The sequence below is a fragment of the Pseudomonas sp. MWU12-2029 genome (genome assembly GCF_023242425.1).
GTDB lineage: Bacteria > Pseudomonadota > Gammaproteobacteria > Pseudomonadales > Pseudomonadaceae > Aquipseudomonas > Aquipseudomonas kribbensis.
Genome location: NZ_JALJDY010000009.1, coordinates 57,672 through 115,342 on the forward strand (window position 1 = coordinate 57,672; position 57,671 = coordinate 115,342).

General features: G+C 60.4%; 54 protein-coding genes (2 of these 54 cut by a window edge). 22 read left to right on the forward strand and 32 right to left on the reverse strand.

Annotation, left to right across the window (positions count from 1 at the left end; all coding sequences use genetic code 11):
• Positions 1–91, reverse strand: the start of a protein-coding gene (rluD, locus tag M5B44_RS21610; RefSeq protein ID WP_085712174.1) for a 23S rRNA pseudouridine(1911/1915/1917) synthase RluD. Its footprint begins 872 nt before the window's first position; only the first 91 of its 963 coding nucleotides appear in the window; the start codon lies at positions 89–91; the stop codon falls past the left edge of the window.
• A gap of 152 nt (positions 92–243) precedes the next feature.
• Between rluD and M5B44_RS21615 the strand changes: the two genes are divergently transcribed.
• The 4 genes from M5B44_RS21615 to M5B44_RS21630 all read left to right on the forward strand — a co-directional run bounded on the left by M5B44_RS21615 (position 244) and on the right by M5B44_RS21630 (position 4,542).
• Complete coding sequence (locus tag M5B44_RS21615; RefSeq protein ID WP_119430150.1) at positions 244–1,260, forward strand: outer membrane protein assembly factor BamD; 1,017 nt, start codon at positions 244–246, stop codon at positions 1,258–1,260.
• 126 nt (positions 1,261–1,386) lie between these two features.
• On the forward strand, positions 1,387–1,620 hold the full coding sequence (locus M5B44_RS21620) for a PP0621 family protein (protein ID WP_085712176.1): 234 nt from the start codon (positions 1,387–1,389) through the stop codon (positions 1,618–1,620).
• A complete protein-coding gene (locus M5B44_RS21625; RefSeq protein ID WP_248740444.1) occupies positions 1,610–3,199 on the forward strand; it encodes a sensor histidine kinase in 1,590 nt (529 codons plus the stop codon). The genes M5B44_RS21620 and M5B44_RS21625 overlap by 11 nt, the downstream gene beginning before the upstream one ends.
• Positions 3,196–4,542 (forward strand): sigma-54-dependent transcriptional regulator, encoded by a 1,347-nt coding sequence (locus tag M5B44_RS21630; protein ID WP_248740445.1) that lies wholly within the window; start codon positions 3,196–3,198, stop codon positions 4,540–4,542. Before M5B44_RS21625 ends, M5B44_RS21630 begins: the two co-directional genes overlap by 4 nt.
• Here M5B44_RS21630 and thiO read toward each other — a convergent pair.
• The 7 genes from thiO to M5B44_RS21665 are packed head-to-tail and all read right to left on the reverse strand — an operon-like array spanning position 4,539 to position 11,311.
• The gene (thiO, locus tag M5B44_RS21635) at positions 4,539–5,639 is read right to left on the reverse strand and encodes a glycine oxidase ThiO (protein ID WP_248740446.1); all 1,101 of its coding nucleotides are present in this window, start codon (positions 5,637–5,639) and stop codon (positions 4,539–4,541) included. The genes M5B44_RS21630 and thiO overlap by 4 nt on opposite strands.
• Before the next feature lie 57 nt (positions 5,640–5,696).
• Positions 5,697–6,098 (reverse strand): type IV pilin protein, encoded by a 402-nt coding sequence (locus M5B44_RS21640; RefSeq protein WP_085712180.1) that lies wholly within the window; start codon positions 6,096–6,098, stop codon positions 5,697–5,699.
• A 14-nt stretch (positions 6,099–6,112) separates the two neighbouring features.
• A complete protein-coding gene (locus tag M5B44_RS21645; RefSeq protein ID WP_248740447.1) occupies positions 6,113–9,205 on the reverse strand; it encodes a pilus assembly protein in 3,093 nt (1,030 codons plus the stop codon).
• Entirely contained in the window at positions 9,192–9,671 is a 480-nt protein-coding gene (locus M5B44_RS21650) for a PilX N-terminal domain-containing pilus assembly protein (protein WP_248740448.1), read from the reverse strand. The genes M5B44_RS21645 and M5B44_RS21650 overlap by 14 nt, the downstream gene beginning before the upstream one ends.
• A 10-nt stretch (positions 9,672–9,681) precedes the next feature.
• Positions 9,682–10,395, reverse strand: coding sequence for a PilW family protein (locus M5B44_RS21655; RefSeq protein ID WP_114885621.1), 714 nt, complete (start codon positions 10,393–10,395; stop codon positions 9,682–9,684).
• On the reverse strand, positions 10,392–10,841 hold the full coding sequence (gene pilV, locus M5B44_RS21660; protein WP_114885622.1) for a type IV pilus modification protein PilV: 450 nt from the start codon (positions 10,839–10,841) through the stop codon (positions 10,392–10,394). The genes M5B44_RS21655 and pilV overlap by 4 nt, the downstream gene beginning before the upstream one ends.
• A complete protein-coding gene (locus tag M5B44_RS21665; protein WP_114885624.1) occupies positions 10,838–11,311 on the reverse strand; it encodes a GspH/FimT family protein in 474 nt (157 codons plus the stop codon). The genes pilV and M5B44_RS21665 overlap by 4 nt, the downstream gene beginning before the upstream one ends.
• A 130-nt stretch (positions 11,312–11,441) precedes the next feature.
• Between M5B44_RS21665 and M5B44_RS21670 the strand changes: the two genes are divergently transcribed.
• A complete protein-coding gene (locus M5B44_RS21670) occupies positions 11,442–11,996 on the forward strand; it encodes a GspH/FimT family protein (protein WP_248740449.1) in 555 nt (184 codons plus the stop codon).
• Here the strand turns inward: M5B44_RS21670 and ispH are convergent.
• From ispH to murJ, 6 genes are all read right to left on the reverse strand, one after another.
• Positions 11,968–12,912 (reverse strand): 4-hydroxy-3-methylbut-2-enyl diphosphate reductase, encoded by a 945-nt coding sequence (gene ispH / locus M5B44_RS21675; protein ID WP_025108788.1) that lies wholly within the window; start codon positions 12,910–12,912, stop codon positions 11,968–11,970. The genes M5B44_RS21670 and ispH overlap by 29 nt on opposite strands.
• 73 nt (positions 12,913–12,985) lie before the next feature.
• Entirely contained in the window at positions 12,986–13,423 is a 438-nt protein-coding gene (gene fkpB / locus M5B44_RS21680) for an FKBP-type peptidyl-prolyl cis-trans isomerase (protein ID WP_170931652.1), read from the reverse strand.
• 7 nt (positions 13,424–13,430) lie between these two features.
• Entirely contained in the window at positions 13,431–13,943 is a 513-nt protein-coding gene (gene lspA, locus M5B44_RS21685; RefSeq protein ID WP_085712189.1) for a signal peptidase II, read from the reverse strand.
• A complete protein-coding gene (ileS, locus tag M5B44_RS21690) occupies positions 13,936–16,767 on the reverse strand; it encodes an isoleucine--tRNA ligase (protein WP_248740450.1) in 2,832 nt (943 codons plus the stop codon). Before ileS ends, lspA begins: the two co-directional genes overlap by 8 nt.
• A 13-nt stretch (positions 16,768–16,780) precedes the next feature.
• On the reverse strand, positions 16,781–17,719 hold the full coding sequence (ribF, locus tag M5B44_RS21695) for a bifunctional riboflavin kinase/FAD synthetase (RefSeq protein WP_007959537.1): 939 nt from the start codon (positions 17,717–17,719) through the stop codon (positions 16,781–16,783).
• A gap of 129 nt (positions 17,720–17,848) precedes the next feature.
• On the reverse strand, positions 17,849–19,387 hold the full coding sequence (gene murJ / locus M5B44_RS21700) for a murein biosynthesis integral membrane protein MurJ (protein WP_248740451.1): 1,539 nt from the start codon (positions 19,385–19,387) through the stop codon (positions 17,849–17,851).
• A 252-nt stretch (positions 19,388–19,639) separates the two neighbouring features.
• Between murJ and rpsT the strand changes: the two genes are divergently transcribed.
• Positions 19,640–19,912 (forward strand): 30S ribosomal protein S20, encoded by a 273-nt coding sequence (rpsT, locus tag M5B44_RS21705; protein ID WP_003228351.1) that lies wholly within the window; start codon positions 19,640–19,642, stop codon positions 19,910–19,912.
• A gap of 115 nt (positions 19,913–20,027) precedes the next feature.
• Here rpsT and M5B44_RS21710 read toward each other — a convergent pair whose 3' ends face one another.
• The 5 genes from M5B44_RS21710 to rplU all read right to left on the reverse strand — a co-directional run bounded on the left by M5B44_RS21710 (position 20,028) and on the right by rplU (position 23,781).
• Positions 20,028–20,492, reverse strand: a complete 465-nt coding sequence (locus M5B44_RS21710) for a CreA family protein (protein ID WP_085712193.1) — start codon at positions 20,490–20,492, stop codon at positions 20,028–20,030.
• A gap of 11 nt (positions 20,493–20,503) precedes the next feature.
• Entirely contained in the window at positions 20,504–21,622 is a 1,119-nt protein-coding gene (proB, locus tag M5B44_RS21715) for a glutamate 5-kinase (protein ID WP_085712194.1), read from the reverse strand.
• 137 nt (positions 21,623–21,759) lie between these two features.
• Positions 21,760–22,983, reverse strand: a complete 1,224-nt coding sequence (gene cgtA, locus M5B44_RS21720) for an Obg family GTPase CgtA (protein ID WP_085712195.1) — start codon at positions 22,981–22,983, stop codon at positions 21,760–21,762.
• A 193-nt stretch (positions 22,984–23,176) separates the two neighbouring features.
• Complete coding sequence (gene rpmA, locus M5B44_RS21725) at positions 23,177–23,434, reverse strand: 50S ribosomal protein L27 (protein ID WP_003228360.1); 258 nt, start codon at positions 23,432–23,434, stop codon at positions 23,177–23,179.
• Positions 23,435–23,469: 35 nt separating this feature from the next.
• Positions 23,470–23,781, reverse strand: a complete 312-nt coding sequence (gene rplU, locus M5B44_RS21730; RefSeq protein ID WP_003228361.1) for a 50S ribosomal protein L21 — start codon at positions 23,779–23,781, stop codon at positions 23,470–23,472.
• Between the two features lie 241 nt (positions 23,782–24,022).
• Here rplU and M5B44_RS21735 point away from each other — a divergent pair, with 241 nt between their 5' ends.
• From M5B44_RS21735 to M5B44_RS21745, 3 genes are all read left to right on the forward strand, one after another.
• Positions 24,023–24,991: a polyprenyl synthetase family protein gene (locus tag M5B44_RS21735; RefSeq protein ID WP_085712196.1), complete on the forward strand. Its 969-nt coding sequence runs from the start codon at positions 24,023–24,025 to the stop codon at positions 24,989–24,991.
• Between the two features lie 125 nt (positions 24,992–25,116).
• On the forward strand, positions 25,117–25,458 hold the full coding sequence (locus tag M5B44_RS21740) for a zinc ribbon domain-containing protein YjdM (protein WP_007950963.1): 342 nt from the start codon (positions 25,117–25,119) through the stop codon (positions 25,456–25,458).
• 207 nt (positions 25,459–25,665) lie between these two features.
• Positions 25,666–25,923, forward strand: coding sequence for a hypothetical protein (locus M5B44_RS21745; protein ID WP_085712197.1), 258 nt, complete (start codon positions 25,666–25,668; stop codon positions 25,921–25,923).
• A 49-nt stretch (positions 25,924–25,972) separates the two neighbouring features.
• Here the strand turns inward: M5B44_RS21745 and M5B44_RS21750 are convergent, their stop codons facing one another.
• The 3 genes from M5B44_RS21750 to M5B44_RS21760 all read right to left on the reverse strand — a co-directional run bounded on the left by M5B44_RS21750 (position 25,973) and on the right by M5B44_RS21760 (position 27,646).
• Entirely contained in the window at positions 25,973–26,590 is a 618-nt protein-coding gene (locus M5B44_RS21750) for an FKBP-type peptidyl-prolyl cis-trans isomerase (RefSeq protein WP_085712198.1), read from the reverse strand.
• 126 nt (positions 26,591–26,716) lie between these two features.
• A complete protein-coding gene (locus M5B44_RS21755; RefSeq protein ID WP_248740452.1) occupies positions 26,717–27,022 on the reverse strand; it encodes a DUF6482 family protein in 306 nt (101 codons plus the stop codon).
• 135 nt (positions 27,023–27,157) lie between these two features.
• Positions 27,158–27,646: a TIGR00645 family protein gene (locus M5B44_RS21760; RefSeq protein ID WP_065257512.1), complete on the reverse strand. Its 489-nt coding sequence runs from the start codon at positions 27,644–27,646 to the stop codon at positions 27,158–27,160.
• A 162-nt stretch (positions 27,647–27,808) separates the two neighbouring features.
• On the opposite strand from M5B44_RS21760, the gene M5B44_RS21765 reads away from it, so the two are divergent.
• Positions 27,809–29,641 (forward strand): hypothetical protein, encoded by a 1,833-nt coding sequence (locus M5B44_RS21765; RefSeq protein ID WP_248740453.1) that lies wholly within the window; start codon positions 27,809–27,811, stop codon positions 29,639–29,641.
• A gap of 6 nt (positions 29,642–29,647) precedes the next feature.
• On the opposite strand, the gene M5B44_RS21770 is transcribed toward M5B44_RS21765, so the two are convergent.
• Positions 29,648–29,977, reverse strand: a complete 330-nt coding sequence (locus tag M5B44_RS21770; RefSeq protein ID WP_085712201.1) for a hypothetical protein — start codon at positions 29,975–29,977, stop codon at positions 29,648–29,650.
• Positions 29,978–30,220: 243 nt separating this feature from the next.
• On the reverse strand, positions 30,221–32,659 hold the full coding sequence (locus M5B44_RS21775) for a Lon protease family protein (protein ID WP_119430135.1): 2,439 nt from the start codon (positions 32,657–32,659) through the stop codon (positions 30,221–30,223).
• Positions 32,660–32,981: 322 nt separating this feature from the next.
• Here M5B44_RS21775 and M5B44_RS21780 point away from each other — a divergent pair, with 322 nt between their 5' ends.
• The 4 genes from M5B44_RS21780 to M5B44_RS21795 all read left to right on the forward strand — a co-directional run bounded on the left by M5B44_RS21780 (position 32,982) and on the right by M5B44_RS21795 (position 36,424).
• A complete protein-coding gene (locus M5B44_RS21780; RefSeq protein WP_007950971.1) occupies positions 32,982–33,470 on the forward strand; it encodes a DUF3015 domain-containing protein in 489 nt (162 codons plus the stop codon).
• A gap of 94 nt (positions 33,471–33,564) precedes the next feature.
• Entirely contained in the window at positions 33,565–35,418 is a 1,854-nt protein-coding gene (locus M5B44_RS21785) for a DUF4105 domain-containing protein (protein WP_248740454.1), read from the forward strand.
• An 84-nt stretch (positions 35,419–35,502) separates the two neighbouring features.
• A complete protein-coding gene (locus M5B44_RS21790; protein ID WP_248740455.1) occupies positions 35,503–35,859 on the forward strand; it encodes a hypothetical protein in 357 nt (118 codons plus the stop codon).
• A gap of 70 nt (positions 35,860–35,929) precedes the next feature.
• Positions 35,930–36,424 (forward strand): GreA/GreB family elongation factor, encoded by a 495-nt coding sequence (locus M5B44_RS21795; RefSeq protein ID WP_119430133.1) that lies wholly within the window; start codon positions 35,930–35,932, stop codon positions 36,422–36,424.
• Between the two features lie 10 nt (positions 36,425–36,434).
• Here M5B44_RS21795 and gdhA read toward each other — a convergent pair whose 3' ends face one another.
• Both gdhA and ettA read right to left on the reverse strand, forming a co-directional pair.
• On the reverse strand, positions 36,435–37,772 hold the full coding sequence (gene gdhA, locus M5B44_RS21800; protein WP_134828165.1) for an NADP-specific glutamate dehydrogenase: 1,338 nt from the start codon (positions 37,770–37,772) through the stop codon (positions 36,435–36,437).
• Positions 37,773–37,965: 193 nt separating this feature from the next.
• Complete coding sequence (gene ettA / locus M5B44_RS21805) at positions 37,966–39,630, reverse strand: energy-dependent translational throttle protein EttA (protein ID WP_007950976.1); 1,665 nt, start codon at positions 39,628–39,630, stop codon at positions 37,966–37,968.
• A gap of 294 nt (positions 39,631–39,924) precedes the next feature.
• Here ettA and M5B44_RS21810 point away from each other — a divergent pair, with 294 nt between their 5' ends.
• The 5 genes from M5B44_RS21810 to M5B44_RS21830 all read left to right on the forward strand — a co-directional run bounded on the left by M5B44_RS21810 (position 39,925) and on the right by M5B44_RS21830 (position 48,316).
• A complete protein-coding gene (locus M5B44_RS21810; RefSeq protein WP_248740456.1) occupies positions 39,925–43,773 on the forward strand; it encodes an EAL domain-containing protein in 3,849 nt (1,282 codons plus the stop codon).
• Between the two features lie 225 nt (positions 43,774–43,998).
• Positions 43,999–45,252: a serine hydroxymethyltransferase gene (gene glyA / locus M5B44_RS21815; RefSeq protein WP_007950978.1), complete on the forward strand. Its 1,254-nt coding sequence runs from the start codon at positions 43,999–44,001 to the stop codon at positions 45,250–45,252.
• Between the two features lie 276 nt (positions 45,253–45,528).
• Positions 45,529–46,842, forward strand: a complete 1,314-nt coding sequence (locus M5B44_RS21820) for a C4-dicarboxylate transporter DctA (RefSeq protein ID WP_085712209.1) — start codon at positions 45,529–45,531, stop codon at positions 46,840–46,842.
• Positions 46,843–46,891: 49 nt separating this feature from the next.
• The gene (locus M5B44_RS21825) at positions 46,892–47,596 is read left to right on the forward strand and encodes a FadR/GntR family transcriptional regulator (protein ID WP_248740457.1); all 705 of its coding nucleotides are present in this window, start codon (positions 46,892–46,894) and stop codon (positions 47,594–47,596) included.
• Positions 47,597–47,620: 24 nt separating this feature from the next.
• A complete protein-coding gene (locus tag M5B44_RS21830; protein WP_248740458.1) occupies positions 47,621–48,316 on the forward strand; it encodes a GntR family transcriptional regulator in 696 nt (231 codons plus the stop codon).
• Positions 48,317–48,329: 13 nt separating this feature from the next.
• On the opposite strand, the gene yjiA is transcribed toward M5B44_RS21830, so the two are convergent.
• The 3 genes from yjiA to M5B44_RS21845 form a co-directional block, all read right to left on the reverse strand.
• Positions 48,330–49,301, reverse strand: a complete 972-nt coding sequence (yjiA, locus tag M5B44_RS21835; RefSeq protein WP_045121631.1) for a GTPase — start codon at positions 49,299–49,301, stop codon at positions 48,330–48,332.
• Positions 49,302–49,390: 89 nt separating this feature from the next.
• Positions 49,391–49,588: a YbdD/YjiX family protein gene (locus tag M5B44_RS21840; RefSeq protein WP_003228401.1), complete on the reverse strand. Its 198-nt coding sequence runs from the start codon at positions 49,586–49,588 to the stop codon at positions 49,391–49,393.
• A 15-nt stretch (positions 49,589–49,603) separates the two neighbouring features.
• Positions 49,604–51,670: a carbon starvation CstA family protein gene (locus M5B44_RS21845; RefSeq protein ID WP_114885654.1), complete on the reverse strand. Its 2,067-nt coding sequence runs from the start codon at positions 51,668–51,670 to the stop codon at positions 49,604–49,606.
• 159 nt (positions 51,671–51,829) lie between these two features.
• Between M5B44_RS21845 and M5B44_RS21850 the strand changes: the two genes are divergently transcribed.
• Complete coding sequence (locus tag M5B44_RS21850; RefSeq protein WP_248740459.1) at positions 51,830–52,198, forward strand: PilZ domain-containing protein; 369 nt, start codon at positions 51,830–51,832, stop codon at positions 52,196–52,198.
• Here the strand turns inward: M5B44_RS21850 and radA are convergent, their stop codons facing one another.
• Together radA and katB are read right to left on the reverse strand one after the other, a co-directional pair.
• Positions 52,199–53,566, reverse strand: coding sequence for a DNA repair protein RadA (gene radA / locus M5B44_RS21855; protein WP_248740460.1), 1,368 nt, complete (start codon positions 53,564–53,566; stop codon positions 52,199–52,201).
• 143 nt (positions 53,567–53,709) lie between these two features.
• Complete coding sequence (gene katB / locus M5B44_RS21860) at positions 53,710–55,251, reverse strand: catalase KatB (protein ID WP_248740461.1); 1,542 nt, start codon at positions 55,249–55,251, stop codon at positions 53,710–53,712.
• A 284-nt stretch (positions 55,252–55,535) separates the two neighbouring features.
• On the opposite strand from katB, the gene mscL reads away from it, so the two are divergent.
• On the forward strand, positions 55,536–55,949 hold the full coding sequence (gene mscL / locus M5B44_RS21865; protein ID WP_085712217.1) for a large-conductance mechanosensitive channel protein MscL: 414 nt from the start codon (positions 55,536–55,538) through the stop codon (positions 55,947–55,949).
• Between the two features lie 32 nt (positions 55,950–55,981).
• On the opposite strand, the gene M5B44_RS21870 is transcribed toward mscL, so the two are convergent.
• Positions 55,982–56,758, reverse strand: coding sequence for a ferredoxin--NADP reductase (locus tag M5B44_RS21870; protein WP_248740462.1), 777 nt, complete (start codon positions 56,756–56,758; stop codon positions 55,982–55,984).
• Positions 56,759–57,077: 319 nt separating this feature from the next.
• On the opposite strand from M5B44_RS21870, the gene M5B44_RS21875 reads away from it, so the two are divergent.
• A protein-coding gene (locus M5B44_RS21875) for an autoinducer binding domain-containing protein (protein WP_248740463.1) crosses the window boundary here: on the forward strand, positions 57,078–57,671 show its 5' portion. It continues 120 nt past the right edge of the window; the window shows 594 of its 714 coding nt (coding positions 1–594); its start codon is at positions 57,078–57,080; its stop codon lies beyond the right edge, outside the window.

Genomic DNA, 57,671 nt, shown 5'->3' on the forward strand with positions numbered 1-57,671 from the left:
GCTCTGCGAAGAGTTGGGCGGCGACTTGATCGAGGCGTTGGCCGCCCAATTCGGACGGCACCTCTGCGCGAAGTTCAATTTTATCGGACATGCTCGGACTGGGCGTCGGCTACAGCCTTTGGTTTCGGCTGCGCGCTTGTGGTTAAATACGGCGTCTTTTGCCCCGGGGCTTTTCAACGGGGCGCTCATCATAACAGGACGGCCCCGCCCAAGACAGCGGCCGTCATAGGGACGCAAGCCGCCATGCAAGTGAAACACCTGCTGCTGATCGCCATCCTCGCATTGACCGCTGCTTGCTCATCGAAGGAAGTCGTAGACGAAAACCTGAGCGAAACCGAGCTGTACCAGCAGGCTCAAAAGGACCTGGACAACAACAGTTACACCAGTGCCACCGCCAAGCTGAAGGCTCTGGAGTCGCGCTATCCGTTCGGTCGCTACGCAGATCAGGCACAACTTGAACTGATTTATGCGAACTACAAGAACTCGGAGCCGGAAGCTGCAAAGTCCGCCGCCGAGCGCTTCATTCGTCTGCACCCTCAGCACCCGAACGTCGATTACGCCTACTACCTCAAGGGCCTGACCTCGTTCGACCAGGACGTCGGCCTGCTGGCGCGCTTCCTGCCGCTGGACATGACCAAGCGTGACCCGGGTGCTGCCCGCGACTCCTACAACGAGTTCGCCCAGCTAACCAGCCGCTACCCGAACAGCCGCTACGCGCCGGACGCCAAGCAGCGCATGATCTACCTGCGCAACCTGCTGGCAGCCTACGAAATCCACGTGGCCGACTACTACCTGACCCGTCAGGCCTACGTCGCCGCCGCCAACCGTGGCCGTTATGTAGTGGAAAACTTCCAGGAAACCCCATCGGTCGGCGACGGCCTGGCGGTGATGACCGAAGCCTACCAGCGTCTGCACCTGGACGAGCTGGCGGCCACCAGCCTGGAAACCCTGAAGCTCAACTACCCGAATCACCCGAGCCTGAAAGACGGTCAGTTCGTACCGTCGGTCGCCGAAGCCGACAACCGTTCGTGGCTGAGCAAGGCCACTCTGGGCCTGATCGAGTCCCGTCCACCACTGCCGCCGGGAGAGACCCGCGCCAACCAGGACGTGCAGAAGCAGTTCCAGGACGCGAAAGATGCGATCCCGAACGAGCTCAAGCCTAAAGACGAAAACGGCGACGTGATCGAAGCGCCGGAACCGGAGTCCAGCAACAGCGACCGCTCCATTTTCAGCTACTTGACCTTCGGTCTGTTCGACTGATCACTTCGGTGATGCCAAAAAGGGAGATCTTCGGATCTCCCTTTTTTATTGCCGCGTTTTATTGCGCTGTGCGCCTGCCAAGACCTTGGCTAAACTGCCGGATCATCAGTCAAAAAGCCGCCCATCATGCTTCGTCTACTCTTCTGGATCGCCCTGATCGCCGCCGCCGTCTGGCTCTGGCGCAAATTCAAGGCGCCTGTCGCACCCACGCAATCCCCCCGCGAACAGGATGCCGCACCGATGGTGCGTTGCGCCCATTGCGGCGTGCACCTGCCACGCGACCGCGCGCTGAGCCTTCGTCAACAGTGGTATTGCAGCCAGGCTCATCTCGAGCAAGGCCCCGGTTCCAGTGATCGCTGAGGCGACCGACGCCACTCGCAAACAGGCCCAGCGACTGCTGCGCCTCTATCACCTCTACCGTCTGAGCGTCGGCATCACCCTGGTGCTGCTGATCTCCAGCAACATGGACAACCGCCTGCTGACGTCGGCCGACGACGAGCTGCTGCGCAATGGCAGCTGGTTGTACCTGGTGCTGAATATCCTGCTGGTGGTGTTCCTGGAGAACATCCGCCGTCCGGCCCAGTTGTTCGGGCTGGCCCTCGTCGACATCCTGCTGCTGTGCGGCCTGTTCTACGCCGCCGGCGGCGTGGCCAGCCCGGTCGGCAATCTGCTGATCGTTTCGGTAGCCATCAGCAACACGCTATTGAAACGGCGTATCGGCGTGCTGATCGCGGCCATCGGTGCACTCGGCATTGTCGGTCTCAGCTTCCTGCTGAGCTTCAGCCATCCCCTGAACGCCAACGAATACCTGCAAGCGGGCACCCTCGGCGCCCTGTGTTTTGCCGGAGCTTTGCTGGTGCAAGGCTTGATCCGCCGTCTCGAGGTCAGCGAGACCCTCGCCGAGCAACGGGCCAGCGAGGTGGTCAGCCTCGAAGCTCTCAACGCCTTGATCCTGCAACGCATGCGCACCGGCATTCTGGTCCTCGATGAACAACGCCGGGTGCAACTGGCCAACCAGAGCGCCCGGACGCTGCTGGCGCAGTCACCCCTTGAAGGTCATTTGATCGATGACTATTCGATCGCACTGGTCGAGCGCCTGAACCTTTGGCTGAACAACCCGACCCTGCGCCCGCAGAGCCTGAAAATCGCCGCCAACGGCCTGGAACTGCAACCGAGCTTCATCGCCCTGGAGCAGAGCCCGAACCGCCAGACCCTGGTGTTTCTCGAAGACCTCGCGCAAATCGCCCAGCAGGCCCAGCAACTGAAGCTCGCGGCGCTCGGGCGTCTGACCGCCGGCATCGCCCACGAGATCCGCAACCCGTTGGGCGCCATCAGTCATGCCGCACAGTTGCTGCGGGAATCCGAGGAACTCGACGGCGCGGATCGGCGTCTGACTCAGATCATCCAGGATCACTCCCAGCGCATGAACCGAGTCATTGAAAACGTCCTGCAACTGTCCCGCCGCCAGCAAAGCGCGCCGCAACGGCTGGATCTCGAGCCATGGCTCGAGCACTTCGTCGAGGAAAGCCGCGAACAGGCCAGCGAGCACCAACGGATTCACCTGAACATCGAATCCGGGGATTTCCGGACCCTGATGGACCCGGGGCAACTGACGCAAATTCTCGACAATCTGTTGCGCAACGGCTGGCGACACAGCGCCCTGCTGCACGATCCGGCGCAGGTCTGGCTGCGGCTGTTCATCGACCCCGAGAGCCAGCTGGCCGTACTCGAAGTCCAGGACAACGGCCCCGGCGTGGCACTGGATCAGCAGGCGCATCTGTTCGAACCTTTCTTCACCACCAGCAGCCAGGGCACCGGCCTTGGGCTTTATCTGTCCCGTGAGCTGTGCGAAAGCAACCAGGCCCGCCTAGACTTCAAACCACGCCAAGGCGGCGGCTGCTTTCGCATCACCTTTGCTCACGGACGGAAACAAAGTTGAACACGAGCCCACGGCAAAAAATCCTCATCGTCGACGACGAACCGGATATCCGCGAACTCCTGGAAATCACCCTGGGACGGATGAAACTCGACACCTTCAGCGCACGCAACCTCGGCGAAGCCCAGGCGCTGCTGAACCGCGACACCTTCGATCTGTGCCTGACCGACATGCGCCTGCCGGACGGCACCGGGCTGGACCTGGTGCAGCACATCCAGCAACGCTACCCGCAATTGCCGGTGGCGATGATCACCGCTTATGGCAGCCTGGAAACGGCAATCAACGCCCTGAAAGCCGGGGCTTTCGACTTCCTGACCAAACCGGTGGATCTCACTCGACTGCGCGAACTGGTCGCCACCGCGTTGCGCATGCCGGCGACCGGCGGTGTCTGCACCTCGATTGATCGCCGACTGCTCGGTGACTCGTTGCCGATGCGCAACCTGCGCAAGCAGATCGACAAACTGGCCCGCAGTCAGGCGCCGGTCTATATCAGCGGCGAGTCCGGTAGTGGCAAGGAACTGGTCGCCCGGCTGATTCACGAGCAGGGTCCACGCGCCAGCCAGCCGTTCGTGCCGGTGAATTGCGGGGCGATTCCTTCGGAATTGATGGAGAGCGAGTTCTTCGGGCACCGCAAAGGCAGTTTCACCGGCGCGGTGGACGATAAGCCGGGGCTGTTCCAGGCTGCCCATGGCGGGACGCTGTTTCTCGATGAAGTGGCGGACTTGCCGCTGTCGATGCAGGTCAAGCTGCTGCGGGCGATCCAGGAAAAGGCCGTGCGCAGTGTCGGCGGCCAGCAGGAAACCGTGGTCGATGTACGCATTCTGTGCGCCACCCACAAGGACCTGGACGCAGAAGTCGCCGCCGAGCGCTTTCGGCAGGATCTGTATTACCGGCTGAACGTGATCGAACTGCGGGTGCCTTCTCTGCGCGAGCGTCGTGACGATATCGAGGCATTGGCCAGCCATATGCTCAAGCGTCTGGCCCATGGCACTGGCCAGCCGGCGGCACGCCTGCATCCTCAAGCGCTGGAGGCCTTGAAGAACTACCGTTTTCCGGGGAATGTCCGGGAGTTGGAGAACGTCCTCGAGCGCGCGCACACCCTGTGCGAAAACCGCACGATCGAGGCCGACGACCTGCGCCTGAGCGAAGGCAATTGCGCAGCCGAGGGTGGCATTGCCGATCTCACACAGATCGACAACCTCGAAGACTATCTGGAAAACGTCGAGCGCAAACTGATCCTGCAGGCGCTGGAGGAAACCCGCTGGAACCGTACGGCGGCGGCCCAGCGGTTGAATCTGTCATTCCGTTCGATGCGCTACAGGCTCAAGAAGCTCGGCCTGGATTAAATGCGCCCGGTCGGGGCATACGGCGCCGGATCGATGATCGGCGCCCGCCCCAGCATCACATCGGCAAACAGCTGACAGGATGCCGGTGCCAGCACCAGCCCGTTGCGGTAATGCCCGCAGTTTAGCCACAAGCCATCAACACCGGGTACCCGCCCGATATAGGGAATGCCCTCCGGCGAGCCGGGACGCAACCCGGCCCAGTGCCCCACCACTTCGGCATCCGCCAGCGCCGGCAGCAATTCGACCGCCGAGGCCTTGAGGCTTTCCAGTGCACTGTCGGTCGGGGTCTTGTCGAAACCTTCGTGCTCCAGCGTGCTGCCGATCAGGATGTGCCCGTCGCGACGCGGAATCGCATAACGCCCTTTGGCCAGCACCATGCTCGGCAGGAAGTCCGCCGCGCACTTGTAGAGAATCATCTGGCCTTTGACCGGCTCCACCGGCAGCGACAGATTCAGCGTCTTGAGCAGCTCGCCGCTCCACGCCCCCGCCGTCAGCACCACCTGGTCGCCGTTGATCACGCCTTTCGGCGTTTGCACACCGACAACCTTCTCGCCCTCACGGACAAACCCGCTGACCTCGCACTGCTCGTGAATCGTCACGTTAGGCAGCGCCTGCAACGCGGCTTTCAGCGACTTCACCAGCCGTGGGTTGCGTACGTTGGCCACATCGGCCATGTGGATCGCCCGGGAAAAACCGCCGCCGAGTACCGGCACCGCATCATGGGCCGCCGAGATATCCACAGCCCGCAGCGGACGGTTTTCCCGCTCGGCCCAGGCCAGCGCTTCGGCTTCGTCGTCCAGGTCCAGCCAGTACAGGCCGGTGGTATGGACTTCAGGATCGACACCGGTATCGGCAAACAGCCGCTCGCCCAGATGTGGGTAAAAGTCCTGCGACCAGTGCGCCAGCGCCGTGACTGCCGGGCTATAGCGCCATGGATACAGTGGAGAAACGATGCCGCCGCCGGCCCAGGACGATTCCTGGCCGACGTTCGAGCGATCCAGCAGCACCACGCTGCGCACTTCGGAGGCGAGGTTGTACGCGGTCAGCAGGCCAATCACCCCGCCACCGACAATCACCACTTGCTGTTGCCTGGTCATGTTTGTTCCAACCGTAAAAAAGACAGTGGGCGCAAAAGGCGCCCGAATGAAAGCGGCTCAGCGGCCCCAGCAATCCTTGGTGGCAAGCCCGGCAGTCGCGTTGATCATGCTGCGCACACCGGTGTTGGTGAGGGTGAAGTCCCCGCACTTGTCGCCGGCCATGGTCGTGCCGGCCTTGCGGGTCGCGGTCAGCAGGTAGGTCTGGTCAGCGATGGTCGGGGTGATGGTGTAGAAATCATTGCCCGTGCTGAGCCCGGTGACACCGGTGTAAACATTGTTGCGGGTGTAGAAGCGTTCGAGGGTCTGCGCCTGCTCGTTCAGCAGCGAGGCCACTTCGGCGCGGCGGCCCTTTTTCAGGTATTCGGTATAGCTCGGTGCGGCAATGGTGATGATGATCCCGATGATCGCTATCACGATCATGATTTCGATCAGGGTGAACCCGCGGATGGATCTGCGCATGCCTCAACTCTCGCTTACTGTATTTGTCGCCACATGATACGACGGCTGCCGCCGCCGGATTTTTCCACCAGGGTGGTGATCCCGCCACTGGAATCGTTCACGATCTTGCGCGATGCGCCGTTGACGATGGCGTTCAGCGTAGGAATGCCGCCACTGAACACCACACCGCTGGAAATCGTGTCATTGGTGTCGACCACGCCGTCGGCGTTGGTGTCGAGCACCGCATAGTTGAGCATCTTACCGCTGAACGCATCGAGTTCGACCAGTTTGCCGGTACCGAAGCTGGAGCACGGGTCGGTGGTATCGACACTAGCCGTAGTAAATACGATTCGCCCCAGCACCAGACTGGCCTGATTGATCACCCGCTCGCCGGTCAATACGTTGTTGTACACCAGCGGCAGATACCAGCCCTTCTCGGCCGGATAAGTGGTGTCGTTCTGGGTCGTGGTAATGAACTGCCCTGAACTGCCCGAGAACACGCCAGTGATGGCCTGGGCCTGCAAACTGCTGACCGTCAGTTGCCCCGAACCGCCATCGGCATCCCACACTGAATAGAACGCCTGCAGATCTTTGTTGGTCTTGTCGGCGGTTTCGTTGAATTTGCCGGTACCGACGAAAATCTGTTTGCCCCCCAATGAATTGTCCGCCAGCAACGGCTGCGCCGTGATCGGTTGCGTCGTGCCGCCCGCCGTGGTGAACAGCGGCTTACCGGAAAATGCCACGCCCCAGCTGTCGGTGGTGGTCGCGCTCAGGTCGAACTTCCACAGGCGCCCCTTCAGATCCCCTCCGTACGCGGCCTGCACCACATTCTGCGAGTTGACCTTGAGCTTCACCGACGACAGTCCATTGGTGGTTTCGGTACTGTCGATGACGATTTTCTTGATCAGCGAACCGTCGCGCACATCCAGCACATACAACGCCGCCACCCCTGAGTTGCTGCCGTAGCCATTGGCGATGAAAGCCGCCCAGCGACCATCGGCCAAGCGTGCCACTTCCGGACGGGCGTAGGCATAACCCAGATCATTGAAAGCGTTCGCGGTGCTGGCAGTGGCCGGTGCACTCACCTCCCACAATGCATTGAGAATGTTCCCTGCCGAGGCGTCGAACAACTGCAAGGCATAGAACGTCTTGCCACCGGCCCCGGTGCCGCCGATGGCGAGGGTCTTCCAGGCCGTGCCGAACTGCGCGTCATAGACACCGACCTGCCCGTCCACCAGAAACTTGTGGCTGACGCCGTTGATATAGTTGGGGTCGGCGATCAATCGCAACGACGGCAGCACGCTCGACGGCATGTAGGCGTAACGCCGGGTGCCGTTGGCCGGGTTGATGACGCTGACGAAACCGTCGTTGCCGTTCACCACCAGATTCGCATTCATGTTCGCGGCCTTGGTGGTCAGGTAACTGGTGTAGGTGGTGTCGCCCGACAGGTCGGAGGCGGTCTTGTCCGTGGGCGAGGCCAGCACCAGCGGCGAGTTGATGATGTCGCCCAGCAAGACGCTGCGAACCTTGAGCCCGGTCTTGTTGGTACCCTTGCTCCACTCCACCAGGTCGTTGCCACTGATGCCGCTGGGCAGGCTCTGGCCGAGCGTTGTCTGCTGCGCTGCAGAGAAGTTGCCGTAAGCCAGTGTCACTGCCGCGTTGCTCAAGGTATTCCATGATTGATAGGTCGGTGCCGTGGCGCCGGGGACGATGGCGGTGTCGGTCGTCCACAGCACCGTCGAGGTGTTGACCGTCCCGCTCGAGGTGAAGCCGAAGGACTTGATGGTGCCGCGCCAGTCCCGGGGATCGTAACTGGTCTGGAAATAGCTGCTGCCGCTCACCAGCGTCGTAGCGCTCGTCACCCCGCTGCCGCCGGAGCCGGCCTTGGAGGTGATGTCGCTCAGTGCCGATGACAACGCCGTGTTCAGGCCGGCACTGTCGGTGGCCTGGTAATACTTGCCCTGGCCATAGTTCGCCGCGTCCGACAGCATGTCATTGGCGGCGGTGAAACCCACGGTATAGGTGTTCATGTTCTGCTTGGGAAAGTCCGGCGAACTCCAGCTCTTGCCGGCTGCATCGACACCGGTCGAACGCATGTCGATATCGAAGGCGAACTTGGCGATGTCGTCCAGGTACAGCGTGTCACCCTCGTTATCGCCGTTGAGGTTGTTGCCATCATTATTGATGCCGTCCCAGTTCGGCAGACGGCTGCCGCCCAGCGGGTCGTTAGTGGGGAACGTGCGGTCATAGGTCGGCAGGCCGTCGGTAATCACCACCCCGTAGTTTTTCTGGCAGCGGTACTGGATCGGACTGGTGTAGGTGCTCGGCGTGGTGTTGTAGTACGGCGTCATGCCGCGCATGTAGCGGGTGATTTCGTAATAGGTTTCCGCCAAGGGCGTATTGGCCACGGCGCTCAGGCCGCTGATCGCCGAGATCAGTGCGTTGTAGTTGCTGTCGGCCTGGGCCTGGGTCACGCTGCCGCTGACCGGCGCCAGGTCGCTGACGGACCGTGCGATGTAGCCGCCGTTGCCCGGGTTGTTGCTGGTGGCCGGGTTGAATGTCGACAGGCCGAAACGCAGGTTACGGTTGCTGGTCACCAGTGCGGTGGAAACGTTGCGGGCGACGTTGATCCGGTAGTCGTTGGGAATCGCCCCGGTGGTGAAATCACGGGTGCCGTTGCTGATGGCGAGGCCGACCACGTACGCGATGTAATCCCCGTAATAGCGGGTATTGCCGCCGCCGACCGGGTCCGGCAGTTTTAGGCACAGCGGTGCCAGGCTGTTGTTGTAGAACGCATAGGCACCGCCGGAGCAGCCGGAAGTCGGCAGGCTCGACAGAAACACCGGATCGCCGGTGATGGCCGTCGAACTCAAGCACAACCCGAGCACCGCGTTGCACTGCCGGGCCGGTGTGCGAGTGACCGTGGGATCGAAACCCGCAGCGTAAATAATGCTGTTCATGCTGCCCGAGTCGTCGATCAGCAAGATGACATTCGGCGGCACGGCGGCGGCACTGAGCAATGGCGAATCAGACGGCGTGAACGCATACGCCGGCGCGGCCAGATACAACCCCGCAAGAAACCCCGCCAGCCACGGCCGCCAGCCAGAGCGTCGTTCAGTACTTCGCATAGACACTCTCCACCACACTGCGTGAACTGCCGACGATCCCGACGGCCGTGACCCGGTAGAGCGTCGCCGAGGTGTTGCTCGGAACGTTCACCGCGGTGAGCGTGGTGCCGATGTTCTGTACCCCGTAGAAACCGTTGCCGGCAGCGATCCATGTAACTCCGGATGTCGAGTTGAGTCCCGCAGCAGTCACGACCGTAGACTCCGCCGGCGGTGCGCACTGGGTGGTATTGGCACACACCGCCAGCGAATACGTGCTCAGTTGCACCGCACTCTCGCCAATACGCAGCGCCGCCTCGGCAGTCTGGAACGACTGATTGCGCAGGCTCACGCTGCCGGCCATCTTTTCCTGCAGGTTGGCGCTCTGCATCGATGACAGGCCGATCACCGTCAGGAGCAACAGAAACACCAGGCTGACCAGCAGCACCATGCCACGCTGGGTTGGTCGTTGGTGGAGAGAAACATTCATCGGCCGGCCCTCACTGCAAGCGGTTGCGCAGAGCGGCAACCACGTTGAAGGTCTGGTTGGCGACCCGGTTGTTCGGGTCGGTGAGGGTCAGGGTCAGACGCACGCTGCGGATGCGTGCAGGATCGCCGGGGTTGCTGCTGTAAGTCGAGGCAGAGACGTCCGTCGCCGACGTGGCGAGTCCGAACATCACCGTAAAAGCACTGACGTTGTTCACCAGTACCTGCTGGGTCGGCGTTCCGCCACCGGTGCCCATCAGGATCTGATTGTTGCTGAAGCTGTAGACCAGACGACGGATGGGGAAGGCGATTTGCCCGGCCGCCGGAGTCTGCAGGTTGCTGTAGGCCGTTGCGCTGTTGCGGCAATCGGAAACCACCGTCCAGGTCGGTGTTCCGCCGCCACTGCCGACATCGGCAGTGACCAGCGTCAACTTGAGGTTGGTGTTGTCCCAACTGATCGGCGTGATCTGCGCGGCGTTGAAATCGCCGCTGGTACTGGCGTCGGTAATCGTCCCGAGGCAGCCGAACATCCCGACCATGCGAATTTCCTGGATCATCTTGCTCAACACGAACCGTGCATCTTCCTGCATGGCCGCCGAAGAGTTCTGGCTGACGTAGGTATTCTTCGCTGCAAGAAAGGTCTGTACGACGCCCAGCACGATGATCAGCCCCAGCGCCAGGGCGATGAGCATTTCGATCAGGCCGAAACCCTGGTTATGCCGCTTCATGGCGTGGCCACCGGATCGACCGTGGCACGGCTGGTCAGAACAAAACTGTTCGGCGCACTGGCAGTATTGGCGGCCCGTGAATCACTCCAGTTGATGGTGATGGTGTACACCCGCTGGTTGAGGGTGATGCTGCCGGTGGCAGTCGGCCCGCCGAAATTGACGATGTTGGTGGTGAAGTCGTAGAGATCCTGGTCCCGGGTAACGCTCAGGTTGCCCGAGGTCGGCGGCGTGACGGTGTAGTCGGCCCCGGAGTTGGCGCGGATGCGGTCCATCATGTCGTAGGCGATGAAACTCGCCTGACTGGTCATCCGCGAGCTGTCGGTGTATTTCAGAGCATTGAGCTGAACCGCCGCCGCCCCCAGCAACCCGACCGTCAGCACCAGCAACGCCACGAGGATTTCGATCAGCGACATGCCTTCCTGTGCAACTCTGCTCCCTGCCCTCATCCGCAGCTTCCACCCGATTGAATTCGTCCGTTCAGACACACGTTCAGCGTCCTGCTTTGCGTTCCCAGCGTATAACTGAACACCACCGCCGTGGACGGTGCCGCCAGCCCCCCCAGATTGTTGAAGTCCAGCGTGGTCACTCCTGAGGTTAGCGTCAGAGTCGCGCCGCTGCTCATCGCTGGAACAACCCGCAATACATTGGCCGAAGTGCCAGTACTGTCGTAGACCGACAACTCCCCCGTCCAGACGCTGCCCCCGGCAGTCGGTCGCAAGCGGATGGTGGTCCCGCGATCGATGGCTTCCAGTCGCGCATAGTTGAGCGCTCGCTGCAGGTCGCCAACTTCGGTGTCGGCCTTGCTGCCCTGTATCGATCGGGTAAACGCCGGGACGGCCATCGTGATCAGGATCACAACCAATGCGACCGCCACCAGCACCTCGATCAGCGTGAAACCTTTTGTACGATGATCCATCGATGCCCTCCGTTGCCGTCGGCTATACCTGCCCTGTAAACCTAGAACATTCGGCCGGCTTGCGTCGGTTGATTTGCCCTGCCCGGCGCACGGATCGCGTCGAGCACCCTGCTCCAAGGAGGAAATGCTCATGCCGCAACAGGGATTCAGTCTGGTCGAACTGCTCATGGGACTGGCGATCGGCGCAATTGTTCTGTCACTGGTCAGTCCGGCGCTCGCCACGCTGAAGGAGTCGAACCAGCGGCAACAGGCTGCGGAATCGCTGATCAGCGGAATCCGCAATGCCCGCAGCCAGGCGATCACACGCAATCAGAGCGTAGTGATTCACGGCATCGACGGGGACTGGAGCCGGGGCTGGCGGATCATTCTGGATGTCAGTGGCAAGGGTGCGGAGGACATCAGCAATCCGCTGCTGGTCGAGCACGCCAGTGATGGGCAAATACCCATTGTCGGTAACTGGTTCGTCAGTCGGTACATAAGGTTCAGCAGTCTGGGGCAACCGCTGATGCCCGGGCGGGCGTTTCAGGCAGGGAAACTACACATCTGTTCGACCCGCGAACCGGTCAGCCAGCTTCAACTGGTGCTGGCGGCAACCGGTCGCGTGCGCCTGGTCAGCGAAAAAACTGAACAGGCGCTGTGTCGAAAGGATAAAGCGGTCAGATCGAGCGTACGCGCAGCTCTTTAGGCATCGAGAAGGTGATGTTCTCTTCACGCCCGGCCAACTCGTCGGCACCGGTGGCGCCCCAGGCCTGCAACTGCTGGATCACGCCGCGCACCAGCACTTCCGGTGCGGAGGCACCGGCAGTGATGCCGATGCGCTCGACGCCATCGAACCAGCTCTTTTGCAGGTCTTCGGCACCGTCGATCAGGTACGCCGGCGTGGCCATGCGTTCGGCCAGTTCACGCAGGCGGTTGGAGTTGGAGCTGTTCGGGCTGCCGACCACCAGAACCACGTCGCACTCATCGGCCAGTTGCTTGACCGCGTCCTGGCGGTTTTGCGTGGCGTAGCAGATGTCGTCCTTGCGCGGCCCGCCGATGGCCGGGAAACGCGAGCGCAAAGCATCGATGACCCGGCTGGTGTCATCCATGGACAAGGTGGTCTGGGTGACGAACGCCAGTTTTTCAGGGTTGTGCACCTGCAGTTCGGCGACATCTTTCTCGTCCTCGACGAGGTAGATCGCACCACCGTTGCTGGCGTCGTACTGGCCCATGGTGCCTTCGACTTCCGGGTGACCGGCGTGGCCGATCAGGATGCATTCACGGCCGTCGCGGCTGTACTTGGCGACTTCGATGTGCACCTTGGTCACCAGCGGGCAAGTGGCGTCGAACACTTTCAGGCCACGACCGGCGGCTTCGGTACGCACGGCTTGCGAGACGCCATGGGCACTGAAGATCACGATGACGTCGTCCGGCACCTGATCCAGTTCTTCGACGAAGATCGCGCCACGACTGCGCAGGTCTTCGACGACGAACTTGTTGTGCACCACTTCATGACGCACGTAGATCGGCGGCCCGAAGACTTCCAGGGCGCGGTTGACGATTTCGATCGCCCGGTCCACGCCGGCGCAGAAGCCACGGGGGTTGGCGAGTTTGATTTGCATGCTGTGCCTCGTGTCTTGCGCGCGAAAAATTCAGATCAATGCAGGGGCCGGGCCGGCCCCTGCAGAACAGCGTTTACAGCGCTTTGACGGAGAAGATTTCCACGTCAAAGGTCAGCGTCTTGCCGGCAAGCGGGTGGTTGAAGTCGACGGTCACTTGCGCGTCGTCGAACTCTTTCACCACACCCGGCAGCTCAGTATTGGCCGCATCGTTGAAGATCACCAGCAGACCCGGCGACAGTTCCATGTCCGCAAACTGCGAACGTGGAATGACCTGCACGTTCTGCGGGTTCGGCTGGCCGAATGCGTTTTCCGGTTCGATGGTCAGGGTGCGCTTGTCACCCGCCTTGAAGCCGAACAGCGCCGCTTCGAAACCCGGCAGCAGGTTGCCGTCGCCGACCTTGAAGGTCGCCGGGGCCTTGTCGAAAGTGCTGTCGACCGTGTCGCCGTTCTCCAGGCGCAATGCAAAATGCAAAGTGACTTCCGTGTTCTGGCCGATGCGTTGCTCAGCCAATACCTGTTCAGTCATGAACGGCTTCTCCGGTTTTTTTACTTTTGAACATGTCCAGTGCCAGCATCACCGCGCCAACGGTGATGGCGCTGTCGGCGAAGTTGAACGCCGGGAAGTACCAGCGGTTCTGCCAGTGCACCAGAATGAAGTCGATCACATGGCCCAGGGCAATGCGGTCATACAGATTGCCCAGCGCGCCGCCCAGCACCAGCGCCAGCGCGATGGCCAGCCAGGTTTCGTTGCGACCCAGGCGCTTGAGCCAGACCACCAGCACCGCACTGACCACCACGGCGATCAGGGCGAACAGCCAGCGCTGCCAGCCGGAGCTGTCAGCCAGGAAGCTGAATGCCGCGCCGGTGTTGTAGGCCAGGGTCCAGCTGAAGTAATCGGGAATGATCACGATCTGCTGGTACATCTCGAGCTTGCCTTCGAAGTAGAACTTGCTGGCCTGGTCGATGACCAGGACCAGCAAGCTCAACCAGAGCCAGCTCAGCCGTCCGAAACGGCCAACGGCATTAGGCATAGTGACGAACCTCGCCGGCGCCATCGATGTTGTCCACGCAACGGCCACAGATTTCCGGATGCTCCGGGTTCACGCCGACGTCTTCACGGCAGTGCCAGCAACGGGCGCATTTCGGGAAGGCGGATTTGACGATCTTCAGCTTCAGGCCGCTGACTTCGGTGGCCACAGCTTCGGCCGGAGCCTTCACGAACGGCGCAACGCTGGCGGTCGAGGTGATCAGTACAAAGCGCAGCTCGTTGCTCAGTTTGGCCAGGTCGGCGCTCAGGGCGTCTTCGGCGTACAGCGTCACTTCGGCTTGCAGGTTGCCACCGACGGCCTTGGCCGCGCGCTGGATTTCCATCTCTTTGTTGACCGCGACCTTCACTTCCATGATGCGATCCCAGTACTCGCGACCCAGTTCGAAGCCTTCCGGCAACTCGGTCAGGCCTTCGTACCAGGTGTTGAGCATCACCGATTCGTTGCGCTCGCCCGGCAGGTATTGCCACAGCTCGTCGGCGGTGAAGGCCAGGATCGGTGCGATCCAGCGCACCAGCGCTTCGGAGATGTGGAACAGCGCGGTCTGGCACGAACGACGGGCCTTGCTGTCGGCGCCGGTGGTGTACTGGCGGTCCTTGATGATGTCGAGGTAGAAACCGCCCAGCTCCTGCACGCAGAAGTTGTGGATCTTCGAGTAGACGTTCCAGAAACGGTATTCGCCGTAGTGCTCTTGCAGCTCGCGTTGCAGCAGCAGGGTACGGTCCACGGCCCAGCGATCCAGCGCCAGCATGTCTTCGGCCGGCAGCAGGTCGGTGGCCGGGTTGAAACCGGTCAGGTTGGAAAGCAGGAAGCGCGCGGTGTTACGGATACGACGATAGGCATCCGCGCTGCGCTGCAGGATCTGCTCGGACACGGCCATTTCGCCGGAGTAGTCAGTCGACGCGACCCACAGACGCATGATGTCGGCGCCCAGGGTGTCGTTGACTTTCTGCGGCGCGATCACGTTGCCCAGGGACTTGGACATCTTGCGGCCGGACTCGTCCACGGTGAAACCGTGGGTCAGCAGCTCGCGGTACGGCGCGTGGTTGTCGATGGCGCAACCGGTCAGCAGGGACGAGTGGAACCAGCCACGGTGCTGGTCCGAACCTTCCAGGTACAGGTCGGCACGCGGGCCGGTCTCGTGACCCATCGGGTGCGAACCGCGCAGGACGTGCCAGTGCGTGGTGCCCGAGTCGAACCAGACGTCGAGGGTGTCGCTGATTTTGTCGTACTGCGGCGCTTCATCGCCCAGCAGTTCGGCAGCGTCGAGCTTGAACCAGGCTTCGATGCCTTCGACTTCGACGCGCTTGGCGACTTCTTCCATCAGTTCGACGGTACGTGGGTGCAGTTCGCCGCTTTCCTTGTTCAGGAAGAACGGGATCGGCACGCCCCAGTTACGCTGACGGGAGATGCACCAGTCCGGACGGTTGGCGATCATCGAGTGCAGGCGCGCCTGGCCCCAGGCCGGAACGAACTTGGTGTCTTCAATGGCTTTGAGCGAGCGCTGACGCAGGGTGTCGCCGGATACCGGCTCTTTGTCCATACCGATGAACCACTGCGCGGTGGCGCGGTAGATCAGCGGGGTCTTGTGACGCCAGCAGTGCATGTAGCTGTGTTCGATGACGGTGGTGTGCATCAGCGCACCGACTTCGGTCAGTTTTTCGACGATGGCCGGGTTGGCCTTCCAGATGAACTGGCCGCCAAAGAATTCCAGCGACGGCACGTAAACGCCGTTGCTCTGTACCGGGTTGAGGATGTCGTCGTTGACCATGCCGTACTTCTTGCAGGTCACGAAGTCGTCCACACCGTAGGCCGGGGCGGAGTGAACCACGCCGGTGCCGGCGCCCAGTTCCACGTAGTCGGCCAGGTACACTGGCGACAGACGGTCATAGAACGGGTGACGGAAATTGATCAGCTCCAGCGCCGAACCCGGCGCGGTGGCCAGAACAGTGCCTTCAACGCCGTAACGGGTCAGGCAGGATTCGACCAGCTCTTCGGCCAGAACCAGCAGCTTGTCGCCGATATCGACCAGCGCGTAATTGAATTCCGGGTGAACGTTCAGCGCCTGGTTGGCCGGGATGGTCCACGGGGTGGTGGTCCAGATCACGATGGCAGCAGGTTTGGCCAGCGACGGCAGACCGAACGCGGCAGCCAGTTTGGCTTCGTCAGCGATCGGGAACGCCACGTCGATGGTCGAGGACTTCTTGTTCTCGTACTCGACTTCCGCTTCGGCCAGGGCCGAACCGCAGTCGAAGCACCAGTTCACAGGCTTCAGGCCCTTGAACACGAAACCGCCCTTGACGATTTCGGCGAGGGCGCGGATTTCACCGGCCTCGTTCTTGAAGTCCATGGTCTTGTACGGGTTGGCGAAGTCGCCCAGCACGCCGAGACGGATGAATTCGGTCTTCTGCCCTTCGATCTGCTCGGTGGCGTAGGCACGGCACAGTTCGCGGGTCTTGTCCGCGCCCAGGTTCTTGCCGTGGGTCACTTCAACCTTGTGCTCGATCGGCAGGCCGTGGCAGTCCCAACCTGGAACATACGGCGCGTCGAAGCCCGACAGGGTCTTCGAGCGGATGATCATGTCCTTGAGAATCTTGTTCAGTGCGTGACCGATGTGGATCGTACCGTTGGCGTACGGAGGGCCGTCGTGCAGGACGAACTTCGGACGATCCTTGCCAATCTCGCGCAACTTTCCGTACAGGCCAATACTGTCCCAGCGCTGCAGGATCTGCGGTTCGCGCTGTGGCAGGCCGGCCTTCATTGGGAAGGCGGTGTCCGGAAGGTTTAGCGTGGCTTTATAGTCGGTCATTTAAGGCTCTTCATTAGCGATGGGCGCTAGGTGCGGCTAGTGCACGGGCGGCGGCGACATCCGCGCTGATCGCCGTTTTCAATGCCTCCAGGGAGGCGAAACGCTGCTCTTCACGCAGCTTCTGGTGGAAAACCACCGTCAAACGCCGGTCATACAGATCGCCGGCAAAATCCAAAAGATGTACTTCAAGGTGGGCCTTGCCATCACCTTGCACCGTGGGCCGTACGCCGATATTGGCGACACCGGGCCAAGTCTTGCCGTCGATGTCGACGTCGACCAGGTAAACCCCGGTGAACGGCACGCGACGGCGCTTGAGTTGAATGTTCGCCGTGGGCGTACCCAGCTGGCGGGCCAGTTTCTGGCCATGCAGCACGCGACCGGCAATCCGGTACGGGCGGCCAAGCAAGCGTTCGGCCAGGGCAAAATCGGCGGCGGCCAACGCGTTGCGCACCTGGGTGCTGCTGACACGAATGCCATCCAGCTCGACGGTTTGCGCGGCTTCCACGGTAAAACCGTGAACCTGCCCGGCCTGCAGCAGAAAATCGAAATCGCCGAGGCGGTCGCAACCGAAGCGGAAATCGTCACCGACTTCCAGATGCTGCACACCCAGGCCATCCACCAGAATCGTATCGACGAATTCACTGGCGCTGAGTTTGCTCAAGCGCTGGTTAAAGGCCAGGCACAAGACCCGGTCTACACCTTCGGCGGCCAGCAGTTGCAGCTTGTCGCGCAACCGGGCCAGACGCGCGGGAGCGGTCTCCGGGGCAAAGAATTCCCGTGGCTGCGGCTCGAAAATCACCACGCAGCTGGGTACGCCCAACTCGAGCGCACGCTCACGCAGTCGGGCCAGGATGGCCTGGTGACCACGGTGAACACCGTCAAAGTTGCCAATAGTGGCGACGCAGCCCCGATGCTGGGGGCGCAAGTTGTGAAGGCCTCGAACCAGCTGCATAACGCGCTTCTTGCTCATAAAGTGGCCGATTATAACCACACCCGACGGCCGACGACAGGCAACACCGTAACCCAAAGTGAACGAGCCGACAAAACTGCCGGCCCGCGCACGTCTTTCAAGGGTGAAACCTCAGCTCAACGCCTTGCGGTTGAAGTCACGCAGACGGAAACCGAGCAGCAGCAACATGCCGAAATAAGCGACCACGCCGGCAACCACCAGCACGCCCAGGCGCAGGAAGCGCTCCAGCATGTGGCCTTGATCCCAGGCCGGCATGAAATGCATGCCGATCAACAGCACGGCCGACATCACCGCCACCGCGAGCAACAGCTTCAAACCGAATTTCAGCCAGCCCGGCTGCGGTTGATACATCTGCTGCTTGCGCAGTTGATAGAACAACAGGCCGGCGTTCAGGCACGCACCGGCACTGATTGCCAGTGCAAGACCGGCATGGGCCAGTGGCCCGATCAACACCAGGTTGAACAACTGCGTGACTATCAGGGTGAAGATTGCGATTTTTACCGGTGTACGGATGTTCTGTTGCGCATAAAAGCCTGGGGCCAGCACTTTGATCACGATAATGCCGAGCAGACCAACGGAATAGGCAATCAACGCCCGCTGGGTCATGGCCGCATCAAAGCCGCTGAACTGGCCGTACTGGAACAGCGAAACCGTCAGCGGCTCGGCCAGGATCCCCAGCGCCAGCGCACACGGCAGCACCAACACAAAGCAAAGGCGCAGGCCCCAGTCGAGAATCCGCGAGTACTCGTGACGATCCTTGCTGGCGTAGGTCTTGGCCAGGGTCGGCAGCAGGATCGTGCCCAGCGCCACACCCAGCACGCCGGATGGCAGCTCCATCAATCGGTCGGCGTAGTACATCCACGACACCGAACCCGCCACCAGAAACGAGGCGAAGATGGTGTTGATGATCAGGGAAATCTGACTGACCGAGACACCGATGATCGCCGGCAGCATCTGCTTCATCACTCGCCAGACACCCGTGTCACGCAGGTTCAGACGTGGCAGCACCAGCATGCCGATCTTTTTCAGGTGCGGCAGTTGATAGAGCAACTGCGCCAGGCCACCGACCAGCACGGCCCAGCCGAGCGCCATGACCGGCGGATCGAAGTACGGCGTCAGGAACAGCGCGAACACGATCATGCTGACGTTCAGCAGGGTCGGCACGAACGCCGGCACCGAGAAACGGTTCCAGGTATTGAGAATCGCCCCTGCCAGGGAAGACAGGGAGATCAGCAATATATAGGGGAAGGTCACTCGCAGCAGATCGGAGGTCAGCTGGAATTTTTCCGGCGTATCGGTGAAACCCGGTGCCGTGGCCCAGATTACCCAGGGCGCAGCAATCATGCCCAGCGCAGTGACCAGCGCCAGAACCAGCGTCAGCAGCCCCGTCACATAGGCAATAAAGGTACGGGTCGCCTCCTCGCCTTTCTGACTTTTATATTCGGCAAGAATCGGCACGAATGCCTGTGAAAACGCGCCCTCGGCAAAGATTCGCCGCAAGAGATTGGGCAGTTTGAAGGCGATGAAGAAGGCGTCGGTCGCCATTCCGGCGCCGAATGTGCGCGCAATGAGCGTGTCGCGGACAAACCCGAGAATCCGGGAAAGCATCGTGATAGAGCTGACGGCGGCCAACGATTTGAGCAGATTCATTGAAGGAATTTGTGCCTGTCGATAAACAGCAGGCGAACAATGCGCCTACTTGTGCGATACTCCGCGCCGCAACAGCACAGAGCCAAAGCTCGCGAGTTTACAGGTCAAGCGCCGGAAATAAATATCCCGCCTCTTTATACCTACCACTTAGCGGAACGTCTCAAGCGCCCTTGACAAGACATCTCTTCATCGGCATGATTCGCGGCCTATTTTGTTTGCTATTTCCTAAAAAGTCTTTCGAGGAGCTCGACGGTGGCCAACTCACCTTCCGCCAAAAAACGTGCAAAACAGGCTGAGAAGCGTCGCAGCCACAACGCCAGCCTGCGTTCCATGGTTCGTACCTACATCAAGAATGTAGTTAAAGCCATCGACGCAAAAGACGCTGAAAAAGCTCAAGCTGCATACGTTCTGGCTGTGCCAGTTATCGACCGTATGGCCGATAAAGGCATCATCCACAAGAACAAGGCTGCTCGTCATAAGAGCCGTCTGAATGGCCACGTCAAGGCACTGAAAGAAGCTGCCTAAGCGACGTAGTCATTAAAAAACCGACCTCCGGGTCGGTTTTTTATTGCCTGCAATATGCCGAAAGCAACGCAAAAAAAGAGGAGCCAACCGGCTCCTCTTTTTATTTACACCCAAATCAATGAACTGGCGCCCACGGCAGAATCGGGATCGCTGTCACCGCATTCTGCGGACTGCCCTCGATCAGGCGGTCGCTATAGACCAGATACACCAGGGTATTGCGCTTCTTGTCGAGGAAACGCACCACCTGCATGGTCTTGAACACCAGCGAAGTGCGCTCCTTGAACACCTCTTCGCCATCCTTCAACTCACCCTTGAAGTTGATAGGGCCCACCTGACGGCAAGCAATGGACGCTTCGGCACGATCCTCGGCCAGACCCAAGCCACCCTTCACGCCACCCGTTTTGGCGCGCGACAGATAGCAGGTCACACCCTCGACCTTAGGATCATCGAATGCCTCGACCACGATCCGGTCGTTCGGCCCGACAAATTTGAACACCGTCGACACCTGGCCGATTTCCTCGGCCGAGGCCAGCAATGGCAACGCCATCAACAGACCCAACAATCCTTTTGCCATGCGCATTGCGCTTTTCCTCAGACCAGAATCAGGTTGTCACGGTGAACCAGTTCCGGCTCAGCCATGTAACCCAGCAAACCGACAATCGCATCCGACGACTGACCGATGATTTTTTGTGCCTCCAGCGCGCTGTAGTTGGCCAGGCCACGGGCGATTTCACGACCGTCCGGAGCCACGCAAACCACCATTTCACCGCGACGGAAGCTGCCCTGGACCAGTTTGACGCCGACCGGCAGCAGACTCTTGTGACCTTCCGACAACGCAGAAACCGCGCCGTCATCCAGCACCAGCGTGCCACGGGTCTGCAGATGCCCGGCCAGCCACTGCTTGCGCGCCGCCAGCATGCCGCGCTCAGGCGACAGCAGCGTACCGATGCGTTCGCCCGCCTTCAGACGATCCAGCACCCGCTCCAGACGCCCACCGACAATGATGGTATGCGCCCCGGAACGCGCCGCCAGACGTGCCGCACGCAACTTGGTCTGCATGCCGCCACGACCCAGCGCACCACCAGTGCCACCCGCGACCGCATCAAGGGTCGGATCATCGGCACGCGCTTCGTAAATCAGCTGCGCGTCGGGGTTGTTGCGCGGATCAGCGTCGAACATGCCGTCGCGATCCGTCAGGATCACCAGCAGATCAGCCTCGACCAGGTTGGCCACCAGCGCCGCAAGCGTGTCGTTGTCGCCGAAACGGATCTCGTCAGTAACCACAGTGTCGTTTTCGTTGATCACCGGAATGACTTTCAGCTCGACCAGCGCACGCAAGGTGCTGCGGGCGTTCAGGTAGCGTTTGCGGTCGGACAGGTCGTCGTGAGTCAGGAGAATCTGCGCCGTGTGCCGGCCATGCTCGGCAAAGCTCGATTCCCAGGCCTGCACCAGCCCCATCTGACCGATTGCCGCGGCAGCCTGGAGCTCGTGCATCGCACTGGGTCGTGCGGTCCAGCCCAAACGGCTCATGCCGGCCGCCACCGCCCCGGAGGACACCAGCACCAACTCGACGCCAGCCTCATGCAAAGCCACCATCTGCTCGACCCAGACGCCCATCGCCTTGCGATCAAGACCCTTGCCATCCGCTGTCAGCAAAGCGCTGCCGATCTTCACGACCCAACGCTGCGCACCTGTCACCTTGCTCCGCATCATCTTCAACCTTAGCTTGAGGACAGCGCGACCCAGCGCTGCCCGTGACGTTATTCGTGGTTACTCGTGACCAACAATCGATTTCCAGATACCAAAACGCCGCTCGATTGAGCGGCGCTTAAGTTTACTTCAACGAATCAGTCACGCACGTAAATGATTTCCGGACCGTCTTCGTCATCCACATCTTCTTCATCCCAGTCATCATCACCGATGTCGTGGACCGACTTCACGCCGCTGCGACGCAGGGCACGCTTGTCGTCCAGCGCCTGCAACTGGGCGCGGGCTTCATCTTCGATGCGCTGATCGAGATCGGCCAATTCTTCCTTGTAAGCCGGGTCATTGGCCAGGCGATCGGCACGATCTTCGAGGTAACGCATGATATCGCGCGTCAGACGCTCGGTGCCTTCTTTGGCAATGGCCGAGATCACATAGACCGGACCTTCCCACTGCAGACGCTCAACGATTTCCTTGACGCGTTCTTCGTGCTCTTCCTCAAGGATCTGGTCGCACTTGTTCAGCACCAGCCAGCGATCACGCTCCGCCAGGGACGGGCTGAACTTGATCAGCTCGTTGACGATCACTTCAGCAGCGTCAGGCGCACTGCTTTCGTCCAGCGGCGCCATGTCCACGAGGTGCAGCAGCAGACGGGTACGCGCCAGGTGCTTGAGGAAACGGATACCGAGACCGGCGCCGTCGGAAGCACCTTCGATCAGACCCGGAATGTCGGCGATAACGAAGCTTTTCCAGCGATCGACGCTGACCACACCCAGGTTTGGCACCAGGGTAGTGAACGGGTAATCAGCAACTTTCGGCTTGGCGGCAGAAACGGAACGGATAAAGGTACTTTTACCGGCGTTCGGCAGACCCAGCAGACCGACGTCAGCCAGAACCTTCATTTCCAGTTTCAGGTCACGCTGCTCGCCCGGCTTGCCCGGCGTCGTCTGACGCGGTGCACGGTTGGTACTGGATTTGAAACGGGTGTTACCCAGACCGTGCCAGCCGCCCTGCACCACCATCAGCTTCTGACCGGACTTGGTCAGGTCGCCGATGACTTCCTGGGTTGCAGAGTCAATGATCGTGGTGCCAACCGGCACGCGCAGGACCAGATCTTCACCCTTCTTGCCGGTGCAGTCGGTGCTGCCACCGTTGGAGCCACGCTCGGCATCGAAGTGCCGGGTGTAGCGGTAGTCCACCAGGGTGTTCAGGTTTTCGTCGGCCATCATGAAGATGGAACCGCCGTCACCGCCGTCACCACCGTTCGGACCGCCGTTTTCAATGAATTTTTCCCGACGGAAACTCATGCAGCCATTGCCGCCGTCGCCAGCCTTTACGCGGATCGATACTTCATCAACAAACTTCATAACCAACGCCTCTCGCCGTACGGACGAGCCGAAAAACAATCAAGACATAAGACTCTTGCAAAAATGAGCGCAGCGACCCCAATCCACGACCTGCATCGCACGCCGGCAGCCCATACAAACAGCTTTGCAAGAGACTCACCCCACAAACGAAAAAGCCCCGTCGCAAGACAGGGCTTCTCCAGCACTCTCGCAGTTAGGCTGCGACAACGCTCACGTAACGACGACCGAAGGCGCCTTTTACTTCAAACTTGATCACGCCTTCGATTTTCGCGAAGAGAGTGTGATCTTTACCCATGCCAACGCCGTAGCCAGCGTGGAATTGGGTGCCGCGCTGACGCACGATGATGTTGCCGGCCTTGATGACCTGGCCGCCATACATCTTCACGCCAAGGCGTTTGGCTTCTGAGTCGCGACCGTTACGGGTACTACCACCAGCTTTTTTGTGTGCCATGAGTTCAATTCTCCTAGTGAGGAATTAGGCTGTAATTAAGCCTGAATACCGGTGATTTTGATCTCGGTGAACCACTGGCGGTGGCCCATACGCTTCATGTGGTGCTTACGGCGACGGAACTTGATGATGCGGACTTTATCGTGACGACCTTGGGAGATCACTTCAGCCTTGACGGTTGCGCCAGCAACAACAGGTGCGCCGATGTTCACGTCGTCGCCATTGGCGACCAACAGAACGCGGTCAAAAGTCACGGATTCGCCAGTAGCGACTTCCAGTTTTTCGATCTTCAGGTATTCACCTTCAGCGACCTTGTATTGCTTACCGCCGGTAACGATTACTGCGTACATGGTATTTCTCCGATAATCCTGCTCACCCAGCTCTTTATAAGAAGAGGTATTGGCTGGCATGGCTGCATGGGGCTGGAACGGCCCAAGTGCAATTGCGTAAGGCAGGTGCTGCCCAGGAAGTTCAGGGTGCGCGATTGTACGCAAGCTACAAGAGTCATGCAAGGGGCCGTCCATCGCGCCTTGACAGGCCCGGACGTGGGTCCTAGCATGCCGCGCAACCCTTCTGGAGCACCTGTCGCTGATGCAACCCCAAGCTTTCTACCGCGCGGTGGCGGACGATTTTAGCGCCGTCGACGGCATCATCAAGAAGCAGCTGACTTCCCGAGTGCCGCTGGTATCGAAAATCGGCGATTACATCACGTCGGCCGGCGGTAAACGCCTGCGTCCTTTATTGGTGCTGCTGTGCGGCAAGGCCCTGGGTCGCGAAGGCGACGACTTGCGTCTGCTGGCCGCCACCATCGAATTCCTGCACACCGCCACCCTGTTGCATGACGACGTGGTCGACATGTCCGGCATGCGCCGTGGCCGCTCGACCGCCAACGCCATGTGGGGCAACGCCCCGAGCGTGCTGGTCGGCGACTTCCTGTACTCGCGCTCGTTCGAAATGATGGTCGAACTGGGTTCGATGCCGGTGATGAAGATCCTGTCCCAGGCCACGCGCATCATCGCCGAAGGCGAAGTGCTGCAGCTGTCCAAGGTTCGTGACGCCAGCACCACCGAAGAAACCTACATGGAAGTCATCCGCGGCAAGACCGCGATGCTTTTCGAGGCTTCGACCCACAGCGCCGCAGCGCTGGCCGGTGCGACCGCCGAGCAAAGCGAAGCCCTGCGCACCTTTGGCGATCACCTCGGCGTGGCATTCCAGCTGGTCGACGACCTGCTCGACTACAAGGGCGACGCCGAAACCCTGGGCAAGAACGTCGGTGACGATCTGGCCGAAGGCAAGCCGACCCTGCCGCTGATCTACACCATGCGCGAAGGCACGCCAGAGCAGGCCGCACTGGTACGCCAGGCGATCCAGAAAGGCGGGATCGAAGACCTGGAAAGCATCCGCATTGCCGTGGAAGCGTCCGGCTCGCTGGAGTACACCGCGCAATTGGCTCGCGACTACGTGGCCCGTGCGATCAAGTGCCTCGAAGCGCTGCCTGCCAGCGAATACCGCGATGCACTGGTTGAACTGAGCGAGTTCGCGGTCGCCCGCACGCACTGATCAACATCGCGCCATCAAGAAACCGCAGCCTCCCTTGGAGCCTGCGGTTTTTTGTTGCCTGCCATCCACGGCTAAAACCCTATACAATGTGCGACTTTTAGCGATCCCCTCTCCAAGGAGCCTTAGTGAGCACGTTGCCACCCTGCCCGAAATGCAATTCCGAATACACCTACGAAGACGGCACCCAACTGGTGTGCCCGGAGTGCGCCCACGAGTGGTCTGCCGGCGGCGAAGCCGAAGTGGCGTCCGATGATGCCGTGAAGAAAGATTCGGTCGGCAACGTCCTGCAGGACGGCGACACCATCACCGTGATCAAGGACCTGAAGGTCAAAGGCACCTCGCTGGTGGTCAAGGTCGGCACCAAGGTGAAGAACATCCGTCTGTGCGACGGCGACCACGACATCGACTGCAAGATCGACGGCATCGGCCCGATGAAACTCAAATCCGAGTTCGTCAGAAAAGTCTGAGTCTGCTGTCCTCCATCCCGCGCCCGCCGTGGGATGGAGCTTCTCCCTCCCCCGCTATCCCCAGCAAAACCACGCAGTAGCCAAACGCCAGCCGTTTTGACCTTACGCAATCTTTACCCATAAAAAATCACGAACCGCCAATAGGCGCTTGCTATTTGACGAATAAGAATTATTCTCATTGAAACCCTTTCAATGGAGATGAGAACCATGACTTATTTGATCGACGCCTGGCTGGATCGCCCGCACCCATACCTCAGGATCCTGCATCGGGAAACCGGTGAAGTCTGCGCGGTACTGGAAGAAGAAGCCCTGCATGAATTGCAGGATCAAGGGGATCTGGACGTCAGCGGCCTGAGTTCCAGCGAACCGATGGTGCTCAAGGAGCTGGTGCGCAATCTGTTCCTGTTCTGCTACGCCCGGGCGTTGCGCCCGACCAGTGAGCTGCATCACAAGATCGAAGTATGAGAACGGTGGAGAAACCCTGCACAAGCCACGCTTGTGCAGGGTAACGGGATTACAGAACGTCGAGCAGCTCGACGTCGAACACCAGAACGCTGTGCGGCGGGATGCTGCCAACGCCTTGAGCGCCGTAAGCCAGTTCGCTCGGCACGTACAGACGCCATTTGCTGCCGGCATTCATCAGTTGCAGGGCTTCGGTCCAGCCGGCGATCACGCCGCCAACCGGGAATTCTGCAGGCTGGCCACGCTCGTAGGAGCTGTCGAACACAGTGCCGTCGATCAGTGTGCCGTGGTAGTGAGTACGCACGTTGTCTTCACGGGATGGCTTGGCGCCTTCGCCCTGAGTCAGCACTTCGAATTGCAGACCGGAAGCCAGAGTGGTGATGCCGTCTTTCTTGGCGTTTTCAGCCAGGAACGCACGACCTTCGCCAGCGGCGGCTTCAGCCTTGGCAGCGGCTTCGGCTTGCATGATCTCGCGGATCACTTTGAAGCTGGCGGACAGCTCTTCCTGACCCACGCGGCTTGGCTTGCCGGCGAATGCGTCGGTCAGACCGGCCAGGATGGCGTCCAGGCTGACACCCGGTGGCGGGTTGTCGCGCAACTGGTCACCCAGCTGACGGCCGATGCCGTAGCTGACGCGGGTTTCGTCGGTGGACAGATTTACTTCGGACATGACACTGCTCCGCTGTGCGGACGGCCTCAGGACATGCCGTGCGTGCACAGCGCGTCCCGGCGCGCCCGGAACCAAAAGGGCGAGCAGACTAGCACAGATGTTCCGCCATTGATCAGGCCCTCGGCCCTACAGTGCCGAGCGCCAGGCCAGCGGTACTTTCAGGCTTTCTTCGCTGCTGGCGCCAAGACCGCACATTTCATCGTGCACCGAGGTGTGGACCAGGTTGAACGGCAGCACCGGAAAGTTGTGCAGGACATCCCGGGCATGCTCCACCGAACGCAGCATCAGCATCTTGCCATGGGGGTCGCTCAGCGGGTACGCCGCGCCGTGCATCCGCGCCTCAAGCAGATAGATTCCACCCTCCATGGAGATCAGGTTCAGCTCATCGACCTTCCTGGCGATGGCAAACGCATTCAACTCTTGCAGGTTCATGAACGCACCTCACGCTGTGGCGAGCCGGGACGCCTACAGGGATATGCCTCGGCGCACCAAAGCACAAGCCACAAACGACACCGCCCGTCTGTTTCGCAACAGACGGGCGGTTTTAGTACAGCTTTCGACAACTCATCAGTGCTTGGTGAGCTTGTCCAGGTAACCCATGGCAAACGCCGAGACCACGAAGGTCATGTGGATGATCACGTACCACATCAGATGCTGGGGATCGACGTTCTTGGCGTCCATGAAGATCCGCAGCAGGTGGATCGAGGAAATCGCCACGATCGATGCCGCCACTTTCATCTTCAGCGACGAGGAATCCATGGTGCCCAGCCAGCTGAGCTTCTCTTTGCCTTCGTCGATGTTCAGCTCGGACACGAAGTTCTCGTAGCCGGAAATCATCACCATCACCAGCAAGCCGCCGACCAGCGCCATGTCGATCAGCGACAGCAGCACCAGAATCAGCTCGGACTCGGCCATGGAGAACACGTTGGGAATGACATGAAACACTTCCTGGAAGAATTTCAATGCCAGCGCCAGCAGCCCGAGGGACAGCCCGATGTAGATCGGCGCCAGCAGCCAGCGCGTGGCGTACATTGCATTTTCGATAAAGCGTTCCATTGACTCTCACACAAGGGGGGTTGTAATCGGCGGCGAGTATACCAGCCCCCCATGACAGCCAGAAACCGCCCGAAAATCCGCCACCTGCGTGTGTGTGTCAAAGTTTTTCTGCTAGTGTCCAAACCATTGACAGCCCAGCGACAGTGGACAGGACGACTGGAAATGGATGTGCGATTGCCGTTAATGACTGCCGGAATTTGCCTCGCCTTATCGGTCGGAGGCTGCTCACCCGGTGAAGAAAAAAAACACCCGCTCAGCCTCGAACAGAAGACCGCGCAGTTCGAACAGTCGCTGGACGCCATCACCGACCCGAAACTCAAGGATGCCGTGACCGAACTCGGTGGCTCGCTACTGCTGCTGGAGCGCGCGCAGCAACGTCTCGACAACAAACCGCCCAGAACCGAATACGGCGAAGACGCCCTCGGCGTGCTCAAGCATTACCCGACGCCTCAAGCGCTGGTCGACACCTTCATCAACGGCCTGTTCGTGCTGCACAAGGACGCCAGCTCCGATTACCTCACCGACCTGCAGCCGGTATTTCCTTTCAATCTCAATATCCCCGGCGGGTTTCTGTTCCCCCATGGCGTTGAGTGGCAATCGGTGACCCTGAGCAACAAACGGGTCATCGCCTACCAGCCCGAATGGTCGGAAACCGATCCGGGCATCCAGCTGAGCCCGTCCAGTTCCAACGTCACCAACCCCGATGACCTGACCGTGACCTACCCGTTCATCGAGGGTCTGGACGTCGACAAGAAAACCCGGCCGCGCCCTGTGAGCCTGCAAGGTCAGGTGGAAGTCATCGCCCCGAAACGCCTGCACAGTTTCGATCTGGGCAAAAAGGACGTCGGCCAGACCCGGACCGATGCCAATCTCAGCGTGAAACTGCTGAAGCTGGAAAAGAACTACGCCGAAGTCGAATTCAGCAACAACCTGCCGCTCGCCCCGGAAGTCGCCAACACGCCGCTCAATCCGCTGATCGTCCAGGCCCGCGATACGACCGGGCAATATCTGGTGCGCGCCGGCGCCATCAACGAGAGCCCCGAGCAGGTCGGCTTTTACCAGAAGCAACTGGCGCACCTGCAACAGCAAAAGGCCTGGAGCGAGGACCTCGAGAAACAGCTGAACGACGAGCAGCGCACTTTCGAACAACAGCATACGCGCCGCTACAACAAGGTTTACTTCAACGGGCCGATCGATACCCTTGAAGTCAGCGTGCTGGACTTCTCCGAGGCGACCGTCACCCGCAAGCCACTGGACCTGCCGATCCGCGAATTCGATTCGCACACCACAGCGAAAGCCGTGCAGCCGCTGGATCTGGCGATCACCGTCTACGACGACCAGGCCCCCAACTGGCTCAAGGGTGCGTCATTGACCGAGGACGACCTGAAGAAAAGCATCCATATCCGCCAGTCAGTGGAAGAACCCAGTGCCGCGCGCATCGAGTTCGATCACCGCAAGACCTTCAATGACGAACTGCTGGGTGACGACCTGGCTCCCGGCGAAAGCCCGGTGACGTTCTTCACCGAAAAACACAACGGCAAACTCGACGAGCCGATCGAGCTGCCGGCCGAGGCGTATCAGGTGGATCCGCTGCAAGCGACCATCACTTATGACTTGAACCTGTTTCCGGAAACACCGGCAGTGGCCGTCGGTTCGATGCCCCTGTTCCTCGCCACCGTGGCGAAACAATCCTACGAAGCCAAGGCATTGCCCAAAGGTCTGGAAATCAGGAACAACGAACTGGTGGTGGACCTGAAACTGTTTCCGGCCAGCGAATGGCGATTCTTCGTCAAGGACGACAGCGGCAACTACCTGAAGCAGATCCTTTCGGTCAGCCACGACGCGGGCGCAGAAGGCCCGGCGTTGTTCGGCGTGCACTATTTCTACGGCCGCCCGACGCAGGTGGAAACCTATCAGCGAACCGACCTCGCCACCATACAGTACGGCTTTGAGGTCAAGCTCGAGAAGGCGCAGACCCAGGGCGCTGCGCCTTGATCGGTACTAATGATCGAAAACGCCGAGATTGCGTCCGCGCCCGCCGTTGATCTGCCGCAACTGGGCTTGCAGGTGCAAGGACCAGATCTGCGGATCATTGGCCAGTTCGTAGCCGTGCATCGTCAGGCTTTCGACGATGGTATCGAGGATCGATTCGGCGGCGACCGGCCCGTGGAACGGGCCCTGGGCCTTGATGGCGGAAGGTTGTTCACCGGCCATGCCGGCGGCGAAGAGTAAAGTCCACATGCCGGTATCGCCGGCCAACGGCTTGATGGCGCATTCGATTCGGGTCACGAGACCCAGGCACTGACGGGTGAGGCAGAGGTTGCGCGACATGGCGGCGACCCTCGGTAAAGCCGGTGTTCAGCCCTTGCTGAAGGACTGTTTCGATCCCGTGATACTGTCGATGTCCTTGAGCTGAGAATAGAAGAAAAGTCCGCCGCGCCAACCGCGCAGAACCAGAAGGCGCCGAATGGTCATTGTGTGAATATTGACGCCAGAGTGATGGCACATTTGCCGACGTTCGCGACAAAACAAAATGGGAGCACAAGGCTCCCATTTTTCTGACTGCAGCCTGGCTTACGCCGGTTTGGCCTCGGCCAGTGCCTCCTGTGCCAGTTCCTTCTCGGCTTCCTTCAGATCTTCTTCGCTGATCATCTCGGCAATCACCCGCAGACGCTCCACCACTCGCGCGTTGACGCTGCCTTCCGGGAACTCGCCCTCCTCGTTCGGCTCACCGGCAGGCTCGCCCACCAGCAGGCTCAGCGCTTCATCCGCCTGACGCACCGCGTAAACGTGGAACTGCCCGGCACGCACCGCCGCCAGCACTTTCTCGTCGAGCATCAGCGTGGCGACGTTGGCGTGCGGAATGATTGCGCCTTGCTCGCCGGTCAGCCCGCGCGCTTCGCAGAGGCGGAAGAAGCCTTCGATCTTCTCGTTGACCCCACCCACCGCCTGCACTTCGCCGAACTGGTTGATCGAACCGGTGATCGCAAAGCACTGCTTGAGCGGGGTTTTCGACAAGGCCGAAATCAGCGTGCAGGCCTCGCCCAGCGACGCGCTGTCGCCATCAACGTAACCGTAGGATTGCTCCAGGGCGATGCTCGCGGAGATCGCCAGCGGGAATTCCTGAGCGTAACGGCTGCCCAGATACCCGGTGAGAATCATCACGCCCTTGGAGTGAATCGGCTGGCCGAGGTTGACCTCGCGCTCGATGTCGACGATACCGCTGCCACCCGGGTACACCGTGGCGGAAATCCGCGCCGGCACACCGAACGCCGAGTCGCCGACTTCCAGCACCGTCAGGCCGTTGCACTTGCCGACCGCAGCGCCGTCGGTGTCGATCAGGATGATCCCCGCCAGCATGTCGTCGAGAATCCGCGCCGACACACGGCCGGTACGGGTGGCTTTGGCCTTCAGGGCACGTTCGATGTGGCCGGCGTCGGTCATTTCATCGTTGGCCAGGTGACGGATGAAATCCGCTTCGCTGACCAGTTGGAACAGATCACCGATCCGCGCCGACAAGCGCCCCTGATGCTCGGCCAGACGTGCGCTGTAAGTCGCCAGACGCGCCACCGCATCGGCGGTCAACGGCGCCATGCCTTCTTCCGAAGTGCGGGTTTTCAGCAACTGGGCGAACTGCTCCAAGCTTTCGTCGACCATCGGGATGTCTTCGTCGAAATCCACCAGGACACGGAACATCTCTTGGAAGTCCGGATCGAGGTCCTGCAGCGTGTAATACAGCTGACGCGCACCGATGATGATGACTTTGACATTCAACGGAATGAACTGCGGGTTGAGCGTCACGGTCGCGAAACGGCCCATCTCGCCCAGTGGCGATTCCATTTTCAGCTTGCGCGATTGCAGGGCGCGCTTGAGCGCATCCCACACAAAGGGCTCGCCGAGCATCTTTTCCGCTTCGAGGATCAGGAAACCACCGTTGGCGCGGTGCAGCGCACCCGGACGCAACTGGCGATAGGTGGTGTAGAGCGCGCCCTGATCGGTGGTGTATTCGATGCGACCGAACAGGTTTTCATAGGTCGGATGCGGTTCGAACACCACCGGCGCACCGCCGCTGGCCGGATGACCGACCACCAGGCTCGGCGCGTATTGTTCTTCCAGCAGCTTGCGTGCAACGGCGTCGGTCTTGCTGTCGTCGACCAGTTGCTCGACCACGGTTTTCAGCAGATAAACCTGCACCGCTTGCAGGTAACCGCAGACCGCGGCGTTCTCCGCGTACTTCTCCGACAGCGGTGCGAGCAAAGGCTGCAACGCCAGAGTAATGGTTTCTTCGTTGAGCTGACGCAACTGGTTGCTCGACTCGCGCTTCCACTGCGGCAGGCTGGCGAGTTCTTCGTTCAGGCGTTCTTCGAGGCCGGAAATGTCCTCGTGGAAACGTTCGCGCTCGGACTCCGGCAACTGGGCGAATTCGGCTTCGTCCAGCGCCTTGCCTTCGAGCATCGGGGTGAACGCGATGTTGCTGCTGTCGCGGTACAGGGCGACGTCTTTTTCCAGGGCCAGACGCTCGATGACGTCCAGTGCCTTGTCATAGCGCTGGTTGAAGGCGCGGTCGATGGCGCTCTTCTTTTGCTGGTAGGACGGGTGTTCGAACACCGCGGGAAAAGTCGACAGCAGGTTGTCGATCAAGCCATTGATATCGCCGATGAACGCCGCGGCGCTGCCCGATGGCAGTTCCAGGGCGCGCGGCTCGCGCGGCTCGTCGAAATTGTTGACGTAGACCCAGTCCGCCGGGGTCTGCAGGCGCTTGCCTTCGGCCTTCAGGTAGCGTTTGACGAACGAGAAACGGCCGGTGCCGGGCTCGCCCATGACGAATACGTTGTAACCGGGGCGTGGCATGGCCACACCGAACTGCAAGGCTTCGACCGCACGTTCCTGGCCAAGCACACCGCGAAAGGGCTCCAGATCATTGGTGGTAGTGAAGCTGAACTGTTCAGCGGAAAACGGACGGGTCAGCGCTTCGGGCGCTAAACGCAAGCTGGCAGCAACAGGATCAGGCATCGGGCTTCCTTAACAATCAGGCGGGGCAGATAGCGGCATTCTGGCGCTGCCCGTGCCCCACTGGCAAGGCGCGCCATACGACAAAGCATAGACAACCGGCCAACCCCGCGGCCGGCCCCGCAAAACCGGGCTGGATCACGAATATGCTGCAAAAAATCACGGAACCACGGGAACCTGCCTAAACTCCAAACTGCGCGGCTGGAACTAATACCGGCCCACTGGCGCCAGAAGGTCTGTACGAAAACTCGCCAAGTGGCGTTTTGATGTAGAGAGCGGGGCCAGAACCCTGTCCATTGGTACGCACATAAAAGAGAACAAAGCTATGAAACGGATTCTTCTCGGTACTCTCTTCACCGCTGTATCCATCAACGCCATGGCTCAGGCGCCGGGCGGTCCGGATTGCGGCTGGGGCAACATGCTGTTCGAAGGTCAGCGTGGCACCCCGGCTCACTTCCTGGCATCCACCACAAACGGCACCTCGGGCAACGCCACATTCGGCATGACGTCCGGCACCAACGGTTGCTCCACCAACGCCTCGCTGACCTACGGCGGCAAATCCTGGTTTGCCATGAATGGCATGATGAACGAGCTGTCCGAAGACATGGCAAAAGGCAACGGCGAAGCGCTGACGACCTATGCCGTGGTACTGGGCGTGGCGCCGGAAGACCGTGCGCACTTCGCCGCCGTCACTCACGAGCACTTCCAGCAGATCTTCAGCAAGGCTGACGTGACCGCCGAAGACGTGCATACCAACACCCTGGCCGTGCTGAAAGCAGACCCTCGTCTGGCCAAGTACGCGACTCAGGCTTAAGCTCGACCCCACCCGCTTCTTTCGGGAAGCGGGTTTTGTTTTTTCGGCCCGCCCTCCTTGGGTCTTTTGTTTCTTTCGACTTAAGTTGCCACCTATGCTCAAACGCCTTGCCTGGCTGGCGCTGTGTGTCTGCGCCCCGCTGTCCGCCGCGCCCCACATCGACCCTCAACGTTTGCAGCAACTGGCCAACGATCGCTTCTGGATTTCCCTCGGCCATTACGAAACCGCCAAGCTCGGCGGCTGGCGCAGCTACGTCAGCGACAAAAAATTCTTCCTCGCCCCCGACGGCAACGAGCATCCCGACCACGAACTGGCCGCCACCGTCCAGGCGCTGTACGCTCCGGCCAGTCTCGGCGAGCAACACGCCCAATGCGTCTACCCGGCGCGCACGCGCTGGCTGAAAGATCAGCTCAAGCTGTCCGGCCTGCCGACGCCGGACTGCGCCGAATTCAAGAAATGGTTCAAGGACGTCTCGCCCCACAGTGCGGTGATGATTTTCCCGGCGGCCTATCTCAACAGCCCGTCGTCGATGTTCGGCCACACGCTGCTGCGCATTGATCAGGCCGACGTGCAGAGCGACAAGACTTCGCTGCTCAGTTACGCGATCAATTTCGGCGCCTACATCGAAGGTTCGGACAACAGCATCCTGTATGCCTGGAAAGGCCTGATGGGCGGCTATCCGGGACTGTTCGCGCTGGTGCCGTATCAGGAAAAACTCTCTGAATACCGCAGCCTGGAAAACCGCGATTTGTGGGAATACCGGCTCAACCTGACACAAGCCGAAACCGCGCGCATGGTCGAGCATGTGTGGGAGCTCAAGCAGATTCAGTTCGACTATTTCTTCTTTGACGAAAACTGCTCCTATCGCCTGCTCGAACTGTTGCAGGTCGCCCGGCCAAGTCTGCGCCTGACCGAACAATTCCCGCTGACCGCGATTCCCACCGACACCGTGAAAGCGGTGAAAGAAGCAGGACTGGTCGAGCACATCGAATACCGCCCGTCCCGCGAGCGTGAATTGCTCAGCCGCGCCGAGCCTCTGACAAGCGAAGAGCAGGACTGGGTGCTGAAAGTCAGCGCCGACCAGCAGCGATTGCAGGACCCGGCCTTCAAGGCCCTGCCCCGTGACCGGCAAGCGCTCATCGTCGACGCGGCGTATCGGCTGGAACGCTACCGCGCCAACGGCCAGGAACGTGATCCGCAACGGGCCCAGCGCAGTTTTGAACTGCTGCGGGCGATCAACAAGAACCCGGCGCCGGAGCTGCAAATCCCGCAGCCGGGGCTGCCCGAGGACGGGCACGAATCACGCACCTGGCAGGCCGGTATCGGTACTCGCGGAGATCGTGCGTTCGGCGAATACGGTCTGCGCATGGCCTATCACGACCTCAACGACAACGCCGAGAGTTTCCCCCTCGGCGCGCAGATCGAAATCCTGCAGATGAAGCTGCGCCAGTACGAAGGCAATCACTGGCAGTTCCAACAGCTGGATCTGGCGACCATCCGCTCACTGACACCGCGCAATGCGCTCCTGCAGCCGTTGTCGTGGCAAGTCACCGGAGGTCTGGAGCGGGTGCCGGGCAAGCATGACGACGAGACGCTGGTCAGCCATGTCAACGGTGGCGGCGGTGGAACCTGGGCCCTGGGTGACGATGTACTGGGATTTGCCCTCGGCACCGTGCGCGTTGAGCACAACAATGATTTCGCCGAATTCGTTTCCCCCGCAGGCGGTTTCAATACCGGCGTGCTGTGGAAAAACCCGTTGGGCAATCTCAGTGTGGAGGCCAAGGGCGATTACTTCTTCAACGGCGAAGTGCGCCGCAGCCTGAGTCTGAATCAACAGTGGGAGTTGTCCCGCAACCTGGGCCTGCGCCTGAGTGCCCAGCGTGAATTCAGCCATCTGGCAACACCCGAGACCGAGGTGATGCTGGAAGTGAAGTGGTATCACTACTGAGGTTTTGATCTTCCTTTCACACCCCGTCGACGAATCCGCTTCTAGACTTTCCCTGTCAGCCGGAGAACGGCGCGGGAGAGTCAGATGTGGCGGTGTGCGGGGTTTGTGGGTGTATTGCTGTTGCTGGGTGGCTGTCAAAGCACCCACGAAGATCTGATCGCCAAGGGTTATCCGCCGGCGTTCGCCGACGGTTTCGATGACGGTTGCGTCAGCGGTCGTCAGGCGGCGGGTTCGATCAGCGGCGAGTTTCGCAAGAACGTGCCGCGCTATCTCAAGGACCCGCAATACGCCGAGGGCTGGAGCGACGGTTTCCGCCAGTGTCAGGCGATGCTGGAAAACAAGGATCGCGAGGAGTATCGCAACGAACACTGGGACGAACGCGAGCGGGCCTGGCAGCAACAGAAAGATCAGGGCGCCGCGCGGGCTTATCGTTCGCAGTAGGTCGTTTCCAGACATCCGGCGAAACCTTTAGCCTGCGACCATGGCCCAACGGTTGTCACAGGAGGTCACCATGAGCCGTGCTTTCGTCAACGAAGACAATGCCGCTGCGCAAGCCGATCAGCCGGTCGAACGGCAGGTCAGCACGCAGCCCAATTACGTCACGCCACAGGGGCTTGCCCAGTTGCAGGCGAAAGTCGCCGAGCTGCAGACCCTGCACGCCGAACAGACAGCCATGGGTGAACAGGCCGATAAACAGCGGCTGGCCGATCTCGAGCGGGATTTGCGTTATTTCAATCAACGGGTCGGCAGCGCTCAGGTCGCGCCAGCCCCGACTTCCAACGAAAAGGTGCAGATCGGCAGTTGGGTCACCTACGCCGACGAACACAACACCGAACGCCGGGTGCAACTGGTCGGCGAAGATCAGGCCGATGCCGCCAACGGCCTGATCAACTGGGCCTCACCGCTGGGCCGCGCGCTACTTGGCGCGCGACTCAACGACGAAGTGCTGTGGCAGCGCCCGGCCGGCAATCAACTGATCGAAGTGATCCGCATCGATCGCTCTTGAACCACAGTGCTTAAACCACACCCTGCGCCAGCATCGCGTCGGCGACTTTGACGAAACCGGCGATGTTCGCGCCTTTGACGTAGTTGATCCGGCCGTTTTCCTCACCGTAATGCACGCAAGCGTGGTGGATCGACTGCATGATCCCGTGCAGCTTGCTGTCCACCTCGCCCGCCGTCCACAGCAGGCGCATGGCGTTCTGCGACATCTCCAGACCGCTGACCGCCACGCCGCCGGCATTCGATGCCTTGCCCGGCGCGAACAGAATGCCCGCCTCGATAAAGATATCCACAGCCTCAAGGGTGGTCGGCATGTTCGCACCCTCGGCCACACAGATGCAGCCGTTGCGCAGCAGGGTGCGGGCAGCTTCGGCGTCGAGTTCGTTCTGGGTGGCGCACGGCAGTGCGATATCGCACGGCAACGACCATGGCAACTGACCGGCGCGGAACTCCAGGCCGAATGCGGCCGCCAACTCGCTGATCCGTCCACGCTTGACGTTTTTCAGTTCCAGCAGCGCCAGCCACTGCTCTTCACTCAGGCCGGCCTCGCAATACAGCGTGCCTTCGGAATCGGACAGGGAAATCACCTTGCCACCCAGATCCATCACTTTGCGGGCCGCGTATTGCGCAACGTTGCCGGAGCCGGAGATCGCCACGCGCTTGCCTTCGACAGTCTGCTCACGGCGCTTGAGCATTTCCTCGGCGAAATACACGCAACCGAAACCGGTGGCTTCCGGGCGGATCAGGCTGCCGCCGTAGGTCATGCCCTTGCCGGTCAGTACGCTGGTGAACTGGTTGCTCAGGCGCTTGTACTGACCGAACAGGAAACCGATTTCCCGCGCGCCGACACCGATATCACCAGCCGGCACGTCCACGTCGGCGCCGATGTGGCGGTACAGCTCACTCATGAACGCCTGGCAGAAACGCATGACTTCAGCGTCGCTCTTGCCCTTCGGATCGAAGTCCGAACCGCCCTTGCCACCGCCCATGGGCAACGAGGTCAGGGAGTTCTTGAAGGTCTGCTCGAAGGCGAGGAATTTCAGCACGCCCATGTTCACCGAAGGATGGAAACGCAAACCGCCCTTGTACGGGCCGATGGCACTGTTCATCTGGATGCGGAAACCACGATTGACCTGGACCTTGCCCTGATCGTCGACCCACGACACCCGGAACACCACCGCCCGCTCCGGTTCGCAGATGCGCTCCAGAATTCCCGAGGTCAGATAGTGCGGATTGGCTTCGAGAAACGGCCACAGGCTGCGCAGGACTTCTTCGACGGCCTGGTGGAATTCGGGTTGATCCGGATCGCGTTTTTTCAGACGGGCGAGGAAGGATTCGACGGATTCGATCATGGGAAAAGTCTCGGCAAATTTGTTGTCGTTGGAAGAGATTGAGCCGGACTGTAACAAACGACATGTACACAGCAACAGACAAAAATGTCGCATTTATGAAAACAAATAGTACACACGCTATAAATCACGGCGGATTGCAGGCAAAAAAAAGCGGAGCCCGAAGGCTCCGCTCTTTCATGCAACCAACCTGAAATCAGGCCAGTTTCTTGTGGCGTACCCGGTGTGGCTGGGCCGCTGCTTCGCCGAGGCGCTTTTTGCGATCGGCTTCGTACTCGGTGTAGTTGCCTTCGAAGAACACAGCCTGCGAGTCGTCTTCGTACGCCAGGATGTGCGTCGCGACGCGGTCAAGGAACCACCGGTCGTGAGAGATCACAATGGCGGCGCCCGGGAAGTCGAGCAGGGCTTCTTCCAGGGAACGCAGGGTTTCGACGTCGAGGTCGTTGGACGGTTCGTCGAGCAGCAGGACGTTGCCGCCCTCCTTCAGGGTCAGCGCCAGGTGCAGACGACCGCGTTCACCACCGGACAGGTCCTTGACGAACTTCTGCTGATCGCCGCCCTTGAAGTTGAAGCGACCGACGTAGGTACGCGACGGGATCTCGTAGTTGCCGATGCGGATCTGATCCGAACCGTCGGAGATCTGCTGGAACACGGTCTTGCTGCCGTCCAGGTCTTCACGGCTCTGGTCAACGCAGGCCAGTTGCACGGTTTCGCCGATCTCGATGCTGCCGGAGTCCGGGGTTTCCTTGCCCATCAGCATGCGGAACAGGGTCGACTTACCGGCACCGTTACCGCCGATCACGCCGACGATGGCGCCTTTGGGCATGGAGAACGACAGGTTGTCGATCAACACGCGATCGCCGTAGCCCTTGGTGACGTTCTTGAATTCGATGACCTTGTCGCCCAGGCGCGGACCGGCCGGGATGTAGATCTCGTTGGTTTCCGAACGCTTCTGGAATTCCTGCGACTGCATTTCTTCGAAGCGCTGCAGACGTGCCTTGGATTTCGACTGGCGGGCCTTGGCGCCTTTGCGCACCCACTCCAGTTCTTCCTTCATGGCTTTTTCGTGAGCCGATTGCTGCTTGGATTCCTGGGCCAGACGATCGGACTTGGCTTCCAGCCAACCCGAGTAGTTGCCCTCGTAAGGAATGCCCGCGCCGCGGTCGAGTTCCAGAATCCAGCCAGCGACGTTGTCCAGGAAGTAACGGTCGTGCGTGATCGCTACCACAGTGCCCGGGAAGTCGTGCAGGAAGTGTTCGAGCCACGCAACGGAGTCGGCGTCCAGGTGGTTGGTCGGTTCGTCGAGCAACAGCATGTCCGGGGCGGACAGCAGAAGACGGCACAGGGCCACACGACGTTTTTCACCACCGGACAGGTGTTCCACTTTCGCGTCCCAGGCCGGCAGACGCAGCGCATCGGCGGCGACTTCCAGCTGGCGCTCCAGGTTGTGACCGTCGCTGGCCTGCAGGATCGCTTCGAGCTTGGCCTGTTCGGCGGCCAGCTTGTCGAAGTCTGCGTCCGGGTCGGCGTAGGCGGCGTAGACCTCGTCCAGACGCGCTTGCGCGTCCTTGATCACGCTGACCGCTTCCTCGACCACTTCACGCACGGTCTTGGTCGGATCAAGTTGCGGCTCTTGCGGCAGATAACCGATGTTCAGTTCCGGCATCGGGCGCGCTTCGCCTTCGAATTCGGTGTCGACGCCGGCCATGATTTTCAGCAGCGTGGACTTACCCGAACCGTTGAGGCCGAGTACACCGATCTTGGCGCCCGGGAAGAAGGACAGAGAAATATTTTTCAGGATTTCCCGCTTCGGCGGAACAACTTTGCCCAGCCGATGCATGGTGAAGACGTATTGAGCCATGGAGAACCTTGGGTCAGTGACAGATGAATGATTGGAGCGCAGGCGATGCCCGGCCAGACCGATGCGCGTCGTTCACTTGACCACTTGATGGCCATCAATGCGTGCGCGCTGAAAAAGTCTGAGTCTAGGAGCTGGAACGCTCCCGCGTAACCGGCAAAGCTACCTTAATGACAGAAGGCAGTCCAGCCGAGCGGGGCTGGCACTTCGCCACAACTCAAGGCATGCTAGCCGCCCTTTGGGCGTCCGGCTTATAGTGCACGTCGCGCCAGTCCAGCCAAACCGCAGGATTACAGCTTGTCCAATGTCACTCCGCCAGCCTCTGTGAGCAGCACCCAACCGGCGCCCGGCTCGTCCCTGCGCGGAACATTGAAAGGCGCGCTGGCGACGCTGGTGCTGATGCTGCTGGCGTTGCTGTTCTGGCAACTGCTCGATCAACTGCGCGAAACCCAGAAAAACCAGCGTCAGTACACCATCGATTACACCGCCGATCTCGCCTCGCAAGTCAGCCTGAACATGTCGCTGAACGCGCAGATCGCGCTCAATCTGCTACCGATCGTCGAACAGCCTCAGTCTGCCGACGAACAGCAGGCGCTGCTGCGCAAGCTGCAGAAATCCCTGCCTGACCTGCAGAGCATGGCCTTGCTCAGCCCGTCGGGGAAAATCCTCAGCGATAGCGCCACCGACAGCAAGGACGCCGACTACCTCAGCGATCTGGTGCGCCGCAGCCACGCCCAGGCACATTATTTCAGCAACGCCGATGACGGCTCGGTGGTGCATCTATTGCTGCATCAGGCCAGCGGCAGCACGCGCGGCTACTGGGCACTGCGCCTGACCCCGACCTTCTTTGCCTCGCTGACCAAACAGGGCGAGACCGGCATCCGCCCGCTGTGGCTGGTGGAAAACCGCATCAATCACCAAATCATCAGTCGTGACGAAGGCCTGCCTTCCACCAAGGCCACCACCCTGACACCCGAAGATCTGGCCAACAGCGTGCTGACCGTGCCCCTGAGCAGCAGCGACTGGCAACTCCGCGGACTGTTCGATCGGCAACACGTGCTCGAAGAGCTGCTGCCGGCGTTCATCGGCAAATGCCTGCTGGGCTTGGCGCTGTCCCTGCTGCCGTTCATTGCCTTGCTGAACATGCGCCGCCGTCAGCGCCAGGTGCATGAAGGACGCCGCCGTTATCAGGACATTTTCGAAGGCACCGGTGTGGCCCTGTGCGTGCTGGATCTTTCGGGACTCAAGCAGGTTTTCGAAAAGGCCCAGATCCAGACCAGCGACCAGCTCAAGGCCTGGCTCGACCAGCCACAGCAACGCCAGCAATTGCTGCAGGAACTGCGAGTCACCGAGGTCAACCAGGTGGCGCTGCAACTGCTCAACGTCAATTCCTGCGACCACGCCTGGCAAATGCTGATCGACGGTCACCCGCACAGCCAGTGCGCGATCGGCAATCAAGTGCTCGATGCCGTGCTCCAGCAGCAAAAGCAGCTGGAACTGGAAATCAAACTGCCGGACATCAACGGCCGCGACCAGCACCTGTGGCTGGTGCTGCGCCTGCCTCATGAGCAACACGACTACAAAGCCGTAATCCTGAGCATCAACGACATCACCAGCCGCAAGCTGATCGAACTGTCGCTACTGGAGCGCGAAGGCTTCTGGTCGGACGTGGTGCGCACCGTACCGGATCACCTGTACGTGCAGGATGTGATCAGCCAGCGGATGATTTTCAGCAACCACCACCTGGGCCAGACCCTCGGTTACAACCGCTCCGAACTGCATCAGATGGGCGAGTACTTCTGGGAAATCCTCCTGCACCCGGAAGACGCCGATTACTACCACCGCTCGCGGCAAATGCAGCGTCACGCCGGTTACAGCCAGTTGCTGCAATGCCAGTTGCGCTTCCGTCATCGCGACGGCAAGTGGCGGCGTTTCGATATCCGCGAACAGGCGCTGGCTCGTGACAAGCATGATCAAGTGACTCGGATCATCGGTGTGGCCAAGGACATCACCGAGCAGATCGAAGCCAGCGAATCCCTGCGCGACAGCGAACAGCGCTACCGGATGCTCGCCGAAAGCATCAGTGACGTGATTTTTTCCACCGACAGCAAGCTGTCGCTCAATTACGTCAGCCCGTCGGTGCAAGCGGTGCTGGGTTACGACGCCGAGTGGATTTTCCAGAACGGCTGGCAGTCGACCATCGCCAACCCGCAGCAACTGAACGGCATCTATCACCTGATGGACCGGGTCAGCAAAGCCCTGGACAAACCCGAGCAACTGGCAGTCCTGCGCAGTCAGGTGCAGACCCAAATGTTCCTGTTCGACTGCCTGCGCGCCGATGGCCGCAAGATCCCCATCGAATTGCGCCTGGTGCTGGTGTGGGACGAACACGGCGCCTTTGAAGGCGTACTCGGGGTCGGTCGCGACATCAGCCAGCAGCGCCGCGCCGAAAAAGACCTGCGCATGGCGGCCACGGTATTCGAGCATTCGACTTCGGCGATCCTGATCACCGACCCGGCCGGGTACATCGTTCAGGCCAACGAAGCGTTCAGTCGTGTCAGCGGTTACGCGGTGAGCGAAGTGCTCGACCAGCTACCGAACATGCTCACCGTCGACGAACAACAGGACGCACACCTGCGTTACGTGCTCAAGCAATTGCATCAGCACAGCACGTGGGAAGGCGAAGTCTGGCTCAAGCGCCGCAATGGCGAGCATTACCCGGCGTGGGTCGGCATCACGGCGGTGCTCGACGATGAAGGCGACCTCGCCAGCTACGTTTGTTTCTTCAGCGACATCAGCGAGCGCAAGGCCAGCGAGCAGCGCATTCACCGCCTCGCCTACTACGACGCACTGACCCACCTGCCGAACCGCACGCTGTTCCAGGATCGCCTGCACACCGCGCTGCAATCGGCCGACCGGCAGAAGTCGTGGGTGGTGCTGATGTTCCTCGACCTCGACCGATTCAAACCGATCAACGACTCCCTTGGCCACGCCGCCGGCGACCGCATGCTCAAGGACATGGCCACCCGGCTGCTGGCCTGCGTCGACGATGACGACACCGTGGCGCGGATGGGCGGCGATGAATTCACGTTGCTGCTGCAGCACCGCTCCAGCCGCGAGATGGCGCTCAATCGTGCCATTCATGTGGCCGAGCAGATTCTTGGCAGCCTGGTGCGGCCGTTCGTGCTGGAAGGTCGCGAGTTCTTCGTCACGGCCAGTATCGGCATCGCCCTGAGCCCGCAGGACGGCAACGAACTCAGTCAGTTGATGAAAAACGCCGACACCGCGATGTACCACGCCAAGGAGCGCGGCAAGAACAACTTCCAGTTCTATCAGGCCGACATGAACGCCAGTGCGCTGGAACGCCTGGAACTGGAAAGCGACCTGCGCCACGCCCTCGAGCAGAACGAATTCGTGCTGTATTACCAGCCGCAGTTCAGCGGCGACGGCAAACGCCTGACCGGCGCCGAAGCCTTGTTGCGCTGGCGTCATCCGCGTCGCGGGCTGGTGCCGCCGGGGGACTTCATTCCGGTGCTCGAAGAACTCGGACTGGTGGTGGACGTCGGCGACTGGGTCATCAGCGAGGCCTGCCGTCAGCTCAAGACCTGGCACCAGAGCCGTGTGCGCGTACCGAAAGTTTCGGTGAACATTTCCGCCCGGCAATTCTCCGACGGCCAGCTCGGCACGCGGATTGCCACCATCCTCAAGGAAACCGGCCTGCCGCCGGCGTGCCTGGAACTGGAACTGACCGAAAGTATCCTGATGCGTGAAGTCAGCGAGGCAATGCAGATTCTCGCCGGCCTGAAGAACCTTGGCCTGAGCATCGCGGTCGACGACTTCGGCACCGGTTATTCGTCGCTGAACTACCTCAAGCAATTCCCGATCGATGTGCTGAAGATCGACCGCACCTTCGTCGACGGCCTGCCGTCCGGCGAGCAGGACGCGCAGATTGCCCGGGCGATCATCGCCATGGCCCACAGCCTCAATCTGGCGGTAATCGCCGAGGGTGTGGAAACCCATGAACAGCTGGACTTCCTGCGCGAGCACGGTTGCGACGAGGTTCAGGGTTATCTGTTCGGGCGACCGATGCCGGCCACCCGCTTCGAAGCGCAGTTCAGCAATGACGCGCTGTTCATGTTCGACTGAAGATCAGCGGCGCAGCCTTCGCGAGCAGGGATTGATGTCGATCACGGAATCCTGCCGCCAACCCGGCTATTGTGCGAACCGGCTGGCCAGGAAAAGGCCGGCACGGACGCCACATATCTGGTCATGAACGCCACTTGTCTGCGACATGATGTCGTTTCATATGCCATCCAAAACCCGTTGGGTTAGAATGCCCCCCTTTTCTGCCCCCGATCCTTGAGGACCGCCATGTTCAGCCGTGATTTGACTATTGCCAAGTACGACGCCGATCTTTTTGCCGCCATGGAGCAAGAAGCCCAGCGCCAGGAAGAACACATCGAGCTGATCGCTTCGGAGAACTACACCAGCCCAGCGGTGATGGAAGCTCAAGGCTCGGTACTGACCAACAAGTACGCCGAAGGCTACCCGGGCAAGCGCTACTACGGTGGTTGCGAGTACGTCGACGTCGTTGAGCAACTTGCCATCGACCGCGCCAAGGAACTGTTCGGCGCCGACTACGCCAACGTTCAGCCGCACGCCGGTTCCCAGGCCAACGCCGCTGTCTACCTGGCCCTGCTGTCGGCCGGTGACACCATCCTGGGCATGAGCCTGGCTCACGGCGGTCACCTGACCCACGGCGCCAGCGTTTCCTCCTCCGGCAAGCTGTACAACGCCATCCAGTACGGCATCGACGCCAACGGCCTGATCGACTACGACGAAGTCGAGCGCCTGGCTGTTGAACACAAGCCGAAAATGATCGTGGCCGGTTTCTCTGCCTACTCGCAGATCCTCGACTTCCCACGCTTCCGCGCCATCGCCGACAAGGTTGGCGCGTACCTGTTCGTCGACATGGCTCACGTGGCCGGTCTGGTCGCCGCTGGCGTCTACCCGAACCCGGTTCCGTTCGCTGACGTCGTGACCACCACCACTCACAAGACCCTGCGCGGTCCACGTGGTGGCCTGATCCTGGCCAAGGCCAACGCCGACATCGAGAAGAAGCTGAACTCCGCGGTATTCCCGGGCGCCCAGGGTGGCCCGCTGGAGCACGTGATCGCCGCCAAGGCGATCTGCTTCAAGGAAGCACTGCAGCCTGAGTTCAAGGCTTACCAGCAACAAGTGGTGAAAAACGCCCAGGCCATGGCCGGCGTGTTCATCGAGCGCGGTTTCGACGTGGTGTCCGGCGGTACTGAAAACCACCTGTTCCTGCTGTCGCTGATCAAGCAGGAAATCTCCGGTAAAGACGCCGACGCCGCTCTGGGCAAAGCGTTCATCACCGTGAACAAGAACTCCGTGCCAAACGACCCACGCTCCCCGTTCGTCACTTCCGGCCTGCGCTTCGGTACTCCGGCTGTGACCACTCGCGGCTTCAAGGAAGCAGAGTGCAAAGAGCTGGCCGGCTGGATCTGCGACATCCTGGCTGACCTGAACAACGAAGCGGTGATCGACGCCGTTCGTGAGAAAGTCAAAGCCATCTGCAAGAAACTGCCGGTATACGGCGCTTAATTGCGACGTTAAAACCGCAGCATGAAAAACCGGCCAGTGATGGCCGGTTTTTTTTCGCCCGTAAAAAAGTTTCGAATGCCAAATGGCTCAAGGTCGGGGCCTTGCGCCCAACTGGTCAGACCGGTCATTCCAATTCGTCATTTTTCACTTGCGATCCGTAAAAAACAGCGCCTAGACTGCACCCGCACTGGACATACCGGTAAGACCACAATAATTAAGTCCTGAATCTGATGCGCCCCGCGCACGGAAGCCAGGACACCGACCAGGATTCCTCCCATGCTCAGATGGTGCTCGCGTTCAATCTTCCTCCAAGTGGTTCTCGGACTGATGCTCGGCATCGTCTGCGGGCTGACCCTTCCTGAATATTCGGCCCAGCTCAAACCGCTCGGCGACGGTTTCATCAAACTGATCAAGATGCTCATCGGCCTGATCGTGTTCTGCGTGGTGGTCAGCGGTATCAGCGGCGCCGGCGACTTGAAGAAAGTCGGGCGCATCGGCCTCAAGTCGGTGATCTACTTCGAAGTGCTGACCACCATCGCCCTGGTGATCGGTCTGGTGTTCGCCTTCAGCACCGGGATCGGCAGCGGCGCCAACATCCATCTGGAGCAGCTGTCCGCCGCTGACATGGGCGACATCGCCGAACGCGGCCAGCACATGCACACCACCACCCAGTTCCTGATGGACCTGATCCCGACCTCGGTACTTGGCGCCTTTGCCGACAACAACATCCTGCAGGTGCTACTGTTCTCGGTACTGTTCGGCAGCGCGTTGAATCTGGTGGGCGAAGCCGCCTCCGGAATCTCGCGGCTAATCAACGAGCTGAGCCATGTGATCTTCCGCATCATGGGCATGATCGTGCGTCTGGCACCGATCGGCGTGTTCGGTGCCATTGCCTTCACCACCAGCAAATATGGCCTGGATTCCCTGCAACACCTGGGCAGCCTGGTCGGCCTGTTTTATCTGACGTGCATCGCGTTCGTCAGCGTGATTCTCGGCCTGGTGATGCGCGCCTCCGGCCTGCGCATGTGGCCGCTGCTCAAGTACCTGCGTGAAGAATTGCTGATCGTCATGGGCACCGCCTCCTCCGACGCCGTGCTGCCGCAGATCATGCGCAAGCTGGAACATCTGGGCATCGGCAGCTCGACCGTCGGGCTGGTGATTCCCACCGGTTACTCGTTCAACCTCGACGGCTTTTCGATCTACCTGACCCTGGCCATCGTGTTCATCGCCAACGCCACCGGTACGCCGCTGGCCATGACCGATCTGCTGACGATTCTGCTGGTGTCGCTGATTACCTCCAAAGGCGCCCACGGCATTCCGGGCTCGGCGCTGGTGATTCTCGCCGCGACGCTTACGGCCATCCCGGCGATTCCGGTGGTCGGTCTGGTGCTGGTGCTGGCGGTGGACTGGTTCATGGGCATCGGCCGGGCGCTGACCAACCTGATCGGCAACTGCGTCGCCACCGTGGCCATCGCCCGTTGGGAAAAGGACATCGACGTGCAGCGGGCGAACAAGGTGCTCAACGGCGAGCAGGGCTATAACTTTCAGCCGAGAAAAACGGCCGCTCAAGCGGCGGCCAAAGAATTCTGAATGAGCGCCGTGCCTGCGCACCTGCAGGCACGGCTCATGGAGCGAACACGTGATTACTACATCAACCGTCGTCAACTCAGTGGTAGAAAAACTCCGGGCCGCCCTCGCCCGTGGCCAGTGGCGCTCCGGCGAGATGCTGCCGGGCCAGCGCGAACTGGCCGAACAACTGGGCATCAGCCGCCCGAGCCTGCGAGAAGCGGTGATCGTCCTGGAAACCCTCGGTCTGGTGCGTTCGATGCCGGGCAAAGGCGTGGTGGTGCTCGACGCCCTGGCCAGCGACAGCCAAAGCCACGACAGCGCCGTGGCCGGCGCCAGCCTCGAAGACGTGCTGCAACTGCGCTACACCCTCGAGCCGTTCATCGTCGGCCTGGTGGCACAGTCGATCAGCAGCAAGGAAGTCGGGCAACTGCGCCTGACCTTGATGGACATGCGCGAAGCCCTCGAAGCGGGTGACAGCGAGGCCGGGGTCAGCGCCTATATCGCCTTCCACGAAGAACTGTTCACCCTGACCTCGAACCCGATTTTCCAGAGCGTGGTGCAGCAGACCAGCAACGCCCTCAAGCAGAGCGCCGAAGTGCTGCGCAATTCGCCGGAGCATCTGGCCGAACGCCTTGAGGAAAACGAAGCCGTGGTGCGCGCGATCCGCAGCAAGAACAGCGCTCAGGCCAGTGCCGAAATGCGTCGACACATCCTGCGTGAAGGCCAGCGCATGGGCATCGAACTGAACATTCCGGATGACAACCTGAACACCTGAAACGCCTCACACTGGAGACCGGCCATGAACAGTCTTGCCACGCCGTCGCACCCTCGCCAGACCTCGGCGGCCCTGCCCTTCTCCCGCCTGCAGGCGCCGGTAGAGGATCTGTATCCGCGACTGTTCGACGCGATCCTCGAACAACGCCTCGATGCCGCCAGCCGTTTTACCGAAGAGAGCCTGAAGCACATGTTCGGTGTCAGCCGCGCCGATGTGCGTCGGGTGCTGACCCAGTTGTCCCACGAACAGATCATCGTGCTGCGGGCCAACCATCGGCCACGGGTTGCCGCGCCGGATGCCGAGCAGACGCGTCAGGCCTTGCACGCCCGGCGCCTGGCCGAGAACACGCTGGTGCGACTGGCTTGTCAGCACGCGCAAGCTGAAGATCTGAAGCGCCTGCGCGTCTTGATCGAACGCGAACGTCAGGCTGTGGATAAAGAACGGCGCGGCGCGGCGATTCGTCTGTCCGGGGAGTTTCATTTGCAGTTGGCGCGAATGGCCGGCAATGCACCGTTGGCGCATTTTCTCGGCACGCTGGTGCCGCTGACCTCACTGGCGATTGCGCGATGCACTGAAACCACGCACAGCTGTTGCGGCTGGCAGGATCACGCCCGGATCGTCGAGGCGATCGAGCGTGATGACGCCGTCGAGGCCGTGTCGCTGATGAACCGTCATCTGGATCATCTGGAACAGACGATTCTCAGCGGCTCCACACACTGAGACAGCGGCGGACTCAGTTCGCCGCCACCTTGGCAAACCCCGCCCGGATCTTCTCTTCCGGCAAGTCATCGGCGATAAACACGATCACGCTTTCCCGCGCCTCGCCCTCGGCCCACTCGGTGTCCCAGTCGAAGCCGTAAAGCTTCAGCACGCCCTGAAACACCAGGCGCCGATCCTCGCCCGCAATGTTCAGCACGCCTTTGTAGCGCAGCAATTGCTTGCCGTGCTCTTCCAGCAACTCGTTCATGAATTCGCTGAGCTGATCGATATCCAGCGGCTGATCGGTACGCAGCACCAGACTGGAAATTCGGTCGATGGACGGCGCCTTGCTGACCGGTCGCAGACTTACCCCGCCGCCGAGATCGGCATTCAGATTGAAGCCACGCACATCGAGCAATTCGGCCAGATCGATGTTGCCGTGTTCGACCACGCGAATCGGCGCGCGGCGGTTGATGCGGGTCAGGCGCTCGCTGAGCGCGGTGAACGCGGCCTCGTCCACCAGATCGGTCTTGCTCACCAACAAGCGGTCGGCGAAACCGATCTGCGCCTGGGCGATGGTCTGGGTCAGGTGCAGCTCGGCGTGAGCGGCGTCCACCAGGGTGATGATGCCGTCGAGCAGGTAACGCTCGCGCAGTTCTTCGTCGATGAAAAAGGTCTGTGCCACCGGGGCCGGATCGGCCAGACCGGTGCACTCGATGACCAGCCGATCGAAGGCGATTTCACCGCTGTCCAGCCGTTCGAGCAACAGGTACAGGGCCTTGGTCAGGTCGGTGTGGATGGTGCAGCAGACGCAGCCGTTGGCCAGGGTCATGACTTGCACCGGCTCGTCACCCAGCAATTGGGTGTCGATGCCGGCGTCGCTGAATTCGTTTTCGATCACAGCGATTTTCAGGCCGTGTTCGGCTTTCAACAGATGACGCAGCAAAGTGGTCTTGCCGGCGCCGAGGAAACCGCTGAGCACCGTGACCGGGATGGGAGAAGACAAACTCGATCTCCTTCAATTGCACAAATAAAAATGGGAGCAGGCCGAAAGACCTGCTCCCACCTCACTTCTGGTGAACCGCGATCAGCGGCTCAACAGCACTTCGGCCCACCCTTGCCACCGTAACGGGCTTCCTGACGTTCGCGAAAGAACATCTCGTAGCTCATCACCGGTTTGTCCGGGTGTTTGGTTTGCATATGCTCGACGTACGTGTCGTAGTCGGGCATGCCGACCATCAGGCGCGCGGCCTGACCGAGGTATTTACCGAGGCGACTCAGGTCATTGAACATGGTGCAATCCTCTGGTTACGCGTCCGGCAGGGCCTGGAATGGCGATTCTTTATCCGTACGCTCTTTTTTGCCCCAGGCGGCGATGCCGACCTTGAGCGCATAGAACAGGATGCTGAATACCACGAACAGGAACAGCGCGGTCAGCGTTGCGTTGGTGTAAGCGTTGAAGATCACGTGCTGCATCTGCTCGACGCTCTTGGCCGGTGCGATCACTTGCCCTGCGGCCAGTGCATCGCTGTACTTCTTGGCCAGTGAAAGGAAGCCGACAGCCGGGTTGGCATCGAACAGTTTGATGAAGCCTGCGGTCGTGGTGCAGATCAGCAGCCAGGCGGCTGGCAGCAGGGTGACCCAGATGTAGCGCTGGCGCTTCATCTTGATCAGAACCACGGTGCCGAGCATCAGCGCGATACCGGCCAGCATCTGGTTGGAGATACCGAACAGCGGCCACAAGGTGTTGATGCCGCCCAGCGGATCGATCACGCCCTGGTACAGCAACCAGCCCCACATCGCCACACAACCGGCGGTGGCGATCAGGTTGGCGGTCCAGGATTCGGTACGCTGCAACGCCGGCACGAAGGAGCCGAGCAGATCCTGCAGCATGAAGCGCCCGGCACGGGTGCCGGCATCCACTGCGGTCAGGATGAACAGCGCTTCGAACAGGATCGCGAAGTGGTACCAGAACGCCATGGTGTTTTCACCCGGCAGGACACTGTGCAGGATCTGCGCGATACCGACCGCCAGGGTCGGTGCACCGCCGGCACGGGCCAGGATGGTGGTTTCGCCGATGTCATGGGCCACGGCTTGCAGCGCATCCGGGGTAATTGCAAAGCCCCAGTTGCTGACAGCGGTTGCCACCGCCACCACGTCACCGCCGACTACGGCAGCCGGGCTGTTCATGGCGAAGTACACGCCTGGCTCGATCACCGAAGCGGCAACCATGGCCATGATCGCCACGAACGATTCCATCAGCATGCCGCCGTAACCGATGTAGCGGGCGTTGGTTTCGTTATCCAGCAGCTTCGGCGTGGTGCCGGACGAGATCAGTGCGTGGAAGCCCGATACCGCACCGCACGCGATGGTGATGAACAGGAACGGGAACAGACCGCCCTTCCACACTGGCCCGGTGCCGTCGACGAACTGGGTCAGCGCCGGCATTTTCAGCTCGGGCATGGTGACCAGGATGCCGATCGCCAGGGCGATGATGGTGCCGATCTTGAGGAACGTGGACAGATAGTCGCGCGGGGCGAGGATCAGCCAGACCGGCAACACAGCGGCAACGAAACCGTAACCGATCAGCATCCAGGTGATTTGCACACCGGTGAAGCTGAAGGCCTTGGCCCACACCGGGTCAGCGGCAATCTGCCCGCCCAGCCAGATCGAGCCGAGCAGCAGAATCACGCCGATCACCGAGATCTCGCCGATGCGGCCCGGGCGGATGTAGCGCATGTAGATGCCCATGAACATCGCGATCGGGATGGTCGCCATCACGGTGAAGATGCCCCACGGGCTCTCCGCCAGGGCTTTGACGACGATCAGCGCCAGCACCGCGAGGATGATGATCATGATCAGGAAGCAGCCGAACAGCGCGATGGTGCCGGGGATGCGGCCCATCTCTTCACGCACCATGTCGCCCAAGGAACGACCGTTGCGACGGGTGGACATGAACAGGACCATGAAGTCCTGCACCGCGCCCGCCAGCACCACGCCGGCGATCAGCCACAGCGTGCCGGGCAGGTAGCCCATCTGCGCCGCCAGTACCGGGCCGACCAGTGGTCCCGCGCCGGCGATGGCCGCGAAGTGGTGTCCGAAGAGAATGTGTTTGTTGGTCGGAACGTAGTCCAGACCGTCGTTGTTGAGCACGGCGGGGGTGGCCCGGCGTGGATCGAGTTGCATCACGTTGTTTGCGATGAACAGGCTGTAGTAACGGTACGCAACCAGATAAATGGCCACGGCGGCGACCACGATCCACAAGGCGTTGATCGCCTCGCCTCGGCGCAATGCCACTACGCCCAGGGCGCACGCTCCTACGATTGCCAGCACTAGCCAGGGTAAGTGGCGCAGCGGGCTATTATTATTTTTCATTTTATTATTCCAGCCAGGGTGGACAAGAAAGACAGCCACCTCGAGTTTAGCGCTGTTGGCGGCAAAGGCCATACCCCGACATTGGTCTGACGCCCTGCCCGACTGGCAGCGTTTGGTGTGGCGGGTCTATAGTCAGCGTACCGTCAAGAGGATCGCGCCATGAGCGAGCACCCGTCCGAGCGTCGCCGCTTCAAACGTATCGCGTTCGATGCCAGAACCGAATTGAGCCAGGGCGAGTACATCTGGCCGGTGAAGCTGATCGACCTGTCGCTCAAGGGGCTGCTGATCGAACGGCCGGAGCCGTGGCTGGGGGATGAAGCGCAGGACTTCAACGTCGACATTCACCTGAGCGACGACACCGACATCCAGATGGACGTGCAACTGGCGCACGACGATCATGGCCAACTGGGCTTCCAGTGCCGGCACATCAGCCTGGAGTCGATCCAGCGCCTGCGCCGCCTGATCGAACTTAACCTCGGGGATGAGGCCGAGCTCGAACGGGAGCTTGGGGCATTGATGGAACTCTGATTACTCGAAGAGTGAATCCAGCGCCTGCTCCAGACGCGTCACCGCAATGATCTGCAACCCTGCCGGCGCTTCTTTTGGCGCGTTGCCCTTGGGCACGATCGCGCGCTTGAAGCCGTGCTTGGCGGCTTCTTTCAAACGCTCCTGACCGCTCGGCACCGGGCGTACTTCGCCGGACAGGCCGACTTCACCGAACACCAGCAAGTCATGAGGCAACGGCCGATTGCGCAGGCTCGACATGACGGCAGCCATCAATGCCAGGTCGGACGCGGTTTCCAGCACCTTCACCCCGCCGACCACGTTGAGGAACACGTCCTGATCGTGGGTCGGAATGCCGCCATGCCGGTGTAATACCGCCAGCAACATTGCCAGACGGTTCTGATCCAGGCCCAGCGTGACCCGACGCGGGTTGGCCAGGTGACTGTCGTCCACCAACGCCTGGACCTCAACCAGCATCGGCCGGGTGCCTTCCCACGTTGCCATCACCACGCTGCCCGGGACTTCTTCTTGAGCACGGGTGAGAAAAATCGCCGAAGGGTTGGAGACTTCTTTCAGGCCCTTGTCGGTCATGCCGAACACGCCCAGCTCATTGACGGCACCGAAACGGTTTTTCACCGCCCGCAGCAGGCGCAACCGGCCATCGGACTCGCCTTCGAAATACAGCACGGTGTCGACCATATGTTCCAGAACGCGCGGGCCGGCCAGTGCGCCTTCCTTGGTCACGTGGCCAACCAGGAAAATCGCCGTGCCACTTTGCTTGGCGTAGCGCACCAGCAACGCCGCACTTTCGCGTACCTGGGACACGCCGCCCGGCGCCGATTGCAGTTGTTCGGTGAAAATCGTCTGGATCGAGTCGATCACCATCACCTTGGGTTTTTCCTGACGGGCGGTGGCGATGATGGTTTCGATGCAGGTTTCGGTCATGACCCGCAGTTGATCCTGCGGCAGCCCAAGTCGACGTGCGCGCATGGCGACTTGTTGCTGGGATTCCTCACCCGTGACGTACAGCGCCGGCATGCTCTTGGCGAGGTTACACAGGGTCTGCAGCAGAATCGTCGACTTGCCGATACCCGGATCACCGCCGATCAGCACCACCGAGCCGTCCACCAGACCGCCGCCAAGCACTCGGTCGAGTTCGCCGGAGGCTGTGGAAAAACGCGGAATTTCTTCAATGCTGACCTCGGCCAGCGTCTTGATCTGAGCTTGCTGCCCGGCCCAACCAGTGCGTCCGGCCGGTGCCGCAGCACTGCCGCTCTCGATCATGGTTTCGGTCAGGGTGTTCCAGGCGCCGCATTCGCCGCACTGCCCGGCCCACTTGGGAAAGGTTGCGCCGCACTCGGTGCAGCCGTACATGCGCTTGGCCTTGGCCATCTGAACCCCCGGCAAAAACCGCGATGATAACGCAGCCTTCACCGATCAGCGCGGCGCGCCGGTGCGGATTTCCCCGCTGGCCAGACGCGCGGCACTGTTGTCGATCAAACCCCGGCGATTGCCGGGGTTTGAAAGGGTCGCTGTCAATCGACCAGCTTGGTCGCCAGAGCCTTGACCCGATCCAGGTCACCTTTGGCCACTTTGGTCACTCCGGCGCCATATTCCGGATCGGCCTTGTAGAGGAAGGACAGCATGATGTGCTTGCTCTCGTCATCGGTGCTCGCCAGCGAACCGCCGAAGCTCTCGATCAGATCCTGGCGTTCCTTCTTGCTGAACGAACGGTACAGATCACCGGCCTGCCTGAAGTTCTGTTCGCGCTGGATCTTCGCCTGTTGTGTGCTGCCCTGCAGGGCGGTCTGGCTAGAACGTGCGCTTTGGGTTTCTTCACGCGGTTGCAGGCGGCTAGGCTGGTAGTTGACACCCGAATGGCTTGCGCCGGCATTCATCGCGCCGTCCTGATTGCCATTGTTGACCGCCACTTTCGCAGCATTGATCGGCAATTGCAGGGCATTGGCACCAAGGCGATACATCTGGGTGTCGGCATAGGCAAATATCCGGCCTTGCAGCAGACGATCTTCAGATGGCTCGATTCCCGGCACAACATTCGAGGGTGCCATGGCCACTTGTTCAGTTTCCTGGAAGACATTCGAAGGATTACGGTTCAAGACCATTTGTCCAACTTTTCGCTCCGGAATACCGGGCCAGATCTTGGTTGCATCAAGAGGATCGAAATCAAACTTGGACAAGTCTTGCGATTTCAGGACCTGAATGTACAAGTCCCACTTCGGAAAGTTACCCTTTTCGATATTCGCCACCAAGTCATTTGTCATATGACTGTAGTCGCGCCCCTGAACTTTCACGACTTGTTCAGGATCGAGATTCTTGATCCCCTGCAAACTTTTCCAGTGAAACTTGACGTAGTGTACTTCCCCCTTGTCGTTGATCAACTTGTAGGCATGCACACTGTTGCCGTCCATTTCACGATAACTGGCCGGTGTCCCTGAGTTGGAATACAGCTCGGTCAATGTACGAGTGGCTTCAGGTACATGGGAGAAGAAGTCGAAGCGGCGGGAATCATCATCCAGATTGGTGCGCGGGTCTGGCTTGAAGGCATGCACCATGTCCGGAAACTTGATCGCATCACGGATGAAGAATGTCGGGAAGTTATTCCCGACCAGATCCCAGTTACCGTCAGCGGTGTAGAACTTGGTCGCAAAACCCCGTGGATCACGCAACGTTTCCGGAGAATGGTTGCCGTGCACCACCGCCGAAAAACGCACGAACACCGGTGTGACCTGGCCGGCGGTAAACACCTTGGCCTTGCTCAGGTCGCTCAAGTCGTTGGTCGCGGTGAACGTGCCATGAGCACCGGTGCCCCGGGCATGCACTACGCGCTCGGGAATACGCTCGCGATCGAAGCGCTGCAGTTTCTGGATCAGTTGCACGTCCTGCAACAGCACCGGGCCGTTGGCACCGGCGGTCTGCGAGTTCTGGTTGTCGCCCACCGCTGCACCGTTGTCCCGAGTCAGGGGCGCGGCGCTTACGGAAAAGGTCAGCAGGCTGGCGGCCAATACGCCGACGGTGCGTCGGAGGGGAAATCCCCCTGAGGCAAGCATGGAATTCATTTCAGGTTCCTCTGTTGTTTGAGGCGCATCCAGGTGCGCCAAACAGAGGCTAGAGAGTCATGACGGCGAACATAAATAGAAAATCCACACGCCTGCGATTGAGAAAAATAGCTTCTCGATCAGGGTCTTACGGAGTAATTCGCGCGCGATTAGTGGCACTTTGCAAACTAATCGCGAATTGATGTGTCGATAAAAGCGAGCAATGTAAGAAGGTGTTTCGCGCAGGACGCGTTTTGCTGATTTACACTGCGTACACCAAACTCATCTGTAACAAGGAAATAACTATGGGCGTGCTCAGCGAGTTCAAGGCCTTCGCGGTCAAAGGCAATGTGGTCGACATGGCCGTCGGTATCATCATCGGTGCGGCCTTCGGCAAAATCGTTTCGTCGTTTGTCGGTGATGTGATCATGCCGCCAATCGGCCTGCTGATCGGCGGGGTGGACTTCAGTGACCTGGCGATAACCCTGAAAGCCGCCGAGGGCAGCGCCCCTGCGGTCGTGATGGCTTACGGCAAGTTCATCCAGAGCATCCTGGACTTCATCATCGTCGCCTTCGCGATTTTCATGGGCGTCAAAGCCATCAACCGCTTGAAACGCGAAGAAGCCGTCGCTCCGACCTTGCCGCCGGTGCCAACCAAGGAAGAAGAACTGCTGGGTGAGATCCGCGATCTGCTCAAGGCCCAGAACAACCGGCCCTGAAGACTGAAACGGCGCCTGAGGGCGCCGTTTCCTTACCAGTAGTTTTCCACCGCCACCTGCCCTGGCCGCCGCGTCAGGCTGAGGCTCATGCCCCGCTGCTTGAGCAGCGCCCGGGTGTCGTCGATCATCTGCGGATTGCCGCACAGCATGACCCGCGAATGGGCCGGATCAAGCGCCACACCTGCTGCCTGCTCCAGCTCGCCGTTTTCGACAAGGGTGGTAATGCGCCCGTTCAGGGCACCGGCATGTGACTCGCGCGTCGCCACGGGGATGAACTGGAACTTGTGAGCGTACTCGGCTAGGTAGTCACGCTGCATGAGTTCGGCGATCAGCTGTTGATAGGCCAGTTCCCGCGCCTCCCGCACGCTATAGACGAGGATGATCCGTTCGAATTTCTCCCACACTTCAAAGTCCTGCAGGATCGACAGAAACGGCGCCACACCGGTGCCTGTGGATAACAGCCAGAGGTCCCGGCCATCAACGAACCGGTCCAGCGTCAGATAGCCGAAGGCCTGGCGGTCCACCAGCAATGTATCGCCCGCCTTGAGCCGGCTCAGCTCACTGGTGAACTCCCCGCCGGGCACCACGATGGAAAAGAACTCAAGGAACTCATCGAACGGCGAGGACACCATGGAATAGGCCCGCCATACCGTAGTGCCGTCATCCTTGGTCACTCCCAGCCTGGCAAACTGCCCGGCGCGAAAACGGAAACCTGCGTCTCGGGTCGTACGCAACGTGAACAGGCTCGGTGTCAGCGGCTGTACATCAAGCAAGGTCTGGCGACTGAATTTTTCTGCGCTGGCGGTCATCGATAACTCCCTCGGCTATAGCCATAGTGTCACGCACAGGCGCTCAATAAAAAACCTACGGTTTGTAGTGGATTAAATTATATTCCACGTCCTGATGAGAAAGTTATGCAAATAGGTACTAGCTAATTGACACTTCCCCAATATCAAATTACGGAGTCAATCTAATAAACATATGCGGCTAATCACAAACGACTAATTTCCTCCTATCTAAGAGCAAAAAATTCCAAACACTTGTATAGGAAACGTCCTACACTCGTTTTCGTGCATGACTCTTGGATCCAAGATCGCACCCCTGCGGAAAATCTCGGAGAATATTCAAATGGAAATTTGGAAGGAGTCGCAGATAAAGCAGCTGACATTCGCCACGAGAGTCGACACTGCTTACCCGATTCTGCTGACATTTGCCAAAAACATAGGCTTTCAATTTTGTGGAGTTTCAGTCAGCTCGCCTGATCGAAACACACTGCCAAAGCCCTTGCGTATCAATAACTACCCTCGCGCCTGGAATAAACAATATGAAGAAGAAAATCACTGGGAGTTTGATCCGGTAGTAGCACACTGCAATCGTTCAATGCTACCCATTACATGGAGCAAAGAACTATTCTCAAAAACACCAAAGTTATGGGAGTCGTTAAAGGAACAGGGACTGGAGCACGGCTGGTCGCAATCCTTTCATCACGAAGAAAGCGGTCTGTGCAGTATTCTCAGTCTGGCCCGGACTCACAGCCCGATCACGTCGATCGAGTTGTACGAACATTTTGGCTACATGTTCTACGTCACAAGCCATCTGAGCGAATTGTTCGCCCGTACGCTTCCTTCACGACCTGAGAAAGCCCGGCCGCCTCGGCTGTCTACGCGGGAGGTGGAAGTGCTCAAGCTCTGTGCTTCCGGCAAGACGGCCTATGAGACTGCG

Coding starts and splice junctions, on each gene's coding strand:
- M5B44_RS21615 (WP_119430150.1), top strand. CDS start 244: ATGCAAGTGAAACACCTGCTGCTGATCGCCATCCTCGCATTGACCGCT.
- M5B44_RS21620 (WP_085712176.1), top strand. CDS start 1,387: ATGCTTCGTCTACTCTTCTGGATCGCCCTGATCGCCGCCGCCGTCTGG.
- thiO (WP_248740446.1), bottom strand. CDS start 5,639: ATGACCAGGCAACAGCAAGTGGTGATTGTCGGTGGCGGGGTGATTGGC.
- M5B44_RS21640 (WP_085712180.1), bottom strand. CDS start 6,098: ATGCGCAGATCCATCCGCGGGTTCACCCTGATCGAAATCATGATCGTG.
- M5B44_RS21645 (WP_248740447.1), bottom strand. CDS start 9,205: ATGCGAAGTACTGAACGACGCTCTGGCTGGCGGCCGTGGCTGGCGGGG.
- M5B44_RS21650 (WP_248740448.1), bottom strand. CDS start 9,671: ATGAATGTTTCTCTCCACCAACGACCAACCCAGCGTGGCATGGTGCTG.
- M5B44_RS21655 (WP_114885621.1), bottom strand. CDS start 10,395: ATGAAGCGGCATAACCAGGGTTTCGGCCTGATCGAAATGCTCATCGCC.
- pilV (WP_114885622.1), bottom strand. CDS start 10,841: ATGAGGGCAGGGAGCAGAGTTGCACAGGAAGGCATGTCGCTGATCGAA.
- M5B44_RS21665 (WP_114885624.1), bottom strand. CDS start 11,311: ATGGATCATCGTACAAAAGGTTTCACGCTGATCGAGGTGCTGGTGGCG.
- M5B44_RS21670 (WP_248740449.1), top strand. CDS start 11,442: ATGCCGCAACAGGGATTCAGTCTGGTCGAACTGCTCATGGGACTGGCG.
- ispH (WP_025108788.1), bottom strand. CDS start 12,912: ATGCAAATCAAACTCGCCAACCCCCGTGGCTTCTGCGCCGGCGTGGAC.
- lspA (WP_085712189.1), bottom strand. CDS start 13,943: ATGCCTAATGCCGTTGGCCGTTTCGGACGGCTGAGCTGGCTCTGGTTG.
- ileS (WP_248740450.1), bottom strand. CDS start 16,767: ATGACCGACTATAAAGCCACGCTAAACCTTCCGGACACCGCCTTCCCA.
- ribF (WP_007959537.1), bottom strand. CDS start 17,719: ATGCAGCTGGTTCGAGGCCTTCACAACTTGCGCCCCCAGCATCGGGGC.
- murJ (WP_248740451.1), bottom strand. CDS start 19,387: ATGAATCTGCTCAAATCGTTGGCCGCCGTCAGCTCTATCACGATGCTT.
- M5B44_RS21710 (WP_085712193.1), bottom strand. CDS start 20,492: ATGCGCATGGCAAAAGGATTGTTGGGTCTGTTGATGGCGTTGCCATTG.
- proB (WP_085712194.1), bottom strand. CDS start 21,622: ATGCGGAGCAAGGTGACAGGTGCGCAGCGTTGGGTCGTGAAGATCGGC.
- cgtA (WP_085712195.1), bottom strand. CDS start 22,983: ATGAAGTTTGTTGATGAAGTATCGATCCGCGTAAAGGCTGGCGACGGC.
- rpmA (WP_003228360.1), bottom strand. CDS start 23,434: ATGGCACACAAAAAAGCTGGTGGTAGTACCCGTAACGGTCGCGACTCA.
- rplU (WP_003228361.1), bottom strand. CDS start 23,781: ATGTACGCAGTAATCGTTACCGGCGGTAAGCAATACAAGGTCGCTGAA.
- M5B44_RS21735 (WP_085712196.1), top strand. CDS start 24,023: ATGCAACCCCAAGCTTTCTACCGCGCGGTGGCGGACGATTTTAGCGCC.
- M5B44_RS21745 (WP_085712197.1), top strand. CDS start 25,666: ATGACTTATTTGATCGACGCCTGGCTGGATCGCCCGCACCCATACCTC.
- M5B44_RS21750 (WP_085712198.1), bottom strand. CDS start 26,590: ATGTCCGAAGTAAATCTGTCCACCGACGAAACCCGCGTCAGCTACGGC.
- M5B44_RS21755 (WP_248740452.1), bottom strand. CDS start 27,022: ATGAACCTGCAAGAGTTGAATGCGTTTGCCATCGCCAGGAAGGTCGAT.
- M5B44_RS21760 (WP_065257512.1), bottom strand. CDS start 27,646: ATGGAACGCTTTATCGAAAATGCAATGTACGCCACGCGCTGGCTGCTG.
- M5B44_RS21765 (WP_248740453.1), top strand. CDS start 27,809: ATGGATGTGCGATTGCCGTTAATGACTGCCGGAATTTGCCTCGCCTTA.
- M5B44_RS21770 (WP_085712201.1), bottom strand. CDS start 29,977: ATGTCGCGCAACCTCTGCCTCACCCGTCAGTGCCTGGGTCTCGTGACC.
- M5B44_RS21775 (WP_119430135.1), bottom strand. CDS start 32,659: ATGCCTGATCCTGTTGCTGCCAGCTTGCGTTTAGCGCCCGAAGCGCTG.
- M5B44_RS21780 (WP_007950971.1), top strand. CDS start 32,982: ATGAAACGGATTCTTCTCGGTACTCTCTTCACCGCTGTATCCATCAAC.
- M5B44_RS21785 (WP_248740454.1), top strand. CDS start 33,565: ATGCTCAAACGCCTTGCCTGGCTGGCGCTGTGTGTCTGCGCCCCGCTG.
- M5B44_RS21790 (WP_248740455.1), top strand. CDS start 35,503: ATGTGGCGGTGTGCGGGGTTTGTGGGTGTATTGCTGTTGCTGGGTGGC.
- M5B44_RS21795 (WP_119430133.1), top strand. CDS start 35,930: ATGAGCCGTGCTTTCGTCAACGAAGACAATGCCGCTGCGCAAGCCGAT.
- gdhA (WP_134828165.1), bottom strand. CDS start 37,772: ATGATCGAATCCGTCGAATCCTTCCTCGCCCGTCTGAAAAAACGCGAT.
- ettA (WP_007950976.1), bottom strand. CDS start 39,630: ATGGCTCAATACGTCTTCACCATGCATCGGCTGGGCAAAGTTGTTCCG.
- glyA (WP_007950978.1), top strand. CDS start 43,999: ATGTTCAGCCGTGATTTGACTATTGCCAAGTACGACGCCGATCTTTTT.
- M5B44_RS21820 (WP_085712209.1), top strand. CDS start 45,529: ATGCTCAGATGGTGCTCGCGTTCAATCTTCCTCCAAGTGGTTCTCGGA.
- M5B44_RS21830 (WP_248740458.1), top strand. CDS start 47,621: ATGAACAGTCTTGCCACGCCGTCGCACCCTCGCCAGACCTCGGCGGCC.
- M5B44_RS21840 (WP_003228401.1), bottom strand. CDS start 49,588: ATGTTCAATGACCTGAGTCGCCTCGGTAAATACCTCGGTCAGGCCGCG.
- M5B44_RS21845 (WP_114885654.1), bottom strand. CDS start 51,670: ATGAAAAATAATAATAGCCCGCTGCGCCACTTACCCTGGCTAGTGCTG.
- M5B44_RS21850 (WP_248740459.1), top strand. CDS start 51,830: ATGAGCGAGCACCCGTCCGAGCGTCGCCGCTTCAAACGTATCGCGTTC.
- radA (WP_248740460.1), bottom strand. CDS start 53,566: ATGGCCAAGGCCAAGCGCATGTACGGCTGCACCGAGTGCGGCGCAACC.
- katB (WP_248740461.1), bottom strand. CDS start 55,251: ATGAATTCCATGCTTGCCTCAGGGGGATTTCCCCTCCGACGCACCGTC.
- mscL (WP_085712217.1), top strand. CDS start 55,536: ATGGGCGTGCTCAGCGAGTTCAAGGCCTTCGCGGTCAAAGGCAATGTG.
- M5B44_RS21870 (WP_248740462.1), bottom strand. CDS start 56,758: ATGACCGCCAGCGCAGAAAAATTCAGTCGCCAGACCTTGCTTGATGTA.